General features: G+C 71.2%; 53 protein-coding genes (1 of these 53 running past the window's edge). 26 read left to right on the forward strand and 27 right to left on the reverse strand.

Features of this window, described 5'->3' with window-relative positions:
* The 3 genes from ACFPZ3_RS06970 to ACFPZ3_RS06980 form a co-directional block, all read right to left on the reverse strand.
* Window positions 1-401: iron chelate uptake ABC transporter family permease subunit (locus ACFPZ3_RS06970; protein ID WP_379513120.1), on the reverse strand; the 401-nt coding region annotated here is incomplete at its 3' end.
* Window positions 398-1459: a FecCD family ABC transporter permease gene (locus ACFPZ3_RS06975; RefSeq protein ID WP_379513121.1), complete on the reverse strand. Its 1062-nt coding sequence runs from the start codon at window positions 1457-1459 to the stop codon at window positions 398-400. The genes ACFPZ3_RS06975 and ACFPZ3_RS06970, both read right to left, overlap by 4 nt.
* Before the next feature lie 5 nt (window positions 1460-1464).
* Window positions 1465-2496: an ABC transporter substrate-binding protein gene (locus ACFPZ3_RS06980; protein ID WP_379513122.1), complete on the reverse strand. Its 1032-nt coding sequence runs from the start codon at window positions 2494-2496 to the stop codon at window positions 1465-1467.
* A 245-nt stretch (window positions 2497-2741) separates the two neighbouring features.
* Between ACFPZ3_RS06980 and ACFPZ3_RS06985 the strand changes: the two genes are divergently transcribed.
* Window positions 2742-3977, forward strand: a complete 1236-nt coding sequence (locus ACFPZ3_RS06985; RefSeq protein WP_379513123.1) for a serine hydrolase domain-containing protein — start codon at window positions 2742-2744, stop codon at window positions 3975-3977.
* A gap of 17 nt (window positions 3978-3994) precedes the next feature.
* On the opposite strand, the gene ACFPZ3_RS06990 is transcribed toward ACFPZ3_RS06985, so the two are convergent.
* Window positions 3995-5011, reverse strand: coding sequence for a LacI family DNA-binding transcriptional regulator (locus ACFPZ3_RS06990; RefSeq protein ID WP_379513124.1), 1017 nt, complete (start codon window positions 5009-5011; stop codon window positions 3995-3997).
* 117 nt (window positions 5012-5128) lie between these two features.
* On the opposite strand from ACFPZ3_RS06990, the gene ACFPZ3_RS06995 reads away from it, so the two are divergent.
* From ACFPZ3_RS06995 to ACFPZ3_RS07005, 3 genes are all read left to right on the forward strand, one after another.
* Window positions 5129-6328: a serine hydrolase domain-containing protein gene (locus tag ACFPZ3_RS06995; protein ID WP_379513125.1), complete on the forward strand. Its 1200-nt coding sequence runs from the start codon at window positions 5129-5131 to the stop codon at window positions 6326-6328.
* Window positions 6329-6414: 86 nt separating this feature from the next.
* Window positions 6415-7209 carry a COG4280 domain-containing protein gene (locus tag ACFPZ3_RS07000; RefSeq protein WP_379513126.1) on the forward strand — a complete coding sequence of 265 codons (795 nt, stop codon included), beginning with the start codon at window positions 6415-6417 and terminating at the stop codon, window positions 7207-7209.
* A 2-nt stretch (window positions 7210-7211) separates the two neighbouring features.
* Entirely contained in the window at window positions 7212-7424 is a 213-nt protein-coding gene (locus ACFPZ3_RS07005; RefSeq protein ID WP_379513127.1) for a hypothetical protein, read from the forward strand.
* A gap of 34 nt (window positions 7425-7458) precedes the next feature.
* On the opposite strand, the gene ACFPZ3_RS07010 is transcribed toward ACFPZ3_RS07005, so the two are convergent.
* The 3 genes from ACFPZ3_RS07010 to ACFPZ3_RS07020 all read right to left on the reverse strand — a co-directional run bounded on the left by ACFPZ3_RS07010 (window position 7459) and on the right by ACFPZ3_RS07020 (window position 9500).
* A complete protein-coding gene (locus tag ACFPZ3_RS07010) occupies window positions 7459-8058 on the reverse strand; it encodes a Chromate resistance protein ChrB (protein ID WP_379513128.1) in 600 nt (199 codons plus the stop codon).
* Window positions 8059-8125: 67 nt separating this feature from the next.
* Window positions 8126-8851: an ABC transporter permease gene (locus ACFPZ3_RS07015; RefSeq protein WP_379513129.1), complete on the reverse strand. Its 726-nt coding sequence runs from the start codon at window positions 8849-8851 to the stop codon at window positions 8126-8128.
* A gap of 250 nt (window positions 8852-9101) precedes the next feature.
* On the reverse strand, window positions 9102-9500 hold the full coding sequence (locus tag ACFPZ3_RS07020) for a BlaI/MecI/CopY family transcriptional regulator (RefSeq protein WP_379513130.1): 399 nt from the start codon (window positions 9498-9500) through the stop codon (window positions 9102-9104).
* 94 nt (window positions 9501-9594) lie between these two features.
* On the opposite strand from ACFPZ3_RS07020, the gene ACFPZ3_RS07025 reads away from it, so the two are divergent.
* Window positions 9595-10494: a M48 family metalloprotease gene (locus tag ACFPZ3_RS07025; protein WP_379513131.1), complete on the forward strand. Its 900-nt coding sequence runs from the start codon at window positions 9595-9597 to the stop codon at window positions 10492-10494.
* A gap of 43 nt (window positions 10495-10537) precedes the next feature.
* On the opposite strand, the gene ACFPZ3_RS07030 is transcribed toward ACFPZ3_RS07025, so the two are convergent.
* Entirely contained in the window at window positions 10538-11881 is a 1344-nt protein-coding gene (locus ACFPZ3_RS07030; protein ID WP_379513132.1) for an MFS transporter, read from the reverse strand.
* 238 nt (window positions 11882-12119) lie between these two features.
* On the opposite strand from ACFPZ3_RS07030, the gene ACFPZ3_RS07035 reads away from it, so the two are divergent.
* The gene (locus ACFPZ3_RS07035; protein ID WP_379513133.1) at window positions 12120-12302 is read left to right on the forward strand and encodes a hypothetical protein; all 183 of its coding nucleotides are present in this window, start codon (window positions 12120-12122) and stop codon (window positions 12300-12302) included.
* Window positions 12303-12351: 49 nt separating this feature from the next.
* Here the strand turns inward: ACFPZ3_RS07035 and ACFPZ3_RS07040 are convergent, their stop codons facing one another.
* Window positions 12352-13911 (reverse strand): PQQ-dependent sugar dehydrogenase, encoded by a 1560-nt coding sequence (locus ACFPZ3_RS07040; protein WP_379513134.1) that lies wholly within the window; start codon window positions 13909-13911, stop codon window positions 12352-12354.
* Between the two features lie 434 nt (window positions 13912-14345).
* Here ACFPZ3_RS07040 and ACFPZ3_RS07045 point away from each other — a divergent pair, with 434 nt between their 5' ends.
* The 3 genes from ACFPZ3_RS07045 (at window position 14346) to ACFPZ3_RS07055 (ending at window position 16617) form a co-directional block, all read left to right on the forward strand.
* Window positions 14346-14798, forward strand: a complete 453-nt coding sequence (locus ACFPZ3_RS07045; RefSeq protein ID WP_379513135.1) for a hypothetical protein — start codon at window positions 14346-14348, stop codon at window positions 14796-14798.
* A 179-nt stretch (window positions 14799-14977) separates the two neighbouring features.
* Window positions 14978-15829: a viomycin phosphotransferase gene (vph, locus tag ACFPZ3_RS07050; RefSeq protein ID WP_379513212.1), complete on the forward strand. Its 852-nt coding sequence runs from the start codon at window positions 14978-14980 to the stop codon at window positions 15827-15829.
* Window positions 15830-15939: 110 nt separating this feature from the next.
* A complete protein-coding gene (locus tag ACFPZ3_RS07055) occupies window positions 15940-16617 on the forward strand; it encodes an alpha/beta fold hydrolase (RefSeq protein ID WP_379513136.1) in 678 nt (225 codons plus the stop codon).
* A 63-nt stretch (window positions 16618-16680) separates the two neighbouring features.
* On the opposite strand, the gene ACFPZ3_RS07060 is transcribed toward ACFPZ3_RS07055, so the two are convergent.
* From ACFPZ3_RS07060 to ACFPZ3_RS07070, 3 genes are all read right to left on the reverse strand, one after another.
* Window positions 16681-18021: an MFS transporter gene (locus ACFPZ3_RS07060; RefSeq protein ID WP_379513213.1), complete on the reverse strand. Its 1341-nt coding sequence runs from the start codon at window positions 18019-18021 to the stop codon at window positions 16681-16683.
* A gap of 149 nt (window positions 18022-18170) precedes the next feature.
* Entirely contained in the window at window positions 18171-19388 is a 1218-nt protein-coding gene (locus ACFPZ3_RS07065; protein ID WP_379513137.1) for a threonine synthase, read from the reverse strand.
* 299 nt (window positions 19389-19687) lie between these two features.
* A complete protein-coding gene (locus ACFPZ3_RS07070) occupies window positions 19688-20350 on the reverse strand; it encodes an alpha/beta fold hydrolase (RefSeq protein WP_379513138.1) in 663 nt (220 codons plus the stop codon).
* Window positions 20351-20546: 196 nt separating this feature from the next.
* Between ACFPZ3_RS07070 and ACFPZ3_RS07075 the strand changes: the two genes are divergently transcribed.
* Entirely contained in the window at window positions 20547-21116 is a 570-nt protein-coding gene (locus ACFPZ3_RS07075) for a TetR/AcrR family transcriptional regulator (RefSeq protein ID WP_379513214.1), read from the forward strand.
* On the opposite strand, the gene ACFPZ3_RS07080 is transcribed toward ACFPZ3_RS07075, so the two are convergent.
* Together ACFPZ3_RS07080 and ACFPZ3_RS07085 are read right to left on the reverse strand one after the other, a co-directional pair.
* Window positions 21036-22577, reverse strand: coding sequence for a pectate lyase family protein (locus ACFPZ3_RS07080; RefSeq protein ID WP_379513139.1), 1542 nt, complete (start codon window positions 22575-22577; stop codon window positions 21036-21038). The genes ACFPZ3_RS07075 and ACFPZ3_RS07080 overlap by 81 nt on opposite strands.
* 163 nt (window positions 22578-22740) lie before the next feature.
* Complete coding sequence (locus ACFPZ3_RS07085) at window positions 22741-23427, reverse strand: helix-turn-helix transcriptional regulator (protein WP_379513140.1); 687 nt, start codon at window positions 23425-23427, stop codon at window positions 22741-22743.
* Between the two features lie 212 nt (window positions 23428-23639).
* Here ACFPZ3_RS07085 and ACFPZ3_RS07090 point away from each other — a divergent pair, with 212 nt between their 5' ends.
* Window positions 23640-24617, forward strand: coding sequence for a zinc-binding dehydrogenase (locus ACFPZ3_RS07090; protein ID WP_379513215.1), 978 nt, complete (start codon window positions 23640-23642; stop codon window positions 24615-24617).
* A gap of 29 nt (window positions 24618-24646) precedes the next feature.
* Here ACFPZ3_RS07090 and ACFPZ3_RS07095 read toward each other — a convergent pair whose 3' ends face one another.
* Complete coding sequence (locus tag ACFPZ3_RS07095; RefSeq protein ID WP_379513141.1) at window positions 24647-25648, reverse strand: GlxA family transcriptional regulator; 1002 nt, start codon at window positions 25646-25648, stop codon at window positions 24647-24649.
* 70 nt (window positions 25649-25718) lie between these two features.
* On the opposite strand from ACFPZ3_RS07095, the gene ACFPZ3_RS07100 reads away from it, so the two are divergent.
* The 11 genes from ACFPZ3_RS07100 to ACFPZ3_RS07150 all read left to right on the forward strand — a co-directional run bounded on the left by ACFPZ3_RS07100 (window position 25719) and on the right by ACFPZ3_RS07150 (window position 39684).
* Window positions 25719-26051: a cupin domain-containing protein gene (locus ACFPZ3_RS07100; protein ID WP_379513142.1), complete on the forward strand. Its 333-nt coding sequence runs from the start codon at window positions 25719-25721 to the stop codon at window positions 26049-26051.
* A gap of 188 nt (window positions 26052-26239) precedes the next feature.
* On the forward strand, window positions 26240-27436 hold the full coding sequence (locus ACFPZ3_RS07105; RefSeq protein WP_379513143.1) for a cytochrome P450: 1197 nt from the start codon (window positions 26240-26242) through the stop codon (window positions 27434-27436).
* 185 nt (window positions 27437-27621) lie between these two features.
* The gene (locus tag ACFPZ3_RS07110; protein WP_379513144.1) at window positions 27622-28938 is read left to right on the forward strand and encodes a family 43 glycosylhydrolase; all 1317 of its coding nucleotides are present in this window, start codon (window positions 27622-27624) and stop codon (window positions 28936-28938) included.
* A 229-nt stretch (window positions 28939-29167) separates the two neighbouring features.
* The gene (locus ACFPZ3_RS07115) at window positions 29168-30079 is read left to right on the forward strand and encodes a carbohydrate ABC transporter permease (protein WP_379513145.1); all 912 of its coding nucleotides are present in this window, start codon (window positions 29168-29170) and stop codon (window positions 30077-30079) included.
* A 10-nt stretch (window positions 30080-30089) separates the two neighbouring features.
* The gene (locus ACFPZ3_RS07120) at window positions 30090-31031 is read left to right on the forward strand and encodes a carbohydrate ABC transporter permease (protein WP_379513146.1); all 942 of its coding nucleotides are present in this window, start codon (window positions 30090-30092) and stop codon (window positions 31029-31031) included.
* Window positions 31031-32386 carry an ABC transporter substrate-binding protein gene (locus ACFPZ3_RS07125; protein ID WP_379513147.1) on the forward strand — a complete coding sequence of 452 codons (1356 nt, stop codon included), beginning with the start codon at window positions 31031-31033 and terminating at the stop codon, window positions 32384-32386. The genes ACFPZ3_RS07120 and ACFPZ3_RS07125 overlap by 1 nt, the downstream gene beginning before the upstream one ends.
* Window positions 32387-32591: 205 nt before the next feature.
* On the forward strand, window positions 32592-34964 hold the full coding sequence (locus ACFPZ3_RS07130) for an SCO7613 C-terminal domain-containing membrane protein (protein ID WP_379513148.1): 2373 nt from the start codon (window positions 32592-32594) through the stop codon (window positions 34962-34964).
* 40 nt (window positions 34965-35004) lie between these two features.
* A complete protein-coding gene (locus ACFPZ3_RS07135; RefSeq protein WP_379513149.1) occupies window positions 35005-35715 on the forward strand; it encodes a class I SAM-dependent methyltransferase in 711 nt (236 codons plus the stop codon).
* Window positions 35716-35777: 62 nt separating this feature from the next.
* Window positions 35778-36596 (forward strand): ABC transporter ATP-binding protein, encoded by an 819-nt coding sequence (locus ACFPZ3_RS07140; RefSeq protein WP_379513150.1) that lies wholly within the window; start codon window positions 35778-35780, stop codon window positions 36594-36596.
* Window positions 36597-36607: 11 nt separating this feature from the next.
* On the forward strand, window positions 36608-37603 hold the full coding sequence (locus tag ACFPZ3_RS07145) for an ABC transporter substrate-binding protein (protein WP_379513151.1): 996 nt from the start codon (window positions 36608-36610) through the stop codon (window positions 37601-37603).
* Window positions 37600-39684: an iron ABC transporter permease gene (locus ACFPZ3_RS07150; protein ID WP_379513152.1), complete on the forward strand. Its 2085-nt coding sequence runs from the start codon at window positions 37600-37602 to the stop codon at window positions 39682-39684. The genes ACFPZ3_RS07145 and ACFPZ3_RS07150 overlap by 4 nt, the downstream gene beginning before the upstream one ends.
* Window positions 39685-39705: 21 nt before the next feature.
* Here ACFPZ3_RS07150 and ACFPZ3_RS07155 read toward each other — a convergent pair whose 3' ends face one another.
* Both ACFPZ3_RS07155 and otnK read right to left on the reverse strand, forming a co-directional pair.
* Window positions 39706-40335: a class II aldolase/adducin family protein gene (locus ACFPZ3_RS07155; protein WP_379513153.1), complete on the reverse strand. Its 630-nt coding sequence runs from the start codon at window positions 40333-40335 to the stop codon at window positions 39706-39708.
* On the reverse strand, window positions 40332-41579 hold the full coding sequence (otnK, locus tag ACFPZ3_RS07160; RefSeq protein WP_379513154.1) for a 3-oxo-tetronate kinase: 1248 nt from the start codon (window positions 41577-41579) through the stop codon (window positions 40332-40334). Before otnK ends, ACFPZ3_RS07155 begins: the two co-directional genes overlap by 4 nt.
* A 331-nt stretch (window positions 41580-41910) precedes the next feature.
* On the opposite strand from otnK, the gene ACFPZ3_RS07165 reads away from it, so the two are divergent.
* The 3 genes from ACFPZ3_RS07165 to ACFPZ3_RS07175 are packed head-to-tail and all read left to right on the forward strand — an operon-like array spanning window position 41911 to window position 45284.
* Window positions 41911-43083: a homoserine dehydrogenase gene (locus ACFPZ3_RS07165; RefSeq protein WP_379513155.1), complete on the forward strand. Its 1173-nt coding sequence runs from the start codon at window positions 41911-41913 to the stop codon at window positions 43081-43083.
* The gene (locus tag ACFPZ3_RS07170; protein ID WP_379513156.1) at window positions 43080-44435 is read left to right on the forward strand and encodes a GntT/GntP/DsdX family permease; all 1356 of its coding nucleotides are present in this window, start codon (window positions 43080-43082) and stop codon (window positions 44433-44435) included. The genes ACFPZ3_RS07165 and ACFPZ3_RS07170 overlap by 4 nt, the downstream gene beginning before the upstream one ends.
* A 51-nt stretch (window positions 44436-44486) precedes the next feature.
* On the forward strand, window positions 44487-45284 hold the full coding sequence (locus ACFPZ3_RS07175; protein WP_379513157.1) for a DeoR/GlpR family DNA-binding transcription regulator: 798 nt from the start codon (window positions 44487-44489) through the stop codon (window positions 45282-45284).
* A gap of 31 nt (window positions 45285-45315) precedes the next feature.
* On the opposite strand, the gene ACFPZ3_RS07180 is transcribed toward ACFPZ3_RS07175, so the two are convergent.
* The 9 genes from ACFPZ3_RS07180 to ACFPZ3_RS07220 all read right to left on the reverse strand — a co-directional run bounded on the left by ACFPZ3_RS07180 (window position 45316) and on the right by ACFPZ3_RS07220 (window position 54900).
* A complete protein-coding gene (locus ACFPZ3_RS07180) occupies window positions 45316-46221 on the reverse strand; it encodes a phosphotriesterase family protein (RefSeq protein ID WP_379513158.1) in 906 nt (301 codons plus the stop codon).
* Window positions 46222-46258: 37 nt separating this feature from the next.
* Window positions 46259-47176 (reverse strand): shikimate dehydrogenase family protein, encoded by a 918-nt coding sequence (locus ACFPZ3_RS07185; RefSeq protein ID WP_379513159.1) that lies wholly within the window; start codon window positions 47174-47176, stop codon window positions 46259-46261.
* Window positions 47177-47231: 55 nt separating this feature from the next.
* Complete coding sequence (locus ACFPZ3_RS07190; protein WP_379513160.1) at window positions 47232-48179, reverse strand: NAD(P)-dependent oxidoreductase; 948 nt, start codon at window positions 48177-48179, stop codon at window positions 47232-47234.
* Window positions 48176-49678 (reverse strand): xylulokinase, encoded by a 1503-nt coding sequence (gene xylB / locus ACFPZ3_RS07195; RefSeq protein WP_379513161.1) that lies wholly within the window; start codon window positions 49676-49678, stop codon window positions 48176-48178. Before xylB ends, ACFPZ3_RS07190 begins: the two co-directional genes overlap by 4 nt.
* Entirely contained in the window at window positions 49675-50760 is a 1086-nt protein-coding gene (locus ACFPZ3_RS07200; RefSeq protein ID WP_379513162.1) for an ABC transporter permease, read from the reverse strand. The genes xylB and ACFPZ3_RS07200 overlap by 4 nt, the downstream gene beginning before the upstream one ends.
* 2 nt (window positions 50761-50762) lie before the next feature.
* Window positions 50763-52307, reverse strand: coding sequence for a sugar ABC transporter ATP-binding protein (locus ACFPZ3_RS07205; RefSeq protein WP_379513163.1), 1545 nt, complete (start codon window positions 52305-52307; stop codon window positions 50763-50765).
* Between the two features lie 15 nt (window positions 52308-52322).
* Entirely contained in the window at window positions 52323-53351 is a 1029-nt protein-coding gene (locus ACFPZ3_RS07210; protein WP_379513164.1) for an ABC transporter substrate-binding protein, read from the reverse strand.
* A 33-nt stretch (window positions 53352-53384) separates the two neighbouring features.
* Entirely contained in the window at window positions 53385-53966 is a 582-nt protein-coding gene (locus ACFPZ3_RS07215; protein WP_379513165.1) for a glucose-6-phosphate isomerase family protein, read from the reverse strand.
* Between the two features lie 148 nt (window positions 53967-54114).
* Entirely contained in the window at window positions 54115-54900 is a 786-nt protein-coding gene (locus tag ACFPZ3_RS07220) for a GntR family transcriptional regulator (RefSeq protein ID WP_379513166.1), read from the reverse strand.
* Window positions 54901-55017: 117 nt separating this feature from the next.
* Here ACFPZ3_RS07220 and ACFPZ3_RS07225 point away from each other — a divergent pair, with 117 nt between their 5' ends.
* On the forward strand, window positions 55018-55869 hold the full coding sequence (locus ACFPZ3_RS07225; RefSeq protein ID WP_379513167.1) for a phosphotransferase enzyme family protein: 852 nt from the start codon (window positions 55018-55020) through the stop codon (window positions 55867-55869).
* A 27-nt stretch (window positions 55870-55896) separates the two neighbouring features.
* Here the strand turns inward: ACFPZ3_RS07225 and ACFPZ3_RS07230 are convergent, their stop codons facing one another.
* Window positions 55897-56191, reverse strand: partial view of a CHAT domain-containing protein gene (locus ACFPZ3_RS07230; protein WP_379513168.1) — the 3' end only. 2168 nt of this gene lie beyond the right edge of the window; the window shows 295 of its 2463 coding nt (coding positions 2169-2463); its start codon lies off the right edge, out of view — the gene reads right to left on this strand; the stop codon is at window positions 55897-55899.

Raw genomic sequence — 56191 nt, forward strand, 5'->3', positions numbered from 1 at the left:
TGAGTGCTCTCCGAGCCCGCGACGAGGATCATCAGCACGGCCCCGGCCGCGGCGCCCGCGTTCACGCCGATGATGTCGGGGCTGCCGAGCGGGTTGCGCGCGAGCGACTGGAAGACCGCGCCCGACATGCCGAACGCGGCGCCGACGAGGACGGCGAGCAGCGCGCGCGGCAGGCGCAGCGACTGGACGACGAACACCTCGCCGCCCTCGCCGGAGCCGAACACGGCGGGCAGCACGCGCAGCACGGAGATGGTGAAGTCGCCGACGGACAGGCTCAGGCAGAACGCCAGCAGGGCGGCCAGCGCCAGGCCGGCGGTGACCGCGCGCCTGCGCCCCGCCACACGGGAGCGGGTACGCGACACCTGGCGCAGCGCGTCGTGCGGGGAAACGATGGGTGTCATAGGGAGGCCAGGTTCTTGCGGCGGACGAGGGCGACGAAGACGGGGGCGCCGAGCAGTGCCGTCACGATGCCGACCTGCAGCTCGGCCGGGGCCGCCACCAGGCGGCCGACGACGTCGGCGACCAGCAGCAGGGTGGGGGCCAGGACGGCGCTGTAGGGCAGGATCCAGCGATAGTCGGGGCCGACGATGGCGCGGGCGATGTGCGGCACGGTCAGGCCGACGAAGACGATCGGCCCGGCCGCGGCGGTGGCCGCCCCGGCCAGGATCATGACGGCCACGCCGGAGACGATCCTGGCGCGGGTCACGTTCTGGCCCAGGGAGCGGGCCACGTCGTCGCCGAGCGCCAGCGTGTTGAGCACCCGGCCGCTGGCCAGCGCGAGCACGGCTCCGGCGGCGACGAACGGCCACACCTCGGCGGCGACGTCGGCGCCCCGGCCCGCCAGCGACCCGACCGCCCAGGCGCGGTAGGCGTCCATGGTCCTGACGTCGAGGAGCTGGACCATCGTGGTGAACGAGGCCAGCAGGGCGGTGACCGCGGTGCCCGCCAGCGCCAGCTTGACCGGCGTGGCGCCGTCCCTGCCGATGCTGGAGATCACGTACACGACCACCACGGCGATCCCGGCGCCGCCGAAGGCGAACCACACGTAGCCGAGCAGGGTCGTGACGCCGAAGAACTGCACGCCGGTCAGCACGGCGAGCGCGGCGCCCGCGTTGACGCCGAGGATGCCGGGGTCGGCCAGCGGGTTGCGGGAGACGCCCTGCATGACGGTCCCGGCGAGCCCGAGCGCCAGGCCGGCCATGAGCCCGATCAGCGTGCGCGGGGCGCGCAGCGAGCGGATCACCGTCTGCGCCTCGTCGCCCGGGTCGAAGCGGAACAGCGCGTCCTGCACCGACTCCAGCGGCAGATGCCTGGAGCCCAGCGCCAGGCTGGCCACGGCGGCGGCGGCCAGCACGGCGATGGCCAGGATCAGCCCGGCCGGGCGTCCCAGCCCGCCGACCAGGCCCTTGCGGGACTCGGTCTGGTGACGCCGGAAGGAGGTGTGCACGGTGGCGGCCATCCGGGCTACACGTCCCCTGCGCGTTCGAGCACGGCGGTGAGGTCCTGGAGCTGCCTGGTGTAGTCGGTGTAGTTCAGTGACACCCGCACCCAGCTCCCGACCTGGCCGGCCTGCACGGCCTTCATGGTGTTCCAGGTGGGGTACTTCTTCAGCGCGTCGGGGCCGAGCGTGTAGCCGCGGGCGTCGACCAGGACCACGGCGGGCTGATACTTGGCGGCGTTCTCCCAGCTCACCGCCTCGTAGTAGGAGCTGACGAGCTTGCCCGTCGGTTTCATCAGGTTCACTCCCCAGTCCTTGAGGTCGAGCAGGTCGGGGAAGAGGTCGGGGACGGCGAAGTACACCTGTTCCTGCGCCGGTGTCACGGCCAGCACGGACAGGTCGCCGCGCTCCTTCACCGTGGCCTTGAGCTTGTCGACCGCGCCCTGCCAGGTGGTGCGGGCCTGGGCGACGGCTCCGCCGTCCACGTCCGCGCCCAGCGCCTTGGCCAGGTCGGAGAAGCGCTGGATGACGTGGGAGGACGGCTTGGTCGAGTCGATGGCCAGGATCGGGGCGATGGTCTTGGCGTCGTTCTGCATCTTCTCGGTCTGGAAGCCGTACACGCCGCCGGGGAAGAGGACCCCGTCTCCCGTGTAGAAGGTCGAGACGATGACGTCCGGTCGCAGCGAGGCGAGCTTCTCCATCTTGACCTCGCCGAAGACCTCGCCGACCGACTCGACGCCGGTCAGGTCGAGCCCCTGGAGCATGGGGTTGCCGGTGAGGGGCGCTCCGCCGAAGATGCCCACTGGTTTGATGCCGAGGTGCATCAGGGCGTTGGCCGCGTCCTCCTGGGCGACGACCCGGATCTCCTTCTTGTCCAGCCGGACCGTTTCGGCACGGTCGTCGGTGAAGGAGAAGGCCCCGGTCGCCGCGGCGTTCCCAGCCGCGGGCTGCGGGCCACTCTGCTGGCCGCACCCTGTCATGAGCAGCACAGCGGCTGCCAGCAGAACGGCCAGAGGGCGAAGGGTGAAACTGTCAGGCGGTGTGGGGGGCGCGCTCATGTTGTTCCTCTCTCGGCGCCTACCCGGTGCTGTATCAGCCCGTTGACCTGCGGCGTTGGTCGGCGGAGGCGGCCGAAGCGTTCTTGCCTGAACGTTTCGGCACATACAACCACCAGCGAATGACCATGTCAACGGTCGATCGGCCACCGGGTTGATCACCCAGATCACGTCTCGGCTGTGAGGCTGTTGCGCGGGGAAGAGGGTCTGCCTATGGTTGCCGAAACGATTCGGCAAGAGAGGTGCGCGTGACCATCCACCTGCCCCCGCGAACGGCCGCGGATCGGGCCACGCTGGCCAACTGGCTGCGGGCTCCGTACAACCGCTGGTCGTTCCAGCACGTCCGGGAGATCGTGCCGACCGCCGTCATCCGCAAGGGCTCCGGGCCGGTCCTGGAGCTGCCCGAGACCTCCCTGCGGCTCGGCGAGCGCGAGGTGAGCTTCACCTCCCATCCCGACGACGGCGGCGCGAGCGGCTCCGAGCCGCTCGCCCGGCTGCTGGGACGCACCTACACCGACGGATTCCTGGTGCTGCGTCGGGGCCGGCGGGTTTTCGAGCACTACGACAACGGCATGACCCCCGCCTCGACGCACCTGTGCATGTCGATCTCCAAATCCATCACCGCCACGGCGGTCGGGCGCGCCATCGCGGAGGGGGCGCTGAGCCCGGCGGACCTCGTCGCCGACCACGTCCCCGAGCTGCGCGGCACCGGCTTCGAAGGCGCGACGGTACGCCATCTGCTCGACATGCGCACCGGGACGGGGCCGATGACTCCGGAGCAGTCCAGGACCGACATGGAGGCGACCCTGTGGGCGCCCATGTCACGGCCCGGCGTGCGCGCCGACCTGACGTCGTACTTCGCCGGCCTGGGCAACATCCGGCCGCACGGCGGCCCCTTCCAGTACCGGTCGGTGCTGACCTGCGTGCTCGCCCAGGTCGCCGAGCACGCGACGGGAACCCGCCTGCCGGAGCTGATCTCGCGAGAGGTCTGGCAGCGGATCGGCGCCGGGAGCGACGCCGACATCTGCGTGGACGGGCACCGCAACGGCCTGGCGGACGTCGGCGTCTCCTGCACGCTGCGGGACCTGGCACGACTGGGCGAGGCCATGCGGCGCGGCGGCGGCGTCCACAGCGCCGTGAACAGCGCCGTGAACGGCGCTTCGGATGGTGCCGGGGCGATCCCGCGCGCCTGGGTGACGGACACGCTGGTGCCGGACGCGGACCAGCGAGCGGTGTTCGCCCAGCATGGCGCGCGCTACCTGCCCGTTCCCGGCGGCTACTACCGCAACCAGTGGTGGGTCGCCGAGTCGGGGCCGCAGGGGGCGATCTACATGGCGCTGGGGATCCACGGGCAGCTCCTGCTCGTCCACGAGCCGGCCGAGGTGGTCGTGGCCAAGTTCTCCACCTGGCCGCAGGGCTGGTCCACGCTGCTCGCCCAGGACACGGTAAGCGCCTGCGTGTCGCTGGCCGAGTCGCTGGCGTGAACGTGAGCGGCGCCCTCTCAGCCCGGCCTGGTCGACTCACGGATCCGCAGCGTGGTGTCGATCACGACCGGGCCCGCGGCGAGTTCCCCGTTCACCCTCCTGGCCAGCAGGTCGACCGCCGCCCTGGCCATCTCGACCGGGCGCAGGTCCACCGCGGTGATGGGCGGGGAGGCGCTCTGCAGCAACTGCCCGTCCATGCCGCCCGCGAGCAGCATGTCGCCCGGCACCGAGCGCCCCGACTCGACGATCGCGTCGAGGGCGCCGAGCGGGGTGCCGTACGGGATCGCGAAGATGGCGTCGGGCGGATTCCTCAGCCGCAGGAGGCTGCGCACGCCCGTCGCCGCCGTGGCCCTGGGACGTTCCACGTCGACCAGCCGCACCTGCGGCTTGACGCCGTGATCTTCGCACCAGCGCGCGTACGCCGCCGAGGTGTCCTCGAACCACGCCCATGGGGCGTCCGCCGTCACCAGCGCGATCCGCCGCGCCCCCTGGGCGGCGAGATGGTCGAGGACCTGCACGGTGCTGCCCGCGTTGTCGGTCTCCACCCACCAGCCGTCCGTACGCTGGATGTCGCGGTCGATGGTGACCGCCGGCACGCCCGCGTTGTTGAGCACCGTCAGCGCCTGGTCACCCTCCCGGGGATCGGCGATGATCACGCCGTCCACGTCGAGCCGCGCCAGATCCCTGACATCCTTGGGGCGCGGGGCGACCAGCAGCTGGCGTTCGGAGTCGACGGTCGCGGCGGCGCAGGCGGCCACCAGGGCCATGTCGTACTCGGCGTTCACCAGCCAGTCGCCCACGCCGACGTGGCCGACCGGCAGGCACATGGCGAACACCCCGGTCAGCCCGGAGCGCAGGGCGCGAGCCGAGCGCCTGGGCCGCCAGCCGACCTGCGTGATGGCTGTCAGCACTCGCTCCCGCGTCGCGGGATCGACCCGTCCCTTGCTGTTGACCACGTCGGAGACCGTTGTCATGGACACGCCGGCCTGGACCGCGACGTCGCGGATCGTAGGGCGCGCGCGTTTCGTGGTCAAGAAGGGTCTCCATCCGGGTCTGGGGCCGCGGGGCGGCGAGGTCCTGCGACCGCTCGACAGCGGATCAGGCCATTTCTAGCCGTGCCGAAAGGTTTCGTCAAAGGAGGAGCACCCCCCATGCCTGAGTATGACCGTTCCGGTCCGGATGAACCGGTGACGCTGGAGAACTGGATGCGGCCGCCGCACAACGTCGTCGCCTACCAGCACATCAGGGAGCTGATCCCCACCGCGGCCATCCCCCGTGGTGAGGGGCCCGTCCTGGACCTCGCGCACGACCCTGCCGCGGTGCCGCCGCCCGCCGAACGGGCCGCCGAACTGGCCGCCGGACTGGCCGGGCGCACGCACACCGACGCGCTCGTCGTGCTGCACCGGGGCCGGGTCGTGCACGAGCAGTACGACCACGGGATGCGGCAGGACACCCGGCACCTGTGCATGTCGGTGTCGAAGTCCATCACGGCCACGGCGGTCGGATCCGTGATCGCCTCCGGGGCGATGTCACCCGGCGACGACGTGTGCGCCATCATGCCCGAGTTCCGCGGCACCGGCCTGGAGGGGGCCGCCGTCCGTCACCTGCTGGACATGCGTACCGGGACGCGCGAGGACATCACCACGCTCGAACTCCAGCGCGCCTACTACTCCACCTGCCTGTGGGCGCCCCCCGCGCGCTTCCCCGAGGCGCCCGGCGAGGACGAGGACTCACGCGGTCACCTGTGGCGGCTGACCCAGGTCCGGCCGCACGGCGGACACTTCGAGTACCGCTCGACGCTGACCTGCGTGCTGGCCATGCTGGCCGAGCGTGCGACCGGCCTGCGGCTGCCCGAGCTGATCTCGCGGCACCTCTGGCAGGGTCTCGGCGCCGAGCACGACGCCGAGATCACCGTCGATCGCAACGGCAACGCGCTGGCCGACATCGGGATCTGCTGCACCGCCCGGGACCTGGCGCGCCTCGGGGAGGTCCTGAGACGGGACGGGCTGCGTCCCGGCGGAGCCCGGGTCGTGCCGGAGGGCTGGGTCGCCGACACTCTCACACCCGACGGGGATCAGGCCGGCGCCTTCGCCCCGCACGGGACGCCGTACCTGACCGTGCCCGGCGCCTACTACCGCAACCAGTGGTGGGTCGCCGCTCCCCGGGTGGCGGGCAGGGACGGGGTTTACCTGGCCCTCGGCATCCACGGCCAGCTCCTGTTCGTGCACGAGGCGGCCGAGGTGGTGATCGCCAAGTTCTCGTCGTGGCCGGAGCCGTGGATCGACGAGCTGGCCCGGGCGAGCGTGGCCGGTTGCCTGGCGATCGCGGAAGCTCTGACCGGCTCTCTGTAGACATATCCATGGATATATGCGAAAACTAACGACTGTTACATCTTCGCACGAACAGTCGATAGATCAACCAGAAGGGAAGTGGGCCGATGAATGCGGCCGCATGGGGCCTGGGCGCGGCGGTGCTGCTGGCCTCGATCGTGGAGATGGTGGAGGCGTTGACGATCGTCATGGCGATGGGCATGACGCGAAGCTGGCGCTCCACATTGATGGGCGTGGCCGCGGCTCTGGTCGCTCTCGCCGCGTTCACCGCCGCCGCGGGTTACGCCCTGGCGACCTGGTTGCCGGAGGCGGCGCTGCAACTCGCCATCGGCGGCCTGCTGCTGATCTTCGGCCTGCAGTGGCTGCGCAAGGCGATCCTGAGGTCGTCGGGACGCAAGGCCATGCACGACGAGGACCAGATCTTCGCCGAAGAGGTGGCGGTGGCCAAGCAGGCGGGCACGGTCAAGGCCGCGGGCCTCGACTGGTTCTCCTTCATGATCAGCTTCAAGGGCGTCTTCCTCGAAGGCGTCGAGGTGGTCTTCATCGTCATCACCTTCGGCCTGAGCGCCGGCAACATGCCGGTGGCGATCGGGGCGGCCGTCATCGGCGTGCTGCTCGTCCTCGTCGTCGGCATCGCCGTCAGAGGCCCGCTGTCGAAGGTGCCGGAGAACACGCTCAAGTACGGCGTCGGCCTCCTGCTGGCGGGCTTCGGCACCTACTGGGCCGTCGAAGGGCTCGGCATCTTCACCGAGAGCCGCCAGAGCCTGGACTGGCCGGGCGCCGATCTGGCGATCCTGGTCCTCATCGCCGCCTGGTTCGGGCTGTCGCGGCTGCTGGTCCGCACGCTCCGGCGGCCCGCGCCCGCCAAGTCCGCGCCCGTACCGAGCACGTCTGGGAGTTAGCCATGGGATTCATCCGAGGGTTCGGGCGGTTCTGGTACGACCTGATCATCGGCGATGACTGGAAGATCGCTGTCGCCGTGGTCACCGTGCTGGCGGTGGGCACGGTGGCGTTGCTGGCGTTCGCCGTGCCGGCGCCGGTGCTCACGCCGGTGCTCGGCGTGGGCCTCATGGCGGCCTTCGCCGTCGCGCTGGGGATCGACGTACGCGGCCGCTAGAAGCCGGTGCTCGGGCCGGGTGAGCCGACCGCACTTACCCGGCGCCGGGCCGTGGCGGCTGGGAGATGGCGCTGTCCTCCGCCTCGTACACCGAGGCGGCGAAGCCCTCCAGCGTCCTGGCGCAGTCGTCCAGGGCCTTGACCACGTCCTTCGCGCGGCCGGCGCCCAGGACGTCACGCGCCTTGACCTTCTCGTACCAGCCCTTGAGCTTGGCGAGGTCCTCCTCGTTCTCCTCCAGCTCGCCATAGGTGAAGTGGCTGGCGCGCACCTCCTTGGCGACGCCCTCGTGGAAGTCGACGCACTTGTCGAGGATCTCTTCGTACTCGTCGTCGCGTGCGGCGTTGTAGAGGGCGGCCAGCTCGTTGTCGCCGACGACGGAGGAGGTGGTGATCAGGAACGCCTGGCCGGACATCGACTCGACGATCTCGCTGCGCAGCGTCCGCAACATCCGCTCGCTCTGCGGCGTGCGCGGCGCCACCGCCGCGGAGTTCTGCAGGTAGACGGCTCCGAGGTTGCGCAGGCGCCGCCAGACCGCGGCTCGCAACCGGGTCGGCTCGCTGGGCACCCGGTAGACCAGCATCAGCCAGGTGACCGGCTCGGCGGGCTCGGCCCGCTCTCCCTCAGTGCCTGGCAAAGCCCGCCTCCTCGCGTGTCAGGATCACCCGATCGTATCCGTGCGCGCGCGAGCACAGGCACGCGGTTCAGCCGGCTCGGGTGAAGTAACCGCGGGCGACCATGTCGGTCGTCACCAGGATGGCCATGGCCTCGGCGGCCAGCAGCGCCACCAGCACCACGAGCTGCACGATCCCGGCCTCGATCGGGCTGGCCCCGCCGAGCAGCATTCCCACGAAGGCGCCGGGAAGCGTGACCAGCCCCACGGTTCTGGTCTGGTCCAGCGCCGGCACCAGGGCCTGGTTCGCCGCCGGCCGGCAGATCTCCAGCGCCGCGTCCCTCGGCAGGAAGCCCAGCGCCAGGGCCGCCTCCACCTCTCCTCTGCGCTGGTCCAGCTCGTCCACGGCCCGCCGCCCGGCGAGCGAGGTGGCGGTCATGCAGCCGCCCAGCAGGATGCCCGCGATGGGGATCACCACGATCGCCTCCATGGAGATCACCCCCGTGCCGGCCAGCAGGGCGAGCACCGGGACGACGCCCGCGGCGATCGGCGCCGCCGCCCACCAGGCCGCCCGGCCACGCGTGATGCGCCGGCCCGCGGTGAAGGCGGCGACGCCGTACATGAGCAGGATGAAGCCCGTCGCGGCCGCGAAGTAGGCGACCACCCAGGCGATCAGGGCGGAGACCGCGCCGAGTTGCACCGCGGCCCGCAGGCAGGCGGTCAGCACCGCCCGCCCGTGGCCGAGGTGGCCCAGCCACGCCACCAGGGCGCCCAACCCGACGAGGGCCACCAGGACCACGGGCAGGAGAGGGGTCAAGGAGATCAAAGAAGAGGAACGCACAGCCAGTACTATCCCGCTGCCGGGCCGGTGGCGGGTCCACGGACCCTGCCCAGGCTCATCGTTTCAGGGCGCAGGGAGACTGCTCGGAACCCCGGCAAGGCCGGCTGATTCGCGGTGGAGGCCCCGCCGGTGTTGCCAACCCTAGGGGGCGTTAGGTTAGCTTTTCCTAACCATCGTCGATCGGGGAGGTTCTCCGGTGCCTCGTCGCGCCGTGCGGGTCCGGCCGTCAGGAGCCGGGGTCGTCGAGCAGGTCGCGGAGTATCGCCTCGTCGCCGGGTTCGAGACCGCTCACGAACCGCCGGAGCACCGAGGCCCGGTCGCTCTCCTCCGTCAGCAGACGGTTCATGTTCGCGGCGACCAGGCCCGCCGCGTCCGCGATCGCCGTGTAACGGAAGGCCTTGCCGTCGCGTTGCCGCCGCACGGCGCCCTTCACGGCCAGCCTGTTCAGCGTGGTGATCACCGTGCTGTAGGTCAGGCCCGCCGGAGCGCCGAGACCGTCGAGGACCTCGCCCGTCGTCAGCGGCCGATCCGAGGCGGACAAGACGGTGATGACCTGCGCTTCGAGCTGCCCCGCCCGCCTTCTGGGCGCGGCCGGCCCCGGGGCCGGCGGCTGGCGCTCTGTCATCCGCCGAATCCTATCCCTGCCCACCGACGCAGGCCGTCGCGCGGCTCGGCCCGAGCACCGGAGCGCGGGATTGTTTGATCATTTCGTCTGGTCCGTGCTGACCGTCCCGGTCGTGGTGGTCGCTCTCACCGCGCTTCTCGCCGACCGGCTGCCGCCATCGCCCGCCGCCGCGGCGCTGGCCTGGTCGGCCGCCGGAGCGGCGCTGGCCAGCCTGCTCAATCTGGTGGCCTTCACCGTCAAGGCGGCGGCCGAGATCCCCTTCGTCGCCGGCCGGTTCGGCTGGTCCTACCAGGTCGTGATCGCCGACACCGGTCACGTGCGCTGGGTTCCCTGGCTCTGCGCGATCTTGCTGGTATCGGCCGCGGTGGCCGTCCGCACCGTGGTCAAGCGCCATCGCGGCGGACGCTCGCAGGCGCTGCGGCTCACCGCCTCTGCGACCGGCGACCAGGTCATTCTGGTCCCCAGCGAGAAGATCGACGCGTTCGCCGTGCCGGGCAGGCCCGGGCACGTCGTCGTCACGACCGCGATGAGACAGATCCTCACCGATGAGCAGTATGAGGCGCTGCTGGCCCATGAGCGCGCGCACCTGGAACAGGACCACTTCAGGCTGATGCTGCTCAGCGACCTGGCCGGCGCGGTGCATCCCGCGCTTCTGTGGGTCTCCCGCCGTGTCGGCTACCTGGTCGAACGCGCCGCCGACGAACACGCGGCAGCGGCGCTCGGCGATCGCAGAGTCCTCGCCAGAGCCATCGGCACGGCGGCTCTGGCCGCCGACGGCCGGCCCTCGCTGACGGCCGGCCCGTTCGTGTCCTTCGCCAAGACCAGACGCCCGGGCGCGATACCACGCAGAGTCGCCGCACTCCTCCGCGGCCAGGACCACCGGCGCCGCCTCTGGCCGGCCGCCATCCCGGCCGCCTTGGCGGTGAGCTCACTCGTCTGGACCGGAGAAGCCCTGTACGACCTGGTCGAACTGCTCGTCACCGCCCATGGCTGAGGGCTGGACCGCAGTGGTCCGCCCGTGCCTGAGGAGGTGGGCTTCATCGGTGCAGGCGTCGACGAGGTCGAGCTGACCTTCCAGACCGATCGAGGTGCGCGCCTTCAGCTGAGGCAGGAGCGGGCGCCGGCCGGGCGCCCGCTCCTGCATTCACCACCCGGCGCTCCTGCGGCAGCCGGCGCTCCAGCCGCAACATCAGCACCGCGCCCAGCACGGCTAGGAGGCCCACGACGAGCCAGGGGAGCAGGCGATCCTGGCTGAAGAGCAGGCCGAACAGGCCGGGCGCGAGGATGTTCGCACCGGCGAAGGAGTACTGGAACGCCGCCAGGTAGGTGCCCCGCGACCCGGCCGGCGCCGCGTCCGCGGCGAGCGCGTTCGACGCGGGCCCGTAGGTCATCTCCGCGGCGGAGTAGCAGACCACCGCCGCCACCAGGAACGGCACCAGCGCCTCGGACGGCAGCAGGACGGCCGCCGCGGACGCGGCGCACCACAACGCCCACAGTCCGCCGGCCCATGTCATGGCCCGGGCGCGGGACCAGCGGCGGCGGACGAAGCGGGTGACGGCGGCCGTGCAGGTGGCCAGCAGCAGGGTGTTCAGGGCGAGGAGGGGGCCGGGGGCCCAGTCAGGTCCTGACAGGCCCTGGACGACGTAGACGGGCAGCGACAGGGCGAGGAACGAGCTGCACAGGGCGAAGATCGTACAGGTCCCGATCAGCGCGAGGTAGGGCCGGTCCCGCAGCAGCGCCCGGTGGCCCGAGTGGCCGTCGGCCGGTGGCAGGGCGTGCGGGGTGGACGGCACCGCGAGGACGACCACCAGCGCGGCGACCAGGAACGCCAGCGCGCTGCCGAGAATCAGCCCGTCGTAGACGCGCCCGGAGTCGAAGGTGAGCAGGGCGCCGGCGAGCAGCGCGCCACCGGCGGCGCCCGTTTCCCGGATCATCCCGGCCCGTGCGAACCAGTGGTCCTTGGCGTCCGCCCCCTCGGCGTCGGCCTGGTCGGCGATGAGCGTGAAGACCGAGGACCAGTAGACCCGCAGGCCGACCGTCGTCACCAGGACGGCGACCACCAGCGAAGCCGCCCCGGAGACCGTCAGGTAGAGCAGGAAGCCGAGCCCTTGCAGCGCCTGGCCGCCGGCCACCACCAGCCGCGGCCCGAGCCGGTCTACCAGCCGTCCGACAACGATCGGCACCGGCAGGGTCAGTGCGGTGGTCACGCTGATGAGCAGACCGATCGTCGCCAGGTCCAGGTCGGTGACCTTGAGGAAGTAGAGCAGCGACAGCGGGAGATACAGGCCCGTGCCCAGCGCGTCGACCGCCACCGCCGCCAGGAGCGGCCAGCCCCTCCGGCCTTTCCGCCCTGTCCCGTCGTCCGTTTCCGCCCGTGCCACGCGATGCACCGCCCTGTCCCGCCCCGACCGCCCGATGACCAGCCGTCGTTTCTAACACAGGTTTTCGGCGGCCCTCAACACCTTTGAATGGCCGTGGTCAAAGCGGCCACGGATGGCATGACGGGGGCAGGCGCCGCATGCCGCCGCCGCTGTGACAACATCCATGCTGATCGCGCTCGGCTCCCAACGATGGCGCCGGCGGCGAGCCCGTGGCTGGACCTGGCCAGGATGGACTTCGGTGAGCCCGGGTTGCGGCGCGCGATGCTCCACGCCTACTTCCCCGCGGGCATTCCAGCCGGCGCACCTGGCGAACCACCGGCTGCTCTACCTGCTGCTGGCCCTCGTGTGGGAGTACGAGTGCGGCGGGGATTGGCTGCACGAGCGAGTCCCCGGCATCGAATCCGCACTCGCCACAAGCTGAGGGAGGATGCCGCGCCGGCCGCCGTCACCGGCGACCAGCGGGGTATCGGTCAGCGGGCGACGGCGCAGGCGTCTCTGTTGAGGGAGATCCGGCTGGGCAGGGAGGAGTCTCCCGTGTGGCTGGCCAGGTAACCCATGGTGACGCTGCTGCCAGGGGCGATGGAACTGTTGTGGGTGGCGTTGACCGCGGTGATCATGTCACCGCTCTGGACGAGGTCGGTGTTCCAGTCCGAGATGACGCTCTGTCCCCGGGCGAGGGGGAATCTCAGCGTCCAGCCGTTGATCGGTGCGGTGCCGGTGTTGGTGATGGTGAGATCGACGGTCATGCCGCCACCCCAGATCTGCGTTTTGTACGCGATCCGGCAGGTCGGCTTCGCGTACTCGAAGGAGACGCGGTGCAGGCCGCCGGGAAGGTCGTTGACGACGTAGAGCTCGCCCTCCGGGGTGGCGCCGAACGCGGTGACCTGCGTGGGCGTTTGCCCGATCTCGGCCTGGGAGTAGCCGCCCGCGTCGTTCTTGCGCAGTGCCCACACGGTGGAGTAGCAGTAGTCGGTGGCGATGTAGGTGTCACCGACCAGGTCGGCGAACTGCTTGCCGTGGTACACCATGCCGCCGATGACCGCGCAGCCGCCGGTGTGCGGGGAGTAGGTGAAGATCGGCTTGGTGTACGTGGCGTCGGCGCGGCACTGGGTCTGGTCGAACACCTCCAGACCTTCGTAGCAGGACCAGCCGAGGTTCGCGCCGGCCTGCCGTCCGGTCTTGATGTGGTTGATCTCCTCCCACCTGCCCTGGCCGACGTCGGCGATCCACATCGAGCCGTCGGCGTGGTCGATGGAGAAGCGCCAGGGGTTGCGCCCGCCGTACATCCAGATCTCCCCGCGGGCGCCCTGGACGCCGACGAACGGGTTGTCCTTGGGAACGCAGTAGGCCAGGGCTCCGCAGCTCCGGCTGACGTCGATGCGCAGGATCTTGCCCAGCAGGGTGTCCAGCCGCTGCCCGCTGTCGAAGGGGTCTCCGGAGCCGCCGCCGTCGCCGATGCTCATGTACAGGTTGCCGTCGGTGCCGAAGGTGATCTGGCCGCCGTTGTGGTTGCTGTTCTCGGCGTGCTCCTGGGAGAGCAGCGGCACAAGGGTCGCGTCGTTCATGTTGTATCGGCCCAGGGTCACCGCGCCGTCCGGCAGCGCGGTGTAGGCCAGGTACAGGTTCTGGCTCTTGGCGAAGTCGGGCGACAGGGCGATGCCGAGCAGTCCTCGCTCGTTGCCGGATTCGTCCACCGACGCCGTGATGTCGATGATCGGGGCCTGTGCGAGACCGGTGTCCGGGCGGTAGACGCGTACGGTGCCGCGTTTCTCGACGATGAGCAGCCTTTTCGTTCCGTCGTCGGGTGCGGCGATGGCGACGGGGCGTCGCAGCCCGAAGGCGACCTGGGTGGTGGTCGCGTTGATCTCCTCCAGCGGCACCTTGGAGGCCGCCGCTCGCCGCGGCGTGTCGCTGTCCGCGACGGATAAGGAGGTCATCGCGGCGGCTGGTGGGGTGAGTGCGCTCACAGGGGCGAGCAGTGGCAGGGACAAGGCGAGCAACACGGGTGCTGCCCAGCGTTTTCCTGGCATGTCGGGCTCCAGAGGCGGGCTTCGTCGGAGTCCGGAGGACAGTGGTTCCTCGGACCGGAGCGCGTCGGGGCACGCAACACGCCCGGCCCGGCCGCATCCGGCCCCGAAGCGAGCGGATGCGACACCGACCAGGCAGGTTCGTGCTCTGACGTACCCGACCGGACGGTATCGGCTCGTCCGCCGTCACAACCAGGCCCGCGACCACGACGTCCGCCCTGAGACGCGGCGCCAGACCGCACTTCCCCTCTGACCGGCGGCGATACGGGAGCGCTCCGGCGAGGCCCGCCACCGGCCTGATGAAACGTACATCGCCACATGGCCCGCCGCGATACCGCGTGGCCTGGACGTGGGGAGCCGGATATCCCCCTGGGAGGGGAGACGCCTGCCTCGCTGTGGGGAGTGATTCCGGGTGCGCGGCTTCTACGGTCGGAGACATGGTTGATTCTGAGCGTCCGAGACGCTGGCCGGCTTACGCGGTGGCGGTGCTGTTCCTCGGTTACGCCGTGGGGAAGGCCGCCTTCGCTCTGCAGGCCCGGCTCGGGTTTCCGGGCGGCCCGCCCGTGTCGGCCGCCGAGACCGGGAGCTATTTCCTGGACGCGGCCACCGCGCAGTGGCTCGCAGCCGCGTCCGGTGTGCTGGGCGCGTGCGTCGCCATCGCCACGGTCACGGCGCTGGGGCGCAGGGTGCCGAGAATGCTCATGCTCCTCGTGCTGGCCGGGATGCTGCTGGCCGTCGGCGGCGGCGCCGGAATCATGATCGTGGACGGCTTCGTCGGTATCGGTGTGGGCTGGCGGTGGTACCACGGGGTCCTGGGAATCCTCGTGATCGGGCTGTTCCTGGAGATGATCCGGTCCTACGCGGCGGTGACGAGACGTGTCTCGGACTGATCGGGCGCGGCGCCGGCCGGGCACGCCGCGCCGGCTCGCACCTTGGCGCGCTGGGATCTGCTGCTGTGGTCGCCGTTCTTCCTGCTCTGGGGGGTGTGCTGGGCGAGGGCCGGATGGCGGCTGGGCCGCCGCCGACCGGCGGAACTATGATCGACCAGGCTCCGAGAAGAAGGCGCACTATGGAGATCCGCGAGGCGTATCGCCCGCTGCTGAGCCGGCTGCTGCCGGAGGACGAACCAGGCAGCCTGGTCGTCCGCCAGGGGCAGTTCCATGAGGTGATCATGGGGTCGGAGCGTGTCGTGTGCCTGCCGCGTACCGAGGCCGCAGCCGCGCGGCTGCCCGGCCGGGCGGCGGTGCTGCGCACTCTCGCCGGCCTTGAGCTCGGCTTTCGCGTGCCGCGGCCACTGCTGGAGGGAGACGGTGAACCACCGTTCCTGGTTCTCACGCGTGTTCCCGGAGCGCCTCTTGAGCGCGACGTCCTCGATGACGCTCAGACGGCCGAGGCGGCAGCGGGACAATACGCGCTGCTGCTGGCCGGCTTGAGAAGAGCCGGTTCTGATCCGGCGGTACGTGCGGCGTTACCGCAGGCGGCCGGGGACCGGTGGCGGCAGTTCGCCGTGGACGTCCGTACGGAGCTGTTCATGCTCATGTCCGATGAGGGGCGGCGGCGAGCCGAGCGGGAACTCGACGCGCTCGACGCTCTTCCGCACCTGACCGAGGCGGTGGTCCATGGTGATCTCGGCGCCGGGAACGTGCTGTGGCGGATCGTCGACGGGATGCCGCGGCTCAGCGGAGTGGTCGATTGGGACGAGGTGACCCTTGGCGACCCTGCCGAGGACCTCGCCGCCACCACCGCCGGTTACGGCGAGGAGTTCGTGACCCAGGTGCTCTCCTTGGGAGGGTGGCCGGCGGAGGGGCTGGCCTGGCGAATTGCCGTGATCCGTGGCACTTTCGCGCTTCAGCAGGCCTTGTCCGCTCACCGGGACGGCGACGCGGAGCAACTGGCGGATGGCCTCGCCGGCTATCGGTGAGGGCGTAGGTGGTACCGGTCGGTTCGATCGACTGCTAGGGTCATGGATCGTACCGAACGGTTCTATCTTCGGGCGCCGGCCACCCTGATGCTGATCGATCAAGGACGGAAATGACGAACTACGTACTCATCCCGGGGATGTGCCACGGCGGCTGGTGCTTCGAGGAGCTCTCGGGAGGGCTGCGCGCCCAGGGGCACACCGTCCACCCGCTGACGTTGACCGGGATCAGCGAACGCAGCCACCTGCTGCCCGGCGCGGTGAACCTCGACACGCACATCCAGGACGTGACCGCGGTGCTGGAGGCCGAGGATCTTCGCGACGCCGTCCTGGTCGGCCACAGCTACGGCGGAATGGTGATCACCGGTGCCGCCGACCGCGCGCCCGATCGGGTCGGCTCGCTGGTGTACATGGACGCCATGGTGCCCGGCCCCGGCGACTCCTGCTGGAACCTGGTCTCCGAGCGGGAACGGCAGTGGTACCTGGACGTCGTGGAGACCGGTTTCGGGTCGCGGCCGCTGCCGTTCTTCGACCCGCGCGCCACGGCCCACCCCGTCGCCTCCCTGTTGCAGCCGCTGCGGCTGACGGGCGACCTCGCGCACCTGCGGCGCAGGGTCTACGTGTACGCGGCCGGCTGGGACGGCCCGTCCCCGTTCACCTCCGTCTACGAACGGCTGCGCGAGGACCGGGCCTGGACGACGTACGCGCTGGCGAGCGGCCACAACCTCATGCGCGACGCGCCCGAGGACCTGTTGAGAATCCTGCTGGGGACGCCGGGCACCTCGGCGTGAGAGCCGGCCCGCCTCGGGCCAAGGCCGCGGCCACACCTCCTGTTCGCGACCGGTGGGCCGGCCTCACCGGCGTGCTTCGGCCGTCGGTTCCAGGTCCAGCGGGCCGCCGGCACGCGACGGCAGCAGCACGACGATGAGCACAGCGCCGAGCGCCACGCAGACCGCACCCGCCCTGAGCCCGCCCGAGTAGCCGACGACGCTCAGCGCGGCCACCCCGACGGCGCCGCCGATCTGCTGGACGGAGGTGAACAGGGCCGAGCCGAGACCGGCGTCCTCCTCGGTGGTGCCGTCGACCGCGGCCGCGGCCATGACGGGCAGGCTCAGCCCGTTGCCCACGCTCAGTATGAGCATGCCGGGCAGGACGTGGAGAGGGTAGGAGCCGCCCGCCGCCACGCCGGACAACAGCAGCAGGCCGGCCACGTTGACCAGGAACGCCAGCAGGAGCGCCCAGCGCGTCCCGATCCTGAGCGAGACGCGGGCGGACAGCCACATGCCCGTCAGGATGCCGGCGCCGTAGGGCAGGTAGGCGATGCCGGCCAGGAGCGGGCTGTATCCCAGAGCGGTCTGCACCTGGATCATCAGCAGGAACGACATCGCGTACATCGCCATCGAGAACAGCAGGGTCGCGCCGTTGGCGGCCGCCCGAGTCCGCGAGGCCAGGAACGACCCGGGCACCAGCGGCGCCGCCGCCCGCGACTCGGCCACCAGGAACGCCACCGCCAAGACGGCGGAGAGCACGACGGCGCCGATGACGATCGGGTCGCTCCAGCCGGTCTCCCCGGCCCGGAGCAGCCCGTACACCAGCGACACCGCGGCACCGGTGACCAGAACAGCGCCGGGAACGTCGAGGCCGCGCCGCCCGGCGGCGCGGGACTCGGGGACCAGACGGGGGAGCAGCGCCAGGGCCACGGCCACGACGGGCAGGTTGATCAGGAAGATCCCACGCCAGGACACCAGGTCGGTCAGCGCCCCGGACAGTACCAGGCCCGAGGTCCCGCCCAGGGCCGCGATGCCGCCCCAGACACCCAGCGCCTTGGCCCGCTCCTCCGGCCCCGAATACAGCAACGTGACCATCGACATCGCCGCCGGGCCGGCCATCGCGGAACCCGCGCCCTGCACGAATCGCCCGATCACGAGCTGCCACGGCTCCTGCGCGAGCCCGCAGGCCAGGCTGGCCACCCCGAACAGCGCCACCCCGGCGAGGAAGACGCGGCGGCGGCCCAGCAGATCCGCCATCCGGCCGCACAGCAGCAACAGCCCGCCGAAGGCCAGGAAGTAGGCGTTGACGACCCAGGGCAACCCGGACGCGCTGAAGCCCAGCTCATCGCGGATGCTGGGCAGGGCCACGTTCACGACGGTGTCATCGAGCACGAGCATGAACTGGACAAGACACAACACGATCATCGGCACCCGACGACGCTATGATCCGCCGCGCATGGCCACAATCCGCGACGGGGCCAGTCTGTGTCGCATGGAGGACATGAGCGCGTTCACCGCCGGCCACGGGGGAGCACGGCAGGACACCGGCCTGGTGCGCTTGCCGTGACGACCCGTCAGACGAGGTGGCCGTCCACCGGCAGGATCGGCGCGTCCACCGGGACCGTCTGCGGATACTTCAGTCCGGCGCCGGTGTTCAGCACCACCACCTCGTCGTCCCCGCCGATCCAGCCCGAGGCGCGCAGCTTGCGGGCCGCGGCGAAGGCCGCCGCGCCCTCCGGGCAGACGAAGGCGCCTTCCAGGGCCGCGACCTGCCGCAGTTCGGCCAGCAGTTCGGCGTCGGTGACCGTGATCGCGGTCCCCGCGGTCTCGGCCAGCGCCTCCAGGATGAGGAAGTCGCCCAGGGGCTTGGGCACGTTGATGCCGAAGGCCACCGTACGGGAGTTCGCCCAGTATTGGCTCTCCCGTTCTCCGCTCTCGAACGCGCGTACGATCGGCGCGCAGCCCTCGGCCTGGACCGCGACCAGCCGCGGCAGCGGGCCCGAGATCCAGCCGAGCTCCCGCAACTCGTTCAGGGCCTTGTGGATGCCGATCAGTCCCACGCCACCGCCGGTCGGGTAGAGGATCACGTCGGGCACGCGCCAGCCGAGCTGCTCCGCGATCTCGATGCCCATCGTCTTCTTGCCCTCGATGCGGTACGGCTCCTTGAGCGTCGAGGCGTCGAAGACCTGACCGTCCGAGGCCGCGACCAGCTCGCCCACCATCCGCCCGGCATCGCTGATGAGCCCGTCCACCAGATAGAGGTCCGTGCCCGACGCCACGCACTCCCGCCGGGTGATCTCCGGCGCGTCCACCGGCATGACGACCGTGGCGGCCAGCCCGGCGCGGGCCCCGTAGAGCGCCCAGGCGGCCCCCGCGTTGCCGTTGGTCGGCATCGCCAGCCGCTCGATGCCCAGCTCTGCCGCGCGTGACACGCCTACCGCGGCCCCGCGGGCCTTGAACGAGCCCGTGGGGATCAGACCCTCGTCCTTCATCAGCAGCCGCGGCACGCCGATCCGCTCGCCGTAGCGGGGCATCGGCAGCAGCGGCGTCATCCCCTCGCCGAGGGTGGTCACCGCCTCCGGGCTCCTGACCGGCAGCAACTCGTGGTAGCGCCACAGGTCCGGCGTACGCCGCGCGATCTCCGCCGGGCTCACCGAGGAGCCGACGGCCGCCAGGTCGTAGCGGGCGAGCAGCGGCGAGCCGCACTTCGCACACAGGTTCTGCGGGCGCTCGCTGTCATGGACGGCTCCGCATCGGCCACATTCCAGATGGGACAACTGGCTGAAAGTCACGCACGCTCCCTCAACGCTCTGGCGGCCCGAACGGTTGGGTGTCTCCCGGAGACGTTTAGACCTGTCCCCATCGTAGGGGAGGTGCTGTCCGTAACCTCCGGCTGTCACAGGAGCAGGTTGATGATGACGGTCAGGAGTATCGAGAGCACGATCGACACGACGATCATCGTCAGGCATCCGGCCCAGCCCCCGAGCGGCCGGATGTCCCAGTTCCCTCGGCGCATGCCGAGTGGCTACCCGCCAGGGCCGACCTCATGAGCGCGGGTGCCGAAGCAGGCGCATATCTCTCTGGCGTTCGTTCAGCCGGCAGGGAGAACCCGGACCAGATAGTCGGCCAGTTCGCCCGGCCGCGACAACATCACCATGTGGCTGCCGGGCATCTCGTCCGCGACGATGCCGAGCCGCTCCCTGACATGGCGGCGCACGAAATCGGGGGTGAAGAACCGGTCGTCGCGGCAGAGCAGGTACTTCGTCGGAACGTCCGGCCAGGCGGGCAGCGGCCAGGGCTCCCGGCCTGCCCGTTCCATGCTCATCTTCTCGGCGAGCGCGCCATCGTGGGCCAGGACCCGCCTGCCCAGCTCGCGCGGGACGTCGTGCAGATAGAGCTCGTAGTCGTCGTCGATGCCGGACGAGGGCCACTCGCTGCGTGCCCACCAGTCGTCCGGTGGCTCACCCGGCCTCGGGATCATGGCGGTTACCAGGACAAGCGCGGCGGCCCCGGCACGCTCGCAGACGAGAGGGCCGACGAAGCCACCCCAGGAGTGCGCGACCACCACGAGAGGCCGGCGTTCTCCGACCGCCTGGACGACGGCGTCGGCATAGTCCCAGAGCCCTGCCCGCGGATCGGACATCGGCAGGTCCACCGCGACCGTGTCGTGCCCCTGACCACGAAGCTCGGCTTCGACGAGATGCCAGTCGAAGGCGCTGCCGCCGCCACCGTGGATGAGAGCGAAGGTTGTCATGACAGTGGTGACCACGAGCGGCACGAAAACTCATCGGCGGCCACCCGCGACGGGACTCATGCCCGCGCCCCATGCGGCTGCCTTCTCCACATGAGGACAAGCGCCAGGAGCCCTGCCAGGCAGGGGAGCAGGCCGGCCCAGCCCAGCAGCGGCGCATGTCGCCGCGGGCAGCACGCCGGCCTCAACCCCCCCGGGCATCCTTCATGCCGCGATCCGCCTCGCCGACAGAGACGGCCTCGCCGCCCTGTCCATGCGCAGACTCGGCACCGAGCTCGGGGTCGAGGCGATGGCCCTGTACCACCACTTCCCCAGCAAGGACACGCTGCTCGACGGGATGGTCGAAGAACTCGCCACGGTGGAGCCGGTAGCCCGTTTCGACGGCACTGACTGGCGAGAGGGGCTGCGCGGCTACACGCGAGCACGGCTGGAGACCCTTGCCGCCCACCCGAACCTGGTCCCGCTCGTCCTGTCCCGTCCGGCGACCACCGCGGGGAACCTGCACATGATGGAGACGCCGAAGCCGCCCGCGCCAGCGCGAACCGCGATCCCACCGCCCGCTTCGAGTTCGCCCTGGAGGCCCTGCTCACCGGCTTCGCCGCCGCCCGCCGCGAGCCTTGAAGCCCGTCCGGTTCGAGGGGTGGGGGCCGTCGCTCTGACGGCTCCCACCCCGTCCCGGCGGGGATGCCTACCCGGCATAGGTCTCGAACTCGGCGACCTTCGGCGCGCCGGTCGAGCCGGTGATCCTGAAGGTGAGCTTGCTCAGTGAGGTCGGGGTGAAGGTGATGGTGCCCGCCCCGCTGCCTGATTTCAGGACGGCGCCGGTGCCGCCGTTGACGAGCTGCCAGGATCCGATGCCGCCCGCGGCGCCTGACGCCTCACGGATGACGGCCCTGGCGACCGTCTTGGCGGAGCTCCACTTGATCGAGATGTCACCGGTCGAGCCGGACGGCGACCAGTAGGTGCTCAGATTGCCGTCCCGTACGTTGCCGTAGCTCGTACCGTCGGCCTTGCTGGAGCCGTCGGAGCCGGCCCCGATGCTGAGGTTGGTCCCGGTGGGCGGCGTGGTCGGCGGGTCCGTCGGCGGGTCGGTGGGAACGGTCGGCGTCGGCGTCGGCGTCTGCGGCGTGCAGTTGCCGTTCGACACCTGCAGCCCCTTGTTGGCGCCTGCCGTCTGCCGGACGATGTCCGGCACGCAGCTCGCCCCGTCGAGGCCGTAGGAGTAGGGGATGCTGACGGTGGTGTTGGACTGCGGGTTGGGTCCGGCGGGGGCGTTGTCGCTGCCGGGGGCGGACCACGTCACGTTGTCGAAGATGTTGCCGCCGACCTGCCAGTAGCCGGCCTCGCTGGTGTAGAAGGTGCCGAGAACGTCCTTGGAGTCCTCGAAGTAGTTGTTGTCGACCTTGGCGCGGGCTCCGGCCCGGGAGTTGATGCCGGATTCGTGCAGGTCCACGTAGTGGTTGTTGTAGATGTGGGCTATGCCACCACGCAGCAGGGGTGTGCGGGAGTCGATGTTCTCGTACAGGTTGTGGTGGAAGGTGACGAAGCCGTTCGAACGGTCGCTCTCGCTGGACCCGATGAGCCCGCCGCGGCCGGAGTTGCGCAGGATGCTGTAGGACAGGGTCACGTACTGGGTGTCGTCCTTCATGTCGAAGAGGCCGTCGAAGCCCTCCGCCTCTCCGCCCGAGGCCTCCAGGTTGGCGTGATCGACCCAGACATTGCGGACGCCGCTCTCCATGCCGATGGCGTCGCCGCCGTTGGACGTGGGCGAGCCCGACTTCTTGACGTTGCGGACGGTCACGTTCTGGATGATGATGTTGCTCGACTCGCGGATGTGGATGCCCAGCTGGTCGAAGACGGCCCCGTTGCCGACCCCGATGATCGTGACGTTGCTGATCTGCTTGAGTTCGATCACGCTGGCGGCGGTGTTGCAGCTCGCGCCCGACACCTTGGTGGTGTTGCCGTGATTGATGGTGCCCTCGACCTGGATGGTGATCGGGGTGCTGCTGCTGGCCCGGCCGCACAGGGCCGCATGGATCGCGGTCCCCGTGGTGGCCTTCACCGTCTGCCCGCCCGCACCGCCGGTGGTCCCGCCGTTGCCTGTCGCGTAGCCGGTGGCGCTGCCGGCCGCCGCCGATGCCTGGATCATCGGTAAGGCCACGCCGACCGCGGCCGCAGTGGCCACCGCGGCCAGCGTCGCCTGGAGTCGCAACGCGACTGCTCGTCTCATCCTTGTCTCACCTTCGTGTTGAATGCCGGGTGCGTTCTTCCCCGCGCCGTCACCGTAGGAAAGCGCTTTCCCAGTGTCAATGCATCGTGAAACTTTCATTTCGCCACCCGGTGACGCGGGGCCGCGCCGCGAAATTCACGAAAGACCGCAGGTGAGAGTCAGGTCATGGGGTGGTGCGGTGTTGGTGACTGGTCCGGTAGCGGCCGGGGGTGGTGCCGATGATGTCGGTGAAGGCTGCGATGAAACCGCTGGGGTTCGCCCATCCGCAGGCGTGGGCGACGTAGGTCGTGTCGTGGTCGTCGGCGAGAAGGACGAGTGCGTGAAAGACGCGTAGTTGTGTGCGCCACTGATAGAAGGTCATGCCGAGTTCGTTGTGGAACAGCCGGCTGAGCGTGCGGGCGCTCGCTCCGATTCTCTGCCCGAGTTCGGCCAGCGGGGCGTTGTCGCCGGGCTGCTCGTACAGGATCCGGGCAATGGCCTGGAGCCGGTCATCGTGTGGTTCCGGCAGGTGCAGTCGCTGCTCGTGTGCCTCGTGGAGTTCGTCGACGAGGACTCGGCGCAGGCGGGCGCGGGCGGCGCGGTCATGGTCGCGCGCGGCGGGGTCGTAGTTGTCCGGGCCCGTGAGGGTGAGCAGGACTTCGCGGGCGAGGCCGGAGACCATGAACACGGCAGGACGGCCTGGTGCGAGCCGGGCCAGGGATGGCGGCAGGAAGAGGATCCGCATATCGGTGTGGCCGTGAGCGCGGTGGTAGTGCGTGAATCCAGCGGGGGTCCATGCGACTCGATTGGCTGGAACGATCGAGGTGCCACGTTCGGTGTGCACCGACAGGACGCCGCGGGCCGCGTACACCAGGTGTCCACGTGGATGGGACTGCACTGAGCTCGTTCCCCCCGACGGCCACAGGTGTACGCCTCCGGACGGCCACAGATGTGATGTCGGGCCGGGCTCGGGAACTTGGCGGCCGATGGGCATAGCTTGGCATTCTACCGGTGGCCCGCCACACCGCCTTCTGGCGACAGTGGACCCATGCGCAATTCAGCGGGTGTGAGATGAGTACGACGATGCGAGCGGCGGTCTGTGTCAAGGCGGGTGGCCCGGAGGTGCTCGAGATTCGTGAGCTGCCGGTGCCGGCGGTCCGGGAGGGCTGGAGCCTGGTGCGGGTGAAAGGCACGGGCTTGAACCGCTCGGAGCTGAGGACCCGTCAGGGGCATTCCCCGAACGTGAGGTTCCCGCGTGTGCTCGGGATCGAATGTGTGGGAGTCGTGGCGGCCTCGACCGATCCCACGTTGCCGGAAGGGACGACCGTCGCGGCGGTGATGGGTGAGATGGGCCGGGAGTTCGACGGCGGCTACGCGGAGTACGCGTTGTTGCCGAATTCGCTGCTGATGCCGCTCACCACCACGTTGCCCTGGGACGTCCTGGCCGCGCTGCCCGAGACGTACTTGACCGCGCAGGGCTCGCTGGACGCGTTGGGGGTCGTGCCGGGTGGTCATGGGCGGTTGCTGATCCGTGGCGGGACCTCGTCGGTGGGGATGGCGGCGGTGTCGATCGCGTCCGGCTACGGTGTCGAGATCGCGGCCACGACTCGGCGGCAGGGCAAGGTCGACGCGCTGGCCGCGGCCGGCGCCGACCACGTACTCGTCGACGCCGGTGGATCGCTGGCGGCGGGCGTGCGCGCGCTCTGGCCCGAGGGCCCGGACTACGTTCTGGAGCTCGTCGGGGCGAGCTCGACGGTGGACTCGCTGAGCCTGGTCCGCCGGGGCGGGACGGTGTGTGTAACGGGCTCGCTCAGTGGGTGGTCGATCCCGGACTTCCAGCCGGTGGCGATGATCCCGTCCGGGACCAAGCTCACGGCCTTCCACAGCGACGACGCCAAGGGCGGCGCGGGCACGACCGTGTTGCGGCGGATCGTCCGCGAGGTCGAGGCCGGCGTCTATCGACCCAACATCGACCGTGTCTTCGGCCTGGACGACATCGTTGCGGCCCACCGCTACATGGACAACGACCAAGCCACCGGGAAGGTCGTCGTGGTGCCCTAGCCACCCGGCGATGGTCGGGCTTCGGTGCGTCACCGCCGCTCCGGTACCTGCCTGGCCACGTCGACGCCGCCGGCGGGGATGGGGCCTCGGACCGCCAGGAACGCCCGGCGGTAGGCGCCGGGCGTGGTGCCCAGGGTGCTGAGGAAGCGCCTGCGGAGGTTGGTGGCCGAGGAGAGGCCGACACGGCGGGCGATGGCGTCCAACGGGAGGTCGGAGGACTCCAGCAGGTCCCGGGCCGTGGTGATCCGCTGGGTGAGCAGCCACTGCCCTGGGCTGGTGCCGAGCTGATCGGCGAACCGCCGGGCGAGGGTACGCGCTGAGACGCCCGCGTGCGCGGCCATGCTCTCAATGCCCACCGGTTCACCGAGCCGCCCGGTGATCCACTCCAGCAACGGCGCGAGCGTGCCGTCGATCTGCGCGGGGTGTGGCGGCGCCGAGTACTGCAACTGCCCGCCCTCGCGGTGGGGCGGCATGACCATGGTCCGTGCGATGTGCGCGGCATACTGGGCTCCATGGTCGCCGCGGACCAGGTGCATGCACAGGTCGAAGCCGGCCCCGGCGCCGGCGCTGGTGGCCACGTCACCGTGGTCCACGTACAGCACATCCTGGTCGAGCCGGACGTGCGGGAAACGTGCGGCGAACTCGGTCGCCAGCGCCCAGTGGGTGGTCGCCCGTCGTCCGTCCAGCAGGCCCGCGTGCGCCAGCGCGAACGCGCCGGTGCAGATGCTGACCACGCGCGCTCCGCCGGAGTGCGCGCGCCGCAGTGCCCGGACGACCGCGGGTGAGGGCGGCTCCGCGGTGGGCAGCCAGCCCGGGACGACCACCGTGTCCGCCCGGTCGAGTGCGTCGAGCCCGTCGGTCACGAGCATGTCGTATCCGGCGTGCGTCGCGACCGGGCCTGGGCGCTCCGTGCACACGCTGAAGGTGTATCGCGTCGGAAGTCCTGGCCGCTCGATCCCGAACACCTGGGCCGCGCAGGCGAGCTCGAAGGTCGATTGCGGTGGGCGGATAAGTGCCACTACGCGATGCATGGCAGGAAAGTACCGCATGATGTCTTTCCTGACACTCGGCGGGGCTGCGGCAGAGCGCCAGGCTGGCCTCATGACGACAGAACAGAACACCCCTGCCTATGTGTGGTCCGCCGTCCAGGACGCCCCGGTTCACGACGTCTTCCCCGGCATCCGGCTGCGCCCGCTGTGGAGCGGGGGCAATGGCGCGAAGGCCTATGTGCTGGAGATGGACGCGAACTCATGCTGGCAGGGGGTCGACGTCCACGACCCGGGTCCCGAGGAGGTCTTCGTAGTCTCCGGCGTCTTCAACGACGGCGACCGGGACTACCCGGCCGGCTCCTTCATCCACGCCGCCGCAGGCTCCTCGCACGTTCCGCAGACGACGACGGGCTGCACGCTGTTCCTCTTCTACCCGGAAGGCTAGAGGCCCTTGAGGAGGGTAGCCGGTCGCGCCCTGCCTCGATCGCCATCATTGCGTTCGCCCGCACCCCATTGCAACGCGGAGTTGCATTTGCACACATCGTCATTGCACTGATTTATCGGCATCGAGCTGCTGTTACGCACAAGTGGTGATTGACGATTGGTTGAACGCAACGTAGCTTTCAGGATGTGATGAACACGTACTATCGCGAACATGAGCCGGTCATGCCGTCCTTCGACCGCCCCGCCGGCTGCCCCTTCGACCCCTCCCCGGATCTCACCGCGCTGCGCGCCGAGCTGCCGATCGCCCGCTTGGCCGCGCCCGAGGGCGCACCGGGCGTCTGGCTGGTCACCGGCTACGAGCTGGTCCGCCAGATCTTCGCCGACCCACGCTTCAGCGCACGCTACGAGACGCAGTACCACCCGCTCATGGGCGCGCAGCTGCCGCCCGCGCCGATCGGCGACCTGACCGGCATGGACGCGCCCGAGCACACCCGCATCCGCAAGATGCTGATCGGCAAGTTCACCGTCCGCAGGATGAACCAGCTCACCGAGCGGGTCACCGAGATCACCAGGACCCAGCTCGATGAGATGGACAAGCTGGGGCCGCCGGCCGACCTGGTCCAGGTCTTCGCCCACCCCGTGCCGGCGCAGACGATCTGTGAGCTGCTCGGCGTGCCGTACGACGAGCGCGCGGACTTCATGGGCTTCACCCAGTCCCTCTCCAGCGACGACGACGCGGAAGCCCAGCTCGTGGCCTTCACCCGGCTCGGCGAGTACCTGCGCGACCTCGCCCGCGCCAAGCGCGCCAACCCCACCGACGACCTGCTCAGCGACCTGACCGCGACCGACATGACCGAGGACGAGCTCGGTGGCGTGGCCGCCTTCCTGCTCGCCGCGGGCCTGGACACCACGGCCAACATGCTGAGCCTCGGGACCTTCGCGCTGCTGCGCAACCCCTCGCAGCTCGCCGCCCTGCGCGACGACCCGAGCCTGGCCGACGGCGCGGTCGAGGAACTGCTGCGCTACCTGTCCATCGCCACCACCGGCATGCGCGGTGTGCTGGAGGACGTCGAGCTGGGCGGCGCGCCGCTCAAGGCCGGCGACACCGTCATCATCGCGGTCAACGCCGCCAACCGGGACCCGGCCAAGTTCTCCGGCCCCGACGTGCTGGACGTCCGCCGCTCGGCCGCCGGGCACCTGGCCTTCGGGCACGGCATCCACCAGTGCCTCGGGCAGCAGCTCGCCCGTGTCGAGATGCGCGTCGCCTTCCCGGCGTTGCCGGCCCGCTTCCCGTCGCTGCGGCTCGCCGTACCGGCGCAGGAGGTGCCGCTGCGCGACCCCATCCAGATCTACGGCGTGCGCAGCCTGCCGGTCACCTGGGAGTGAACCCCCGCGGACCTTCGTGGACCTTCGCGGAGTCGAGCTCGCCGCCACCGCCTCCCGATCGCCCGCGCCCTTCTCTCGCCCTGACCGCATCTCCGACGAAGATCTGACAAGTTTCGCAAACCACCTCTTCCCCGCCGCGCCGGGATGGCCTATACCCATGATTACGGACGATCAGAGGAGGTCCAATGCGGCTGTTAGGCCGTCTCGCCCTGGTACTGACCACCGTCGTGGCCTGGCTGCCCGCAGCAGCCGGCACGGCCACGGCCGACCCCGCAGGAGCCGCCGTGGCCCCACCGGCCCTCATCAACGCCGACTTTCCCGACCCGGACGTCCTCCAGGCCGGCTCCACCTTCTACGCCTACTCGACCAGCAGCCGGGCCGGTCGCATCCAGGTCGCCAGCGCCCCGTCGGCCACGGGCCCGTGGACCGTCCGCGGCGACGCCCTGCCCGACAAGCCGTCCTGGGCCGGCAGCGGCGGCTTCTGGGCCCCCGACGTCTCGCGCCGCGCCGACGGCCGCTACCTGATGTACTTCACCGGCCCGAGCACCGCAGCCGGCCGCATGTGCATCGGCGCCGCGACCGCGACCGGCCCGCTCGGCCCGTTCCAGCCGGTCGGCAGCGCGCCGCTGGTCTGCGACGCGAGCGAGGGCGGCGACATCGACCCGTCCAGCTTCGTGGACGGCGACGGCACCCGGTACCTGGTCTACAAGAACGACGGCAACGCGGTCGGCAGGCCCACGATCCTGTGGTTGCAGCAGGTGGGCGCGGACGGTGTCACGTTCGCGGGCGGCCGGCGCGAGCTCATCCGCAACGATCGGCCGGAGGAGGCCGGCGTGATCGAGGCGCCGGTGCTGGTCAAGCGGCCTTCCCGGTACGTGCTGTTCTACTCGGCCGGCTCGTACGCGGGCAACAGCTACTTCACCGGCTACGCCACGTCCCCGTCGCTGACCGGCTCCTACGCCAAGGCCTACCGGCCGCTGATGACGACGGCCACCTTCGACGGCGCTGTGCAGGGCCCCGGCGGCACCGACGTGCTCGGCAACCGCGCCTTCTTCCACGGCTGGGTGAACAACGCGCGCTGGATGTACACCGCCGAGCTGGGCTGGGCCGACGACCTCCCGGTCGTGCGCGGCAGCCGGGTCCGCTACGAGGCCGAGCGGGGCACGCTCAACCACGCCGAGGTCCGCTCGGGCGCGGCGGGCGCGTCACAGGGCGCCGTGGCCGCCAAGATCGACTACGCCGACAGCTGGGTCGACGTCCGCGTGTACGCGCCGGTCGCCGGGGCGTACACCGCGTACGTGGCCTACGCCGCCGGTTTCGGCGACGCCCAGCACCTGGTGACGGTGAACGGCGGCACGCGGTCCACGCTCAACTACCCCAACCGCGGCTGGGACAACTGGACCCAGGTGCCGATCGGCCTCACCCTGAACGCCGGCTGGAACGTCCTGCGTTTCCAGCACCAAACCCGCTGGGCCGAACTCGACTACGTCGAACTCGCCTGATCGGACGGCGTCGTCGGGCAGGCACCCGTCTGTTCGGCGACGCCCCGCGAGGTCACCTCGGCGCCGGCGTCGTACGCCGGGAGTAATGCGGTCTTGACATGCGGTGTAATGCGAAAGAGACTCGCGCTTAACATTTGGCACTTCGCGGTAAGCCCGGAGAATCGGTCGAACGCGCAGGACGGGTGGACCGCCCGTCACAGGCCCTACGGTGACCGGCGAAGGAGACACCATGGCCACCTCCATCAGGCCGCCGGGAAACGGGACCGCCAGCCGTGCGCGAGACGACACAAGGCTGGCGCTCCTGTTCATCCTTCCCGCGCTGATCGGCTTCCTGGTCTTCCTGCTCTGGCCGACGCTGCGGGGCATCTACCTGAGCTTCACCAAGTTCAACCTGCTCACCCCCGCCCGCTGGACCGGGCTCGACAACTACGTGCGCATGGTGGAAGACCCGGTGTTCTGGAACGCGCTGGGCGTGACCGTGTACTACGTGGTCGTCAACATCGCCGTCCAGACGGCCCTGGCGCTGGTCATCGCGGTGATGATGCAGCGGCTGACGCGCAAGACCTGGCTGCGCGGCATGGTGCTGACGCCGTACCTGGTCTCGAACGTGGTCGCGGCGCTGGTCTTCCTGTGGATCCTCGACTACCAGCTCGGCATCGGCAACAAGGTGCTGGAGCTGATCGGCGTGGACCGGATCGGCTTCCTGGCCGACTCCGCCTGGGTCATCCCGACCATCGCGCTCATCAACGTCTGGCGGCACGTCGGCTACACCGCGCTGCTGATCTTCGCCGGCCTGCAGACGATCCCCGAGACCTTCTACGAGGCCGGCCGCATGGACGGCGCGAGCGAGCTGCGCATGTTCCGCAGCATCACGCTGCCGCTGCTGCGGCCCGTCATGGCCGTGGTGCTGATCATCAGCGTGGTGGGCTCGTTCCAGGTGTTCGACACCGTCGCGATCGCGACCAGAGGCGGGCCGGTCGACTCCTCCAGGGTGCTGCAGTACTACATCTACGAGGCCGCGTTCACCCGCTTCCAGTTCGGCTACGCCTCGGCGATGTCCGTGGCGCTGCTGATCGTCCTGGTGATCATCACGTTCGTGCAGTACCGGCTCACCCGGGCCGGCACCTCAGACCTGGCCTGAGGAGGGTGACATGGCCACCGTTACGGCGCCCGCCGCGAGCGACGCCCACGCCGCAGGACCGGAGCCGCCGCCGAAGCCCCGGATCGGCATCGGCCGCGTGCTCGCCTGGGTGTTCATGGGCCTGGTGATCGCCGCCAGCGTGTTCCCGTTCTACTGGGTCCTGCGTACCGCGCTGTCCGACAACAACGCGCTCTACGCGGGCGGCGACAGCCTGCTGCCCGTGCGGTTCTCGTGGGGCGGCTTCGAGCGCGTCTTCGGCGTGCAGACCGGCCAGGAGGCCATCGACGCCGGCGGCGCGGGACAGCCGATCGCGTTCTGGCGCTACCTGCTCAACTCGGTGCTGGTCGCGACGATGGTCACCGCCGGGCAGGTGTTCTTCTCCGCGATGGCCGCCTACGCCTTCGCCCGGCTGCGCTGGCGGCACCGCGAGAGGGTCTTCGCCGTCTTCCTGGCCGGCCTGATGATCCCCGCGGTCTTCACGCTGCTGCCGAACTTCGTGCTCATCAAGCAGCTCGGGCTGGTGGACACCGTGCTCGGCATCGCGCTGCCCACCATGCTGATGACGCCGTTCGCGGTGTTCTTCCTGCGCCAGTTCTTCCTCGGCATCTCGCGCGAGGTCGAGGAGGCCGCGCTGGTCGAGGGCGCCTCGAAGACGCGGATCTTCTTCCGGCTCATCCTGCCGATCTCGGCGGCGCCGATCTCCACGCTGTCGATCCTGACCTACATCACCTCCTGGAACGAGTATTTCTGGCCGCTGATGGTCAGCTACACCGACAAGTCGCGTGTGCTCACCGTCGCCCTCGGCGTGTTCAAGTCGCAGAAGCCGCAGGCCGGCCCCGACTGGGCGGGCCTGATGGCGGCCACGCTGGTGGCGGCGCTGCCGATCCTGCTGCTGTTCTTCGTCTTCGCCCGCCGCATCGTCAACTCCATCGGCTTCAGCGGGATCAAGTGATGCACAGACGAATCCTCCTGGCCGCGCTCCTGCTGACCACCGCCTGCGGCGGCGGGAGCGGCGGCGCCGCCGGCACCATCGAATACTGGCTCTGGGACTCCGCCCAGCAGCCCGGCTACCAGAAGTGCGCGGACGCCTTCCAGCGGCAGAACCCCGGCCTGCGCATCCACATCTCCCAGTACGGCTGGGACGACTACTGGTCCAAGCTGACCGCCAGCTTCATCGCCGACACCGCCCCCGACGTCTTCACCGACCAGCTGTCGAAATTCCCCCAGTTCGTCGACCTTCAGGTGCTGCGCCCGCTCGACGGCCTCGCCCCCACCAGCGACATCGAGGACTCCGACTACCAGGAGGGCCTGGCCGAGCTGTGGAAGGGCAAGGACGGCAAACGCTACGGCTCCCCGAAGGACTGGGACACCATCGCGATGTTCTACGACACCGCCGCGCTCAGGTCCGCCGGCATCGACCCGGCCACGCTGGGCGAGCTGACCTGGAACCCGCGCGACGGCGGCACCTTCGAGAAGACGGTCGCGCACCTGACCATCGACCAGAACGGCGTCCGCGGCGACGAGCCCGGCTTCGACAGGACCAGGGTCAAGACGTACGGGCTGGCGGCCAACGGCGCAGGCGGCGACAACTGGGGGCAGACGCAGTGGTCGGCCTTCACCGGCAGCGCCGGCTGGCAGGCCATCGACAAAAACCCCTGGGGCACCCGCTTCAAGCTGAACGAACCGGTCGTGCAGGACACCCTGAGCTGGTACTTCGGCCTGGTGCGGAAGGGCTACATGGCGAGCTTCGCCGCGATCGGCGGCAACAACCCGATCACCTCTGACAAGCAGATCCAGTCCGGCATCGCCGCGATGGGCCTCGCCGGCTCGTGGACGATCTCCTCCTTCACCAAGCTCACCGACGCCGGCGGCAAGAAGCTGGACATCGGCGTCGCACCCACCCCGATCGGCCCGACCGGGAAGCGGGCCTCCATGTTCAACGGCCTGGCCGACTCCATCACGACGTTGTCCAAGCAGCCGGAGAACGCCGCGAAGTGGGTGAAGTTCATGTCAGGGGAGCAGTGCCAGAACATCATCGGCCAGTCGGGTGTGGTCTTCCCGGCCCGGCCCGCGGGCACCGAACTGGCCATCCAGTACAACAGGAACGAGCGGAAGCTGGACGTGTCGGCCTTCACCGACCACATCAGGAACCGCACCACGTTCCCTCTGCCGGTGACCTCGAACGCGGCCGACGTCACCGCGCTGATGCGGCCCGCCTTGGACGCGATCTTCCTCGGCGAGTCTCCGGCCACCTCGCTCACCGGCCTCAACCAGCAGCTCAACGAGCTTTTCGAGGTGGCCGGCTGAGCCGGGTCCTGACGAGCGCCACTCGCTGAGATCGGCATCCGGGTGTCGGGGTGCGCTGACGCGTGGCAAAGTGGCCGACTGCCGCCTCGGGGTGACAGCGTCCGCGGTGAACGTCTCGACAGGCTCGGAACGGAATCGGTGCATGGAACATATGAAATGTCCGGACTGCGGGGCGATGTTAGCTGGAACCGGGCCCCAGGAGCCCGTGTCCAGCTGTCCGAGTTGTGCGCTGCCGCTGCGGGGACCCGCCGCGCACGAGCTCTGGCAGGTGGACGAAGCTCTCGCCGGGCTGAAGGATCAGCAGGCGCGGCTGCAGGCCCGCCGCGGGGAACTGCTCGGTGTCCTGCGCGCCGGCCCGGCGGATCAGGAGCCCGCGGCCGCGCCGCCCTCGCACCCCGGCGCCCCGGCACGGGAGGTCTCCCCGGACGCCGCGAAGAACGTCCTGCTCATCCTCGGCGGCCTGCTGCTGACGGTGGCGGCGGTGGTGTTCACCGTGGTGAGCTGGGGGCAACTGGGCATCGGCGGGCGCGCGGCCGTGCTGGCCGCGTTCACCGTGCTGATTCTGCTGGCGCCGGTCGTGCTGGTCCGGCGCGGGCTCACCGCGACGGCCGAGACCGTGGCCGGCTTCGCGGTCGCGCTGCTGCTGCTCGACGGCTACGCGGCCAGGCAGGCGGGATTCCTCGGGGTCGACACCCTCGACGTGCTGGACTACCTGGCGGGGGTGTCCGGGCTCACCGCGCTCTTCCTGGTGGCCTATGCCAGGCTCACCCGGCTTCGCGGGCCCGCTCCGGTCGCCGTGGTGCTGGCGCAGCCGGTCATGCCGCTGCTGACCGGCGACGTGCCGGCAACCTGGCTGGTGGCTGCGCTGGTGGCCACGGCGGCGCTGGACGTCGCCCTGGTCCGTTACGGCAGGGGAGCGGTGAGGGTGACGGCCGCCCTGGCCGGCAGCGCGGTCGCGACCCTCGCCCTGCTGGGCGGCGCGCTGTACGCGCTGGGGTCCGCGTCCATCGATCAGGCCCTGGTCAGGTCGGTGCCGCTGGTCGCGCTGGCTCTGCTCGGCGGGTTCGTGACCTGGCTGCTGGCCGGGCCTGGCAAGGCTGAGGGGGAGATCTGGGCCTCCAGGGCCGTCGTCGGAACCGCGCTCACGCTGATCGCCGTGCCGGCCGCGCTGGCGCAACCGGCGCTGGACGGCCCGGGCACGGACTGGCGTCCGCTGGCCTACCTGGTCCCCGCACTCGTGGTGGCGCTCGCCGCCACCTGGCTGCCCTGGCAGAAAGTACGGCTGGCGGGCCTGGCCACCGGCTGGCTGGTGGCGCTGCTGACCACGCTGACGCTGGTGCCCCGGCTCCTGGCCGGCCTGGCGGCGCCGCTCGCCTGGCTGGACGTGCTCAGGACGGGCACGTGGAACGGACGGCAGTGGCAGCCGTTCGAAATGGTGTCGCCGGCGGATGTGGTGGTGCTGGGCGCCGTGGCGGCCGGTCTGCTGGCGGCGGCCGCGCGCGGCCCCGGTGGTCGGCCGGGGAAGGCGGCGGCCGCACGCGGTCCCGGCGGGTTGCCGGGGAAGGCGGCGGTCGTGCGCGGTCCCGGCGGGCAGCTGGTGAAGGCGGCGGCGTCCGGCGCGCTGGTGTCCATGGCGCTCATGGTCACGCTCGCCCCCCAAGCCTTCGCGATGCCCTACCCCTCCGCGGTGGCGGTGCAGGCGGTGCTGGCCGGCGCACTGGCGGTGGCCGCCACCCTGAGCAGGGCGCCCTGGTGGGCGACTGCATGCGCGCTCCTCGCCGGTGCGGCCTCGGTACGGGCGGCGGCGTACGCGTTCGGCAGCGAGCCCGCGACGCTGATCGTGCTGCCGATCCTGGCGGTGGCCGCCGCCCTGGCGATGATGGCCAGGCAGAAGGAGCTCCGGATCTGGGGACTGGGCTTCGCCGCGCTGTTCCTCGGGCTGGAGGCGGTGGCGGCAGGGCTCTCGCTGGGCCTGCGCGTCCTGGTCGCGGCGAGCGTCGGATTCGCCGTGGCCGGGGTGCTGGTGCTGCTCCTGTCGCTGTGGGCGGGCCCGGCCGGCCGCGGTGGCGTGCACGGTCTCAGGTACACCGGCGTCACCCTGCTGTTGCTGGCCTCGTGGCTGCGACTCGGGGCGGACGAGGTCACCGTGGTCGAGGCGTACACGGTGCCGTGCTCGCTGGTCCTGCTGGGATTCGGCTGGTGGCGGCGGCGCGCCGCACCGGTTTCTTCCTGGCCGGCCTACGGCGCGGGTCTCTCCTTCACCATGCTGCCCAGCCTGCTGGCGGTCTACTCGGACACGGAATGGCGGCGGTCGCTGGCGCTCGGCGTGCTGGCGCTGGCGGCGCTGATCGCCGGAGCCCGGTTCCGGCTCCAGGCGCCCACGGTGATCGGAGCCGTCGTGGTCGCCGGGGTCGCGGTGCGGGAACTGGGCCCGTACGTGTCGGAGATGCTGGTCATGGTGCCGCGCTGGGTGCCGATCGCCGTGGGCGGGCTGCTGCTCGTGGTGGTCGGGGCGACGTATGAGGCCCGCATGCGAGACCTGCGCCGGTGGCGTGACAGCCTGACGGCGATGGGCTGACCCCGGCCGCCCACGCCGTCCGGGGAGCTACCCTGGGCTGATGTTCTCGCCCCAAGGTCCGTCGCTGCGTGAACTGGTGGTCCAGGCGATGTCCTCGGTCGAGCGCGGCTACGACCTGCTGGCCCCGAAGTTCGACCACACGCCTTTTCGCATCCCCGACAGCGTTCTCGACGCCACCGCCGACGCCCTGCGTCCGCTCGGCCCGTTCGGGCGGGGACTGGACGTGTGCTGCGGCACCGGCGCGGGCATGCGGATCCTCAAGCCCCTGTGCCAAGGACGGAACACGGGCGTCGACTTCAGCACCGGCATGCTCGCGCGGGCGCGCCGGGCGCACCCGGACGCCGAGTGGTTGCAGGCCGACGTCCGGGCCCTGCCCTTCGCCGAGGATTTCGACCTCGCGGTCAGCTTCGGCGCGCTCGGACACTTCCTGCCCGCCGAACGGCCCGCGCTCTTCGCCGGGGTGCACCGCGCATTACGGCCTGACGGGGTCTTCGCCTTCCCGATCGGCGCACCTCCGCCCATCGGGTCGCGCCCCTACTGGGCGCTGCTCGGATTCGACCTGGCCATGCGGGTGCGCAACGCCGTGTGGCGTCCCCCCTTCGTCATGTACTACCGCACCTGCCCGCTGCACGCGGTCCTCGCCGACCTGACAGCGGCCGGATTCAGCGTGACGACAGTCCCCTTGACGGCCCTGGGCCGGCGCGACGACGGCAGCCCGCGGTGCCGGCTCGTCCTCGCGCGGAGAACTTAGCCGCACAGGTTCGCGCGGACCCGGCGTGGCGTCTTAAGCAAGGTTAGCCTAACCTTTGCTCCATGACCGAGGAGATCTCTCTCCGCGGCGCGGAGCTCAACCTCAGCTACCACGGCATCACCGTGGTCGAGGAGGGCCGCATCGTGCTGCGGCCGGGCCACGTGACCGCCCTTGTGGGCCCGAACGGCAGCGGCAAGTCCACGCTGCTGCGCGCGCTGGCCAGGCTGCACCGCCCCGACAGCGGCACCGTCACGCTGGGTGACGGCGCCAGCGCGCTGGACCTGTCCGCGCGCGACTTCGCCCAGCGGGTGACGCTGCTGGCGCAGAGCCGCCCGACACCGGGCGGCGTGCGGGTGCGCGACGTCGTCGGGTACGGACGCCACCCCTACCGGCGGCGCTGGCGGGCCACGGATCACGAGGGCGCCGCCGCCGTCGAACGGGCGATGGAGCTGACCGGCCTGACGCCGATGGCCGAACGGCCGGTGGACGAGCTGTCCGGAGGCGAGCTGCAGCGCGTCTGGCTGGCCACCTGCCTGGCCCAGGACACCGGCGTCCTCCTGCTGGACGAGCCCACCACGTTCCTCGACCTGCGCTACCAGGTGGAGCTGCTCGACCTGATCCGTGACCTGGCCCAGGAGCACGGGGTGGCGGTCGGCGTGGTCCTGCACGACCTCAACCAGGCCGCCGAGGTCGCCGACCACGTCGTGCTGCTGCACCGGGGCCGGGTGCGCGCGGACGGGCCGCCCGCGCAGGTGCTGACCGAGGACCTGCTCAGCGACACCTACGGCATCCGCATCGAGGTCATCCGCGACCCCGGGACGGGCACCGTGACCACCCGGCCGATCGGCCGCCACAGCAAGATCCTCCACGCAACGACATGACAGGAACCACCATGCGCAGTGCCCTGACGGCCCCCCTGACAGCCCTCGCCGCCATCGTCGCCCTGGCCGCCTGCGGCACCACCGAGGCCCCCGTAACCGAGCAGGCGCCCGCGTCCAGCGGCGCCGCCTCGGCCAGCGCCGCCCCCGTGACCGTGACCGACGCCCGCGGCAAGCAGGTCACGCTCGACCGCCCGGCGACCAGGGTGGTCAGCCTGGAGTGGGGCGAGACCGAGATGCTGGCCGGCCTCGGCGTCATGCCGGTGGGCGCGGCCGACGTGAAGGGCTACGCCACCTGGGACACCGCCGCCAAGCTCGACTCCTCCGTCAAGGACGTCGGCACCAGGCAGGAGCCCAGCGTCGACTCCATCAGCGCCCTGCAGCCCGACCTGGTCGTCATGGAGTCCGACGACGAGGAACTGGCCGCGCAGCTGGAGAAGTTCGTGCCGGTGCTGGTGGCCAAGGGCAGCGACGCGAGCGACAACCTCAAGCGCATGCGCGACGACGTCAACATGATCGCCACGGCCGTGGGCAGGACCGACGCCGCCGCCAAGCTGCTGGGCGGCTTCGACGCGGCGATGGCCGACGGCAAGGCCAAGATCGCCGCCGCGGGCGCCGCGGGCAAGCCGTTCGTCATGGCGGACGGATGGAAGGAGGGCAGCACGATCAGTGTCCGTCTCTTCGGCAAGGGCGCGCTGGTCTCCGAGGTGGCCGGGCAACTCGGGCTGAAGAACGCCTGGACCGGCAAGGTGGACGGCGACTGGGGCCTGGGCACCACCGACGTCGAAGGCCTCAGCGTGCTCAAGGACTCCGACATCCGCTTCTTCTACAACGCCTCCGACGGCGAGGACGTCTTCACCGACGGCCTGGCGGACAACGCCATCTGGAAGGCGCTGCCGTTCGTGGACAAGCAGCAGGTCATCAAGCTGCCGAACGGCATCTGGACCTTTGGCGGGCCCCTGTCGTGCCAGCAGTACGCCGACGCGCTGGTGAAGGCGTTCACGGGTTGAGCACGGACGTCCTGACCCCGGCGCCGCCGGCCGCACCGCTGCGGCGGCTGGGCACCGCCGGGATCCTCCTCCTCGCGCTGGCCGCCGTCGTCCTGGTGGCGGCCGTGCACGTGACACAGGGAACCTCGTCGATCGGCGCGCTCGACCTGCTGGCGCTGCCGTTCGGCGGCGACTCCGGCAACGCCGAGGAGACCGCCCGCGTGCTGCTGGCCTCCCGGCTGCCGCGGCTGCTGGCCGGCCTCTGCGTGGGCGTCGCGCTCGGGGTCGCGGGCGCGCTGCTGCAGGCGGTCGCCCGCAACGCCATGGCCTCGCCGGACACACTGGCCGTCAGCTCGGGCGCGTACCTGGCGGTCGTCGCGGCGGCCGCGTTCGGGCTGGCGCTGCCCGTGGCGGTGTCGGGCGGACTGGCGCTGATCGGCGGGCTGGCCGCCGCCGCGCTGGTGCTGGCGCTGTCGGCCGGCGGGCGCACCGGCACGACCCGGCTGATCCTGGCCGGCACGGCCACGTCGCTGGCGCTGAGCTCGCTGACGAACCTCGTCATGATCCTCTTCCAGCAGGAGACCACCGGGCTCTTCGCCTGGGGCAGCGGCTCGCTCGTGCAGAGCGACCTGGCCGCCGTCAACCAGCTCGGCCCGCTGATCGCGGTGGCGCTGGTCGCCGCCGTCGTGGCCGGGCCCCGGATGGACATCCTCGGCCTCGGCGACGACACCGCCACGGTGCTCGGCCTGAACGTGCGGCGGCTGCGCCTGTGGCTGACGCTGCTGGCCGTGCTGCTGGCCGCGGCCGCGGTGACGATCGCGGGGCCGATCGGGTTCGTCGGGCTGTGCGCCCCGGTGGTCGTGCGGCTGCTGCCCAAGTCCATCCCCGAGCTGCACCGGCATCGCGTGCTGCTGCCCCTGTCCGGGCTGGCCGGCGTGCTGATCGTGCTGGGCTCCGACATCGTGCTGCGGGCCGTGCTCGGCGCCCAGGCCGGGGTGGAGGTGCCGCCGGGCGTGGTGACCACCGTGGTCGGCGCGGCGGTGATGATCTGGCTGGCGCGCCGCTACCGCGACGCCGGCCCGACCCGCAGGCCGCCCGCCGTGCGCACGGGCGCGGCCCGTTCCCGTAACGCCTTTCTGGTCGTGGCCGCCCTCTGCGCCGCCCTGCTGGCGGGCGCGCTGGTGCTGGGCCTGCTGGGCGGCGACCGGTGGCTGCTCACCGGTGACGTGGTCAACTGGCTGCAGGGCCGCAGCGGGCGGGCGCTGACCTTCGTCCTGGATCAGCGCTGGCCAAGGGTGCTCGCCGCCGTGCTGGCCGGCGCGGCGCTGGCCGTGGGGGGCGCCGCCGTGCAGGCCGTGTGCCGCAACCCGCTGGCCGAGCCGGGCGTGCTCGGCGTCACCACCGGCGCGGGCGTCGGCGCGGTCGCCCTGCTCACCCTGGTGCCGATGGCCGGGATCTGGACGATGTCCGCGACCGCGGGCCTGGGCGCGCTGGTCGCGTTCGCCCTGGTGTACGGGCTGGCCTGGCGGGGCGGGCTGAGCTCGGACCGCCTGGTCCTGATCGGGGTCGCCGTGCAGGCCGCCTGCACGGCCATCACCGTTCTGATCATCGTGCTGTCCGACCCGTGGAACACGGCCAAGGCCCTGACCTGGCTGTCCGGCTCCACCTACGGCCGCGTCCCTGAGCAGCTCATCCCGGTCGCGCTGGCGCTGGTGGTCGTGGTCCCGCTGCTGGTCTGGCTGCGCAGGGACCTCGACCTGCTGTCCCTGGACGAGGACACCCCGCGCATCCTGGGCGTGCCCCTGGAGCCGGTACGGCTGGGCGCGCTCGCCGGCGCCGTGCTGCTCACCTCCACGGCGGTTTCGGCTGTCGGGGTCGTCGGCTTCGTGGGGCTGGTGGCTCCGCACGCCGCTCGCGCCCTGGTCGGGGCGCACCATGCCCGGGTGCTACCGGTGGCCGCGCTGCTCGGCGGGCTGCTGGTCAGCCTCGCCGACACCCTCGGCCGTACCGTGATCGCGCCGGCGCAGGTGCCCGCGGGGCTGGTGACGGCGCTGATCGGCACGCCGTACTTCGTCTACCTGCTGTGGCGCGCCCGCGCCTGATCGAACAGGAGCGGCATACGGTCACAGATCCCAAGGCGTGCCGTACTTGCCGGTGAGATCGCGGATCTCGGCGGCGGTCAGGAGCCGGGCTTCGCGGTCGCCGAGCAGCAGGAGCAGCGCGCAGACCTCCTCGACCTCGACGGCCGCGTCCGCCGCCGCGCGTATCGACGAGCCCGCCACGATCGGGCCGTGGTTCTGCAGGAGCGCGGCCCGGAACGGGAAGTCGAGCCGTTCCAGCTCCGCGGCCTGAGCGGCGTCTCCAGGAGCGGCGTACCGGATCAGCGGCATCTGGCCGACGCGCATGAGGAAGTACGGCGTCAGCGGCGGGACCGCGCTGCGCCCCGACCACGGTGGCAGGCACGCGGCGGCGGTGGCGTTGCGTGAGTGCAGGTGGACGACCGCCTTGGCGGCCGGGTCGCGCCGGTAGAGCGCGAGGTGCAGGGGGAACTCCTTCGACGGCGCTGGCCCGGCGACGTGCAGGCCGCATTCGTCCAGGACCGACAGGCGCTCGGGGTCCAGGGAGGCGAGGTCGGCGCCGGTGGGCGTGATGAGCAGCCGGTCGCCGTCGCGGACGCTGAGGTTTCCCGACGAGCCCGGACTCAGGCCGAGCGCGGCCAGACGGGCGCCGACTTCCACCAGTTCCGTGCTCATGACAGCCTGTCCCATGCGGTGGTGAAGATGTCGGTCTCCCCGAAGTTGCCGGATTTGAGGGCGAGGTTGATCGGCAGCGAACGCTCGTTCACCCGCGCCCGCGTACGTGACCAGGTCACGCCGGAGCTGATCTCGGCGCCGATGCGCAGGGTGCGAGCGCCCAGCGCCGTCACCACGGCCCCCGACGTCTCACCGCCGGCCACGAGCAGATGGTGGGCCCCGGCCGCCACCAGGGCGGCCGCGCAGTGCGCGAGCGCGCGTTCCACCAGCTCCGGCTCCTGGCCCAGGTCGTCGCCGGGACCGACCGAGTAGATCAGCGGCGGCCGGTCGGGGTTCTCGCGCCAGTTCGCCGTGGCGAAGCCGATCAGGCCGGCGACGGTCGCGTGGAAGTCGTGGCGCAGCGCGGCCGTGTCGAGGCGCCGATGGGGAAGCGTCAGGCGGGCGTGGGCGACCTGCGCGCGGGTCGCCGCCGAGGCGCTGCCGGACAGCACCACGCCGAAGCGGCGGTCGGCGGGATGGGGGAGAGCCCGGGCGGAGCCGGGATGCGGGCCGGTGAGGCCGAGTGCCAGACCGGCCGCGCCGGTCACCAGCCGTAGGCCGGCGGTGGCCTCCGCGATGGCGCGCAGGTCGGCGTCCGTAGTGGCGTCGACGACGGTCAGCGCGTTCTCCGCCGCAGGGGCCCCCAGAGCCGTACGGATCTCCGCGGCGCCGGCTCGTACGGTGTCGTGACCGATGGAGTGCACCCGTCGCCGGGTCTGCGGGGCCAGCAGGCGGCCGAGATGCGAGTCCCGCATCGGGGTCAGCGGATGGTCGCGCATGGGGCTCTCGTCGAGCAGATCGTCGTGGACGAACAGCCTGGTGCGGTAGACGGTACGCCCGGCCGCGGGGAAGGAGGGCACCACCACCGTGCGGGTCTCGCCGAGCGCGTCGAGAAGGGCGTCGGCCACCGGACCGATGTTGCCTTCCGCCGTGGAGTCGAACGTCGAGCAGTACTTGAAGTAGAAGCGCTCGCACCCCGCTGCGCGCAACGCCTCCAGCGCCGCCAGCGAGTCGCGCACGGCGTCCGCGACGGGCGCCGTGCGCGACTTCAGCGCCACGACCACGGCGTCGGCCTCCTCCTCCGGCATGTCCTCCAGACCGTGCGGCCCGACGGCCACCACGGTGCGGAACCCGCGGGCGACCAGCATCGTCGCGAGATCCGTCGCTCCCGTGAAGTCATCGGCGACGGCCCCTAGGTACGGCATCTGCTCTCCGGTCACATGAAAGATGGCGATGATGTGAACTTACGTTACATTACTTGACTGAAATGTGAATCTGTGACTATTTTCTGTGAACCCCACCACTGCTTGTGAGCGGACTTTTCCGAGTCCCGCCAAGGAGCCCCCATGAATCTCCACCACCTGTTCGCCGACACCGGCGATCGCAGGGTCAGATACGCGCTGTCAGGAGCCGCGGGCGGATTCGCCCGCACCCTGCTCGCGCAGACGCTGGCCATGCCCCGGCTCGTTCCTGCCGTGCTGTGCGACGTCGAGGTCGACCGGCTGCGCGCGATGTGTCTCGACCTCGGGTACGCCGATGCCGACCCTGCGAATCTGCCGGGATGCCGGCGAGGTGTCGCAGGCGGAGGGGATCGCCCTGGTCACGGACGCGAACCTGCTCGGCGCGGCCGACTGGGACATCCTGGTGGAGGCGACCGGCAGCCCGTCGGACGGGTACGCCATGGCCAGGGCCGCCCTGTCGTCGGGCCGCCACGTCGCGATGGTCAGCAAGGAGGTCGACTCGGTCGCGGGCCTGCACCTGGCCCGGCTCGCCGCCGAGCGGGACGTCGTCTACACCACCGCCGACGGTGACCAGCCCGCCAACCTCATCGGCCTGGTCACCTGGGCCGAGACGCTCGGGCTCGACATCGTCGCCGTCGGCAAGTCGACGGAGTACGACCTGGTCTTCGATCCGGCCACGGGGATCGCCACCCAGCTCGACACCACCGTCGCGGCGCCGGCGCTGGCGGACCTGCTGACCCTCGGAGACGACGTGCGCTCCACCCTGCGCGCCCGCGCGGAGGCGGTCGCGGACCTGCCCGGCGGCCCGGCCGCCGACTACTGCGAGATGGCGGTGGTGGCGACCAACACCGGGTTCCAGCCCGACGTGGAGCGCCTGCACTACCCGGTCGCCCGCATCGCCGAACTCGCGGACGTGTACGCGCTCCAGCAGGACGGGGGAGTGCTGGGCCGTCCCGGCTCGGTCGACGTCTTCACCGCGCTGCGCCTGCCGGGCGAGGCGTCGTTCGCCGGGGGCGTGTTCGTCGTCGTCCGTACGGGTGACGCGGAGAGCTGGCGGACCCTGGCGGGAAAGGGCCACGTCGTCAGCCGCGACGGCCGCTACGCGGCGATCTACCTGCCCTACCACCTCATGGGCGTCGAGACCCCGATGACGCTGCTCTCCGCCGTCCTGCACGGACGGCCGTCCGGCGGCACCGCCCCACGCGGATGCGCCGCGCTGGCCGGGCGGGCGAAGCGGCACCTGCCCGCCGGCACCGTCCTGTCGATGGGCGGCCACCATCACGAGATCGAAGGCGTCCGGGCCGTGCTGCTGCGCGAGCAGGACACGCCACCTGACGTGGCGCCGTTCTACCTGGCCGCGCACGCCCGCCTGCGGCGTCCGGTCGAGGCCGGAGAGCTGATCGTCGTGGACGACCTGGAAGGCCACGACGCCGATCTGCTCGCCGCCTGGAACGAAGGACGTTCATGAGCGCGGACCTTCAGCACCTGCTGCTCGCCGGGGCCGCGATCGTCGTCCTCATCCTGCTGATCACCAGGTTCAAGCTGCATCCCTTCCTCGCTCTCGGCCTGGCGGCCATCGGGCTCGGCCTGGCCAACGGCATCGCGCCGGCCAAGGCGATCGAGCACTTCGAGACCGGCTTCGGCGGCGCGCTGGAGCGCACCGGGCCCGTGATCGGCCTGGGCGTCGTCCTCGGCGGAATCCTGATCGGCACCGGCGGCGCCGACCGGATCGCCAACGCCTTCATCGGCGCACGCCCGACCCGATGGGTCCCGGCCGCGGTCGCGGCCGCGGCGCTGCTCATCGGGATGCCCCACCTGTTCGACGTCAGCTTCATCATGTTCGCGCCGCTGGTCTACACCGTCGCCAAACGCGCCGGGTCACACCTGCTGTTCGTCGGTCTGCCCATGGCGGCGGGGCTGTACATCTCCCATGGCCTGCTCCCACCGCACCCCGCGCCGACGCTGGCGGTGTCCGCGTACGGCGCGAGCACCGGACTGACCATCCTGTACGGGCTCATCGTCGCGATCCCCGTACTGGTGCTCACCGGCCCCGTGCTGACCAGGGTGCTCAAGGACAGGTTCGGGCCCGCGCCCGACCTCGACAAGGGACCGGTCCCCGACGACGGCACGGCATCCCCCGACACCCGCCGCCCTGTCTCTCTCACCCTGGCCCTCATCTCCGTGCTGCTCCCCGCCGCCGTGATGCTCACCGGCACCCTCGGCACCGCCGCGACCGCCGAGGGCACCTGGCAGTACACCCTCTTCGAGGCCTGCGACGACCCGGTCCTGTCCCTGTTCGCCGCTGTGATCTTCGCGTTCTTCGCCCTCGGGGTGCGGACCGGGTTCGAGCGCGGCCAGTTGCAGAAGATGGCGGCCAAGGGGCTGGGCCCGGTCGGCGGCATCCTGCTGATCCTCGGAGCGGGCGGCGGCCTCAAGGAGATGCTCTCGGCGACCGGTGTCGACGACCTCATCTCCCGCTACGCCGTCGACTGGTCGATCTCGCCGCTGCTGCTCGCCTGGTCCATCGCCGCACTGCTGCGCATCTGCCTGGGCTCGGCGACCGTGGCGACCACGGCCGCCGCCGGCATCGTGGCCCCGCTGGTGGGCGCGTACACCGGGCTGTCCCCGGAGCTCCTGGTGCTGGCGACCGCGTCGGGCGCCGTCATGCTCTCGCATGTCAACGACTCGGGGTTCTGGCTGTTCAAGGAGTACTTCCAGCTCACCGTCGCACAGACGTTCCGGACATGGACCCTCATGTTGTCGCTGCAGTCCCTCCTGAGCCTGGGCGGGATCCTGCTGCTGAGCACCGTGATCGACTGAGTCGTACGTCAGGATCATGCAAAATAGAGCCCAAAGGAGGGAAAACGCGCGATGACCGCCCCGCAGGAGCCGCCGCTCATCCCGGACCAGCGCCGCGAACAGCTGCTCAAGCGACTGCGCCGCGAGGGCGTGCTGAGCGTCCAGCAGATCACCCAGATCTTCGGCGTCTCGCACATGACCGTGCGGCGCGACATCGCGGAGCTGGAGCGGCAGGGACGGGTCTTCTCCGTGCCGGGGGGTGTGCGGCTCGCCCACCAGGTGCACACCGAGCCGTCGTTCCAGGACAAGTCGCTGACCGACCAGCCCGAGAAGCAGGCCATGGGCCGGACCGCCGCCGAGCTCGTACAGGACGGCATGGTCGTCTATCTCGACGCCGGCACGACCATCCTGTCGATGGTGCCTTTCCTGGTCACGCGGGAGCAGCTGACCGTGGTGACCAACGACTTCACCACGGTCGAGGAACTCCAGGCGGCCAAGCACCTGACCGTCATCCACACCGGCGGCCAGGTCGAGCCGGACAACCGCTCCAGCGTCGGCCGCCTGGCCGCCGCCACCGTCCGGCAGCTCGCCTTCGACCTGGCGTTCATCAGCAGCAGCTCATGGGACCTCATCCGCGGCGTCACCACCCCGTCCGAGCTCAAGGTGGAGGTCAAGCAGGCGGCGATGACGTCGGCGTCACGCTCGGTGCTGGTGGCGGGCTCGTCGAAGTACGGCAGCTTCGGGATGTACCGGATCGCGCCCCTGACCGCCTTCGACACGGTGATCACCGACACCGCGCTCACCGAGGCCGCCGCTGAGGGGATCCGCGCGGGAGGAACCGACCTCCACCTGGCCAAGACGGCTGTGTGACGCCCGGCTCGCGGGTTCGTCATCGGCCCGCTCACCAGGTGAGGTAGCGGGCAGGGTTGTCCACCAGGATCTGGTGAGCGAGGTCCGGGTCCGCCGCCCTGAGGCGGGGGACGAAGCGCTCGGGCAGGTAGGCGAGGCCGGGCATGCCGCCGTACGCGACGTAGCGGGTGCGGCGGGCCACGTCGCCGCCGAGGAGCAGGCGCGAGGCCGCGCCGCGACCGGCCGCGGCGAGCAGGCAGTCGATGAGCATCGAGTCGGGCCACTCGCGGTGCCGTGCCATGCCGTCGTACTCCAGGTACGCGCCGGCCGCGGCGAACTCGGCGTGCAGGCCGGGGTCGGGGTTGCGGTCGATGTGCGCGAGCGTCACCCGCGACGCCGGCACACCCGCCGCGCCGAGCACGGCGAGCACCTCGAACCCGGCGCTGCCGTGCTCGAGGTGGACCATGATGGGCGCGCCCGTCTCGCCGTACGCGACCGCCGCCGCCTCGAGCACCCGCCGCTCGAACGTCGAGATCGACCAGTAGCCGATGCCGGTCTTGATCTGCCCGGCCCGGATCGGAGCACCGTCGGCCCCGTCGGCGAGCCCCGTGGTGAGCTCGCGTACGAACCGCCGCGAAAGCTGCTCCGCGGACAGCTCGCGCAGCCAGTGCCCTTCGGGGTAGTGCGCCTCGCGGTGCACGCCGGTCGAGGCGATCACGGCGAGCCCCGTCCGCGCGGAGACGCGCGCCAGCGCCGCCAGGTCGCGGCCGAGCCCGATCGGCGTCGCGTCGATCATCGCGGCGATCCCCGCGGCACGCAGCAGTGCCGCCTCCTGCCCGCTGCGTTCCTCATCGTCCAGTTCCTCTCCCGGCAGCAGCGGGCTGACCTGGAACAGATGCTCATGGCAGTCCACCGCGCCCAGTTCCCCGGGCGGCACGTCCCCGAGCACTGTTCGCACCGCTCCCTCCACAGCGTTGCCTCCCGTCCCCTGACCGCTAGGACTTCGCCGCGCCGGGAGGGGTGGCCAGCCGGGCGAGGTGTTCCACCCGGGCGGGACCCATCTCCAGGCCGAAGACCTCGGCGATGACCTGGGTCCAGCCGTGGATGAAGTAACGCCAGCCGTCGACCACGGTCAGCCCGGACCGTTCCTCCTGTGTGCGGGCGATGGCCAGGAACTCCAGCGGCCCCCGATAGTTGAGCTCCCAGATCAGCCCGCGCTCCGGCAGCCGCGCCGACGCGCCGAGCGGCGAGCCCAGCCGGTCCTTGCCCATGCCGGTCGCGTTCACGATCAGGCTGCCCGGCGGCGCGGCGGTGACCAGGTCGTCGGCGGGCCCGTCCGCCACCACGTAGGAGAACGTCTCCGCGGGCAGTCCGCCGCGTTCGTGCACCTCGCGTACGTGGTCCAGCCGGCGCGGGTCGGCGTCGGTGATCGTGATCCGCTTGGGGCGGTCACGGCGCCCGGCCAGGTACCAGGTGATCGCCGTGCCGGCGCCGCCCGCGCCGAGGCACACGACCTGCGCGCCGGTCCTGCCGAAGTGGCCCTCGGGGACGAATTCCTCCAGCGACAGCCGCGCCGTCAGCGGGTCGAGCGCGTGCCCGATGAGCCTGCCGTCGTGCTTGGCGATCGAGGACACCTCGCCGCACTCGCGCGCGAACCGGTCGAGGGAGCCGAACAGGTGCCCGGCCGCCTCGAAGATCCGGATCTTGTGCGTGGTGACCAGGGCGCCCGCGACGCCGTCGTCGTCACGAATCCGCTCCACGACCGCGACGTACTCCTCGTCGGAAGCGCCGAGGGGAATGTCGTAGCCGACCAGCCGGTCCTCGGGCAGCCCCAGCGCGTGCGCCCAGCGCGGGAAGATCTGCTGGATCGAGGATCCACCGGTGTCGACGCCGACGAACCCGAGCGCGCTCACGCCGCGACTCCCGTCATGGACGCGCGGGCGCGCGGGTCGGCAAGGTTGACGGTGCTCAATTTCCCTCCGCGGAGACTGGGTTGCGCGGGAGCCTGCCGGCGAGAACGGCCAGCACGTCGGCCGCGGCCGCGGCCCCCATCTTGTCGATGGCCTCCACCGTCTGCGCCCCGATGTGCGGGGTGAGGGTGACCCGGCCGGCCAGCTCCGGGTCGAGCAGCGGCGACGCGCCGCCGGATTCGGTGGTGAGCATGTCGGCCGCGTACGCGCCGAGCCGCCCGTCGTGCAGGGCCGCGGCGATGTCGGCCTCGCTGACGAGGTCGGCCCTGGCCGTGTTGATGAGCACGAGCCCGGGGCGTACGGTCGCGAGCCACCGCTCGTCGATCAGCGTGGCCCCGCCGGGCGCGTGCAGGGAGACGACGTCGCAGGTGGCCAGCTCCGCGAGCGGCAGGCACGGAATGTCGCCGGGCGACGCGTACGGGTCGTGCCCCACCACCTCACAGCCGAGCGCGGATGCCCGGCGGGCGAACGCCCGGCCGATGCGGCCGAGGCCGGCGACGCCGACGCGCAGTGAGGCGATCTCCCGGCCGCGGATGGGCGTCCAGAGGCCGGCCCGCACCCGGCGATCGCCTTCGGTGACGCCGCGTAGCGCGCTGAGCAGCAGTGCCAATGCCAGGTCGGCGACGGCGTCGGTGTTGGCGCCGGGCGTGTTCGTGACGGTCACGCCGTGCCGCGCGGCCGTGACCAGGTCGACGGAGTCGACGCCGACCCCGTACCTGGCGATCACGCGCAGCCTCGGCGCGGCGGCCAGATGGGCCTCGGTGATCGGCCCGGTGCCCGCGATCCACCCGTCGGCTCCGGCGAGCAGCGGCCGGAGCTCGCCGAGTTCGTGCGTGACGGGACCGCGTACGACCTGCGCCCCGGCCGCCGCCAGCTCACCGGCCACGTTCCGCGCCCCGGACCCGAACGACCGCGAGGTCACCACGACCTTCAGTGCCTCGGTCACCGGGCCTCCCTCGCGGCCCGGTGCCAGGACTCCAGGCGGTCGTAGGCGTCGCGGAAGACGGCGTGGCGTCGTACGTAGGCTTCATGGCGCTGGGAGTCGGGCTCGAACTCGGCGGTGACCTGCGACAGCGTGCCGGCCACCGCGAACGAGCCGAGCACGCCCGCGCCCACGCCCGCGGTCACCGCCGCGCCGAGGCTGCCCGCCTCCTCGGCGATGGTGCGGCGCCGCACCGGCACGCCCCACACGTCGGCGAGGATGCCCAGCCACACGTCGGAGGCCGCGCCGCCGCCGATCGCGTCGACCGCGTCCACGGACGCTCCGGCCTCGCGGAGCGCGAGCAGGCACGTGTACAGGTTGAAGGCGACCCCTTCGAGCACCGCGCGAGTGAGATGCGCCGGCCCGTGGTGCCGGGAGACACCGAGGAAGGCGCCCCGTGTCTCGGGATCCCAGTACGGCGAGCGCTCGCCCAGCAGGTGCGGCAGGAAGTAGAGCCCTTCGCCGGAGGCCTGCGCGGTGCCGGCGGCCGCGACCAGCGAGCGGAACCGCTCCTCGTCCGCGCCGGGCCGCAGCACCTCACTGATCCACGCCAGCGAGCCGCCGCCGGCCTGCATGGTCGCCGTCGGCACGTAAAGTCCGGGCACCACATGGTCGAAGGTCATCGTGCGTTTGCCCGGGTCGAGCAGCGGCGCCTCGGAGGCCAGCGAGATCCACGAAGAGGACCCGAGGTAGACGTAGGCGCCGTCGGCCGGGCTCACCACGCCCGCGCCGACCGCGGCGATCGGCCCGTCGCCGCCGCCGGCCACCACCGGGGTGCCCGGCCGGAGCCCGGTGACCGCGGCCGCCGCGGCGGTGACCGTACCGACGATCGAGGTCGACGGCACGATCTCCGGCAGCAGCGCCGGGTCGATCCCGGCCGCCGCGAGCAGCTCCGCGGACCAGACACCCGCCGTCTGGTCGTAGGCGTTGGTGCCCGACGCGTCGGACGGGTCGGTGACCAGCCGCCCGGTCAGCCGCTGCACGACGAAGTCCTTGGCCAGGCACACGTGCGCGATCCGCGCGAACACCTCTGGCTCGTGCTCGCGCACCCATGCCACCTTGTGCAGGCTGTAGGTGGGGTTGAGCCGGTGCCCGGTCAGCGCGTACGCCCGATCGTCACCGACCGCCGCCGCGACCCGCTCACATTGCTCGCCGCTGCGGGTGTCGGCCCAGATGAGCGCCGGGCGTACCGGCTCGTACGCCGCGTCGAGCAGCACCGCGCCCATCATCTGCCCGGACAGCCCGACCACGCGCACGGCCGAGGGGCTGGTTCCCGTCTCGGCGAGCAGCCGCCGCGTGGCCTCTCCGACCGCGCGCCACCAGTCATGCGGGTCCTGCTCGACCACGCCACCGGTGCCGTAGCGGGTGTCGTACGTGACCGTGACGGCGGCGACCAGGCGCCCCTGCGCATCGTGCAGGGAGGCCTTGTCGCCCGTCGTGCCGAGGTCGTGCGCGATGATCACGCGGTGCCTCCGGTCGCGGCGGGCGCGGGCGTGGATCCCGGCGATTCGGATGGTTCGGCCGCGCGCCGTCTGCCGCGGCCCTGCAACTGGTCGACGGCGACCGCGGCGAGGATCAGCGCGCCGATCGCGATCTGCAGGTAGAACGGGTCGATGCCGAGCAGCGTGCCGCCGTTGTTCAGCATGCCGACGATGAGCGCGCCGAGCAGCGTGCCGAGCGCCGTGCCGCGCGCGCCGAACAGGCTCGCCCCGCCGATCACGCAGGCCGCGATCGCCTGCAGCTCGTAGCCGGTGCCCGCGGTCGGCACGCCGTTGCTGAGCCGTGAGGCCAGCAACACGCCGCCGAGCGCGGCCAGCGTGCCGGACAGCGCATAGACGCTGACCTGCACGGACCGTACCGGCACGCCGGCCAGCCTGGCCGACTCCTTGTTGGAGCCGACCGCGTAGACGTAGCGGCCCCAGACCGTACGGCGCAGCGCGAACCAGACGAGCGCGGTCACGATCAGCGTGATCCAGATCAGGTTCGCGATGCCCAGGGTCTCGCCGCCGGCGATCTCGGCGAAGCCGTCGGGCAGCGGCTGCACCGTGCGGCCGCCGGTGAGCAGCAGCGTGAGGCCGCGCGCGATGCCCATGAAGCCGAGCGTCACGATGAACGGCGGCATCCTGACCAGCGCCACGAGCAACCCGCTGATCGCCCCGGTCGCGGCGCCCGCGAGCAGCGCGAGCACGATGGCGAGCGCCACCGATCCGCCGCCGGTCGTCTCGAACACGGCGAGCGCGGCGATCACCCCGGACAGGCCGACCACCGACCCGACGGACAGGTCGATGCCGCCGGTCAAGATCACCAGCAGCTGGCCGATCGCGATGATCGCGTAGATGGACACCTGGCGGCCCAGGTTGTCCATGTTCGTACTGGTCAGGAATGTGTCCGTGAACAAGCTGAGCGCGAGCGCGATCAGCACCAGCACGGGAACGCCGTTCAGCTCGCGGCCGAGGACGTCGCGCATGCCGAGGATCTCCTCAGGCCGCGGCTCGGTCTTCACCCCGCCTCTGTCGTCGTTCCCGGCCGCCTTCGATGTCGCCATCTTCACTCCTCGCTCGCCGCGGCGGTCTCAGCGGTGCCGCCGGCCGCGTTCAGGCTGGCCAGCCGCAGGATCTCCTCCTCGGTGGCCTCGCCCGCGGGCAGGTCGCCGACGAACCGGCCCTCGCGTACGACCACGATGCGGTCACACAGCCCGAGCAGCTCGGGCAGGTAGGACGAGACGACGACCACGGACAGCCCGTCGCGCGCCATCTCGGCCACGATCTGATAGATGTCGGCCTTGGCGCCGACGTCGACACCCTTGGTGGGCTCGTCGAGCAGCAACACCTTGGCGCCGAGCCCGAGCCAGCGCGCCAGCAGCACCTTCTGCTGATTGCCGCCGGACAGAGAGGTCACCGGGTCGTCCAGGTCCGCGAACTTGATCGTCAGGCCCTTGACCGCGGCCGTCACGTGCGCGTCGACCCGCGAGCGGGTCAGCAGGCTCCGGCGGCTCACGGTGCGGTAGCCGGCCAGGGCGATGTTCTCCCTGATGGACAGCTCGGGCAGCAGCCCCGACTCCTGGCGGTCCTCGGTGAGCAGCCCGATGCCGCCGCGCGCGGCCGCCCGCGGCGAGCCCAGCGGCACGTGGGCGCCGTCGACGAGCACCTCGCCGCCGTCGGCGGGGTCGGCGCCGAAAACCGCGCGGACGAACTCCGAGCGGCCCGAGCCGAGCAGCCCGGCGAGCCCGACGATCTCACCTCGACGAACCGTGAGATCGGCCGGTGCCGGGGCGCCGCGTACCCGCAGGCCCCTGACCTCGAGCCGGGGCGTGCCGGTCTCCGGCCGCGCGCCCGGATAGAGGTTCTCCACCGGGCGGCCGACCATCTGCTCGACCAGCGTGTCAGGTGTGTGTCCTGCCATCGGCCTGGTCTCCACGAGCCGGCCGTCGCGCAAAACGGTGACCTTGTCGCCGATCGCGAACATCTCCTCGATGCGGTGCGTGACGTACAGCACCGCGATGCCCTCGTCGCGCAGTTCGCCGATGCGCCGCAGGAGAGCTTCGGCCTCCGCCTCCGCCAGCGCCGTGGTGGGCTCATCGAAGATCACCAGCCTGGCGTCCAGGCCGAGCACCCGCGCGATCTCCACCAGCTGGCGGGTCGCGGTGGGCAGCTCGCCGACGGGCGTGCCGAGGTCGAGGCGGCCGAGCCCGACCCGCTCCAGGTGGGCGCGGGCCTGCGCGCGGCCGGCCGCGCGCCGCAGCAGGCCGCCCCTGCTCGGGAAGCGGCCCATCAGCATGTTGTCGCCGACGCTCAGCTCGGGCAGCAGGCTGAGCTCCTGATACACCGCGCCGGCGCCGGCCTCGCGGGCCTGCGCGGGAGACAGGCTCACCGCCTGATCGGCGCCGTTGATCGCATACGAGCCGCCGTCGCGGGCCACCGCGCCGGTCAGCACCTTGATCAGGGTCGACTTACCGGCGCCGTTCTCCCCGGCCAGGCAGTGCACCTCGCCGGCGTACAGGTCGAGATCGACGCCGCGCAGCGCGACGACCCGTCCGTAGGTCTTGCCGACCCCGCGCAGCGCGACGACGGGTGTCGTGGCCTTGCCGTCCATCGGTCACCTCCCGCCTCAGCCGGTGGTCTTCGGCGGGTTGAGCAGCGACCGCAGCTCGGGCGCCTCGACGTTCCCGGAGTCGATGAGTACGGCGCCGGGGTCGAGTGCCACCGGAGGCACGGTGCCCCGTACGGCCATCGCCGCCTCGACCACGCCCTGGAAGCCGAAGAAGAACGGGTTCTGCACCAGGATGCCGTCAAGCGTGCCCTGCTTGACCGCGCTGACCTCGGCCGGGTCGGAGTCGAACGCGACGACCGCGAGGTCCTTGGCGTTCTTCTCACCGACCGCACGGGCCGCGCCGGTGCCCGAGGTGTTGTTGTCCGCGAACACGCCGGCCAGGCCGGGGTCGCTGCTGATCGCGTCGGCGACCTGGCTGACCGCCTTGTTGAGGTCGTTGTCGTTGACCAGCGTCTGCTTGACGGTGGCGTCCGGGCACTTGCCGGCAAGGCCCTTCTTGAAGCCGTCGAACCGGTCGACCAGCACCTGCTGCCCGGACGCGGCGGACTCGTGCAGGATCTTGCCGTCGGCCTTGCCCTGCTTGGTCATCAACTCGCACATGCGTTCACCGGCCTGCTGGCCGGCCTTGATGTTGTCGGTGCCGATGAAGCCCTCCGACTTGGTGGTCACCGCGTTGTCCACCACGATCACCTTGACCCCTGCCTGGCGGGCTCGGTCGATCACGTCGTTCAGCGCGGTCGAGGAGTTGGGGGCGAGCACGATCGCCTGGGAGCCGCGGGCGATCGAGTCCTCCACCAGCCGCACCTGCGGCTCGATGTCGGTCTCGGAGGTGGGGCCGGTCAAGTGCAGGTCGACGCCCAGATCGGCGCCGGCCTTCTTGGCGCCCGCCAGCATCGACTGCCAGAACTCCGACTCGGTGGCCTTGACGATCACGTCGATCTTGGCGCCGGAGACGCCTGCGGTGACCGGTCTCGACGAGGAGGCCTCGCCCCCGAACGCGGCCTTGCCCGCCACCACGCCGGCGGCCAGCGTGAGCACGGCGGCGAAGCCGGCCAGGCCTGGGGAGACGTACCTGAAGCGTGCCATGGGCTGCTCCTTTGTGCGGGCCCGCCGTGGGGGTCAGCCGGCCGCGGAGAAGGGGGCGAGAGTGTAGGAGGCGCCGTCGCGGTAGACCCGGCGGCCCATGCCGTGCTCGACGACCCAGCCGTAGTCGTGGCCCGCGGAACCGGGGTAGACGGCCAGGAACCGGTACGGCTCGTCGCCGACGTTGACACTGCGGTGCGCCCAGCCGGGCGGGATGTAGCCGATCATGCCGGGCTCCATCTCGATCCACTCGGTGCGCGTGCCGTCGTACATGAGCACACCGCCGCGCCCGGAGAGGCCGAGGTAGATCTCACCCTGGGGATCCGGGTGCATGTGGCCCTTGGTCATGTGGAACTCCCCGCTCACCGCGCCAGGGAGGATCGTGGTGAGCGACTGAGGCAGCTCCCCGGCGGCTTCCGGCACCGGGGATGCCGCCACCGTGTAGACCACCGGATCGTCGCCGTCGGCGGCGCGCCTGCGCGCGTCCTCATCGGCGAACAGCCCTGCCACGTCCGACATGCGGCGGGTCAGCAGCGGGCCTTCGGGTGTCATGGTTCCGTGAGCGGCGGAGAAGGAGATCCGCAGCGGGTCGATGGGCGGGATGGCGTACGCAGTCACAAGACCTGTTCCCTCCGGTGCCAGGAAGATTGCCGGAATAGTAATCCTGTAATGACAGGACTTCAACCCCCGAGCCACCTCCGATCACAGGTGGCCGGCCCGCGGTTTTCCTTCCTGGATCAGGCCCCGGCGGACGGATCGCCGCAGGTCAATCGACGACGATCATCAGGGGCCGGGACGGGGACGCGGCCGAGCCCTCGCGGGTCAGCTCGACCTCGAACCGGCTGCGATCGCCACGGTGAAAGGCGACGAACGCCTCCACCGGCCTGCTCGCTTCCCCGACGCTCACGCTGCGCAGCACGAGCACCGGATCGCCGCGCTTGATGCCGAGGCTGCGGGCCAGCGGGGCCGATGCGATCGAAGCCTCCACGGAGCGGTGCCCGCGTACCAGCTTGACCTGGTACTTCTCCTCCAGCAGGGCATACAGGGACTGGTCGGTGAGATCGTCGTCGAGCAGGCCGGGGGACAGGTCGTACGGGATGTGGGTGAGCGTCAGGACCCAGGGCTCGCCGTCGACGAACCGGAGCCGCTCGATGGCTATCACCTCGGTGCCGGGCTCGATCTGCAGCTGGGCCGCGACCTGCGGATCCGCGGGAACCTTGGCCAGCTTGCGCACCTCGCTGCGCAGGTGGGACCCGCGCGCGGCCACATCCTCGAACAGGCCGGTCAGCGACTGCACGAGCCCCTCGGACGTCTTGGGCTCGGCGATGAACGTGCCGCGGCCCTTGACCCGGTCGATCACGCCCTCGTATTCCAGCTCGGCCAGCGTCTGCCGGACGACCGTGCGCGAGACCTCGTAGGTGGCGCACAGGTCGTGGTCCCCGGGCAGCCGGTCGCCCGGGCGCATGCCACGCGTGCCGATCTCCTCTAGCAGGATCAGCTTCAGCTGGTAGTAGAACGGCACCGGAGACGACCGGTCGATCGAGGGCGACATGATATGACAGGATAACAACTAACAGCTCACAAGTTGTCGACTGAGCGACGTGGCACCGTGGCTCAGTCCGCACCGCTTGGAGAGCACGACAGCGCGAGGGAGAGGGGCCGGGCATCGATGCAGGCGTCGGAGTTCACGCGGGCGGTGGCCGCGGCCATGTCGATCGCCTCATCACTTGGTCTGACAGCCGACGACGCGGTCGTTCTTCATAACTCGAACAAGCTCGCGCTGCGTCTGCTGCCTTGTGACGTCCTGGCCCGGGTGGCGCCTGTGGCTCAGCAGGTCGCACAGTTCGAACTCGAGCTCGCTCAACGGCTCGCCGAAACCGGGAGCCCGGTGGCTGCTCTTGAGCCTCGAGTCGAGCCCCGCGTCTACGAGCGTGACGGCTTCGCGGTCACGCTGTGGACCTTCTACGAACCCGCGACGCCTGGAGAAGTCCCACCAGCCGACTACGCCCATGCGCTCGGGCGGCTGCATGACGGCATGCGCAAGCTCGATGTCCCCACGCCGCACTTCACGGACCGGGTCGAGGAGGCCCAGCAACTCGTGGCAAGCCGCGACCGCACTCCGGAGCTCGCCGACGCCGACAGGGAGCTCCTCGGCGGCACGTTACGAAGCCTGAGGCGATCGATCGGCGAGCGCGGCGGCGCCGAGCAGGTCCTGCACGGCGAGCCGCACCCGGGCAACCTGCTCAGCACGAAGAGCGGGCTGCTGTTCATAGACTTCGAGACGTGCTGCCGTGGGCCTGTCGAATTCGACCTCGCCCATGCGCCGGATGAAGTCGGCGAGCACTATCCGGGTGCCGATCAAGGCTTGCTGCGCGAATGCCGGATCCTCATGCTGGCGATGGTCACGATGTGGCGCTGGGACCGGGACGACCAACTCCCCGACGGGCGCCGGCTGGCGGCGGAGTGGCTCGGCCAGATCCGGGCAGCGCTCGATCGCGACGGCCTGGATATCCATGGCTGATCCCGGCTGCCGCTGGACACACCCGGATCACGCCCCCGTGTAGGTCATCGCCGACCACACGCTCGGGTGCGGGACGTGGCTTCTGTCCCGGAACTTCCGCTGTGCCTGGCGCAGGGCCTCACACGGCTCCAGGCCTTCGTCGCGCCAGAACCGGTAGAAGTACGTGACGAGCTTCGCGACGGCAGGGCCCTGCACGGCCCAGAGCGACCCGACAGCGCCCGCCACCCCGGCTTCGATGAGTCCTGTAGGCAGACTCACGACCTCGTCCGGCAGTTCGGCGCCCATCATCGCCGATTCGCACGCCGGCAGGACCGCGAGGCGC

The sequence above is a fragment of the Nonomuraea insulae genome, assembly GCF_042656245.1.

Excerpts from the sequence above, each read along its gene's own strand:
- ACFPZ3_RS06975 (WP_379513121.1), bottom strand. The coding sequence starts at position 1,459 with ATGGCCGCCACCGTGCACACCTCCTTCCGGCGTCACCAGACCGAGTCC.
- ACFPZ3_RS06980 (WP_379513122.1), bottom strand. The coding sequence starts at position 2,496 with ATGAGCGCGCCCCCCACACCGCCTGACAGTTTCACCCTTCGCCCTCTG.
- ACFPZ3_RS06995 (WP_379513125.1), top strand. The coding sequence starts at position 5,129 with ATGCCTGAGTATGACCGTTCCGGTCCGGATGAACCGGTGACGCTGGAG.
- ACFPZ3_RS07000 (WP_379513126.1), top strand. The coding sequence starts at position 6,415 with ATGAATGCGGCCGCATGGGGCCTGGGCGCGGCGGTGCTGCTGGCCTCG.
- ACFPZ3_RS07005 (WP_379513127.1), top strand. The coding sequence starts at position 7,212 with ATGGGATTCATCCGAGGGTTCGGGCGGTTCTGGTACGACCTGATCATC.
- ACFPZ3_RS07020 (WP_379513130.1), bottom strand. The coding sequence starts at position 9,500 with ATGACAGAGCGCCAGCCGCCGGCCCCGGGGCCGGCCGCGCCCAGAAGG.
- ACFPZ3_RS07040 (WP_379513134.1), bottom strand. The coding sequence starts at position 13,911 with ATGCCAGGAAAACGCTGGGCAGCACCCGTGTTGCTCGCCTTGTCCCTG.
- ACFPZ3_RS07045 (WP_379513135.1), top strand. The coding sequence starts at position 14,346 with ATGGTTGATTCTGAGCGTCCGAGACGCTGGCCGGCTTACGCGGTGGCG.
- vph (WP_379513212.1), top strand. The coding sequence starts at position 14,978 with ATGGAGATCCGCGAGGCGTATCGCCCGCTGCTGAGCCGGCTGCTGCCG.
- ACFPZ3_RS07055 (WP_379513136.1), top strand. The coding sequence starts at position 15,940 with ATGACGAACTACGTACTCATCCCGGGGATGTGCCACGGCGGCTGGTGC.
- ACFPZ3_RS07060 (WP_379513213.1), bottom strand. The coding sequence starts at position 18,021 with ATGATCGTGTTGTGTCTTGTCCAGTTCATGCTCGTGCTCGATGACACC.
- ACFPZ3_RS07070 (WP_379513138.1), bottom strand. The coding sequence starts at position 20,350 with ATGACAACCTTCGCTCTCATCCACGGTGGCGGCGGCAGCGCCTTCGAC.
- ACFPZ3_RS07080 (WP_379513139.1), bottom strand. The coding sequence starts at position 22,577 with ATGAGACGAGCAGTCGCGTTGCGACTCCAGGCGACGCTGGCCGCGGTG.
- ACFPZ3_RS07090 (WP_379513215.1), top strand. The coding sequence starts at position 23,640 with ATGCGAGCGGCGGTCTGTGTCAAGGCGGGTGGCCCGGAGGTGCTCGAG.
- ACFPZ3_RS07095 (WP_379513141.1), bottom strand. The coding sequence starts at position 25,648 with ATGCATCGCGTAGTGGCACTTATCCGCCCACCGCAATCGACCTTCGAG.
- ACFPZ3_RS07100 (WP_379513142.1), top strand. The coding sequence starts at position 25,719 with ATGACGACAGAACAGAACACCCCTGCCTATGTGTGGTCCGCCGTCCAG.
- ACFPZ3_RS07105 (WP_379513143.1), top strand. The coding sequence starts at position 26,240 with ATGAACACGTACTATCGCGAACATGAGCCGGTCATGCCGTCCTTCGAC.
- ACFPZ3_RS07110 (WP_379513144.1), top strand. The coding sequence starts at position 27,622 with ATGCGGCTGTTAGGCCGTCTCGCCCTGGTACTGACCACCGTCGTGGCC.
- ACFPZ3_RS07115 (WP_379513145.1), top strand. The coding sequence starts at position 29,168 with ATGGCCACCTCCATCAGGCCGCCGGGAAACGGGACCGCCAGCCGTGCG.
- ACFPZ3_RS07120 (WP_379513146.1), top strand. The coding sequence starts at position 30,090 with ATGGCCACCGTTACGGCGCCCGCCGCGAGCGACGCCCACGCCGCAGGA.
- ACFPZ3_RS07125 (WP_379513147.1), top strand. The coding sequence starts at position 31,031 with ATGCACAGACGAATCCTCCTGGCCGCGCTCCTGCTGACCACCGCCTGC.
- ACFPZ3_RS07135 (WP_379513149.1), top strand. The coding sequence starts at position 35,005 with ATGTTCTCGCCCCAAGGTCCGTCGCTGCGTGAACTGGTGGTCCAGGCG.
- ACFPZ3_RS07140 (WP_379513150.1), top strand. The coding sequence starts at position 35,778 with ATGACCGAGGAGATCTCTCTCCGCGGCGCGGAGCTCAACCTCAGCTAC.
- ACFPZ3_RS07145 (WP_379513151.1), top strand. The coding sequence starts at position 36,608 with ATGCGCAGTGCCCTGACGGCCCCCCTGACAGCCCTCGCCGCCATCGTC.
- ACFPZ3_RS07155 (WP_379513153.1), bottom strand. The coding sequence starts at position 40,335 with ATGAGCACGGAACTGGTGGAAGTCGGCGCCCGTCTGGCCGCGCTCGGC.
- otnK (WP_379513154.1), bottom strand. The coding sequence starts at position 41,579 with ATGCCGTACCTAGGGGCCGTCGCCGATGACTTCACGGGAGCGACGGAT.
- ACFPZ3_RS07165 (WP_379513155.1), top strand. The coding sequence starts at position 41,911 with ATGCCGACCCTGCGAATCTGCCGGGATGCCGGCGAGGTGTCGCAGGCG.
- ACFPZ3_RS07170 (WP_379513156.1), top strand. The coding sequence starts at position 43,080 with ATGAGCGCGGACCTTCAGCACCTGCTGCTCGCCGGGGCCGCGATCGTC.
- ACFPZ3_RS07175 (WP_379513157.1), top strand. The coding sequence starts at position 44,487 with ATGACCGCCCCGCAGGAGCCGCCGCTCATCCCGGACCAGCGCCGCGAA.
- ACFPZ3_RS07200 (WP_379513162.1), bottom strand. The coding sequence starts at position 50,760 with ATGGCGACATCGAAGGCGGCCGGGAACGACGACAGAGGCGGGGTGAAG.
- ACFPZ3_RS07205 (WP_379513163.1), bottom strand. The coding sequence starts at position 52,307 with ATGGACGGCAAGGCCACGACACCCGTCGTCGCGCTGCGCGGGGTCGGC.
- ACFPZ3_RS07210 (WP_379513164.1), bottom strand. The coding sequence starts at position 53,351 with ATGGCACGCTTCAGGTACGTCTCCCCAGGCCTGGCCGGCTTCGCCGCC.
- ACFPZ3_RS07220 (WP_379513166.1), bottom strand. The coding sequence starts at position 54,900 with ATGTCGCCCTCGATCGACCGGTCGTCTCCGGTGCCGTTCTACTACCAG.
- ACFPZ3_RS07225 (WP_379513167.1), top strand. The coding sequence starts at position 55,018 with ATGCAGGCGTCGGAGTTCACGCGGGCGGTGGCCGCGGCCATGTCGATC.